Origin of the sequence: Chryseotalea sanaruensis (genome assembly GCF_003990915.1) — a bacterium.
Taxonomy (GTDB): domain Bacteria; phylum Bacteroidota; class Bacteroidia; order Cytophagales; family Cyclobacteriaceae; genus Chryseotalea; species Chryseotalea sanaruensis.
The window spans coordinates 1,038,088-1,095,758 of the sequence record NZ_BHXQ01000001.1; the positions used below are offsets into that span (position 1 = coordinate 1,038,088).

The window sequence follows — 57,671 nt, forward strand, 5'->3', positions numbered from 1 at the left end:
TATAATAAGATCATTTTGATTAATGAAAAAGTTAGGGGATTGCATAAAATCCTCATCTAATAAGTCAATGTACTGCACATCAGTTTGACCATTTCGAATTCTTATCAGTTTAATATTTTTCTTATCAGCCAAATCGGTTAGACCTCCAGCCAGCCCTATTGCCTCCATCAGGCTAACACGATTATTACTAAGCGTTATAGTGCCTTCTCTATTAACTTCACCTAAGAAGGTAATCCTGAAATTAATTAACCTTACCTTTACAATTGGATTCTGTAAATATTGATTGGCTATTTTTTGGAGAGTATCCTGAGCCTCATAGATTGTAAGACCTGCAACTTTTACTTTACCAACAACAGGGAATGGTACCATACCTTCGTTATCAACCAATTCACCTATAAGCAAAGGATTAGCTTGTTGACTTAAAGATTGCCCGGCCAATTGTATGTCTTTAGTAAAAAAATCATACTGCTGAGGTGTTAAACTTTCAAAGCGTACTGATAGAATGTCTTCAGGCTGAATTTTATACGCAAAGTCTTCATAACTATACTCTCTAACAACTGTGTCTTTAGGTAAGACTTTTGAATTCACATCATTCTTTTGTAGATACACATACTTTCTGTTAGGTACACAACTCCCTAAAAAAGCCAAGGATGCAAAAAGTACAAGTATCCTCATGGTATCATTCATTTTAACCTTAAATATAGTCATTCCAGCAATTATTTTATCGTGGTATCCTTACAGCTCCGCCTCCTCAGTCCCAGTGAGTAAGTTGCATTTACTTTTATTTATTATTGGTTATTCGTGATTAACACATTGCACGAATCACCATTTTTTAGTCAGTAGTCCATAGCAAAAGCGGAGCAATTACCTTTTCCTGCTGCTCCCATTGGGCCTTGCTGATGATGCATATTTTTATGTCTCGTTGTATTAACTTCTTTGCTTTCTCTACTAATTTTAATGCATAGTCCTCGTCTATGGCACCTACTAACAATAACTCAATAGTCCCACTATCCTTTCCTTTAGCATAATCACCAATGATATACGCAGCCTGTAGGTCACCTAGTTTGAAAACAATGTTCTCGATGATCTTATCCAAACCTAAATATTTGTGAACGAGACTTTTCAGGTCTTGAAATAATGGATGATTGGTATTAGCTCTATACTCTACTGTTCGCCCATTCTCAGCGGAAACGAGATAACCTGCCTTAGACAGGTTATTTAACTCATGTCGGATAGAGTTAGTGGATTCGTCAAATTCTTCTGCCAAACCCCTCAGGTAGGCAGTTGAGGTACTGTTAGTGAAGAACTTCAACAGCATCTTAATACGCGTTCTGGATGTAATAAGGCCCTCTAGCACGGTTTAAAGTTAAAGTAAAGATTTAATGAGTAAAAATTTTACTCATTAAAATTCAAAAAATTCACCTCTACACTTGGCCAAACCTGAAATGATGGATTTTGGCTAGCTGGGTGTAGAATCGCTAAATAGCCTGCAGTAGTTTCGGGTCTAATGCTACCCTAATTGAGCCTGTAAAAGATTCAAGGTGAACAACAAAGTGTTGCTTATCTTCTATGCTAACCAACTGACCTTCAATGCCTTTAAGAGAGCCGTCTATAATTTTAACTTTGTCTCCGGACTTCAAATCCGGAATACTCATGGATTCTAAGAAGAGACCTGATTCCAGAAAACGGTTTATAAGGGTATATTCCTTTTCATGAAGTACAGCAGGTTTATCGTTATGGCGAATATTCCAGCTAATGCCTGGAGTTTGTAGAATTACAGGTATTTTCTCAATTGTATCGTAAACAAAAATATAAGAGTTAAAGAGCGGTACTTCTACCTTTTTCTTTCGATCGCTCCATTGCTTCATTACCTTTTGCATAGGCAAAAACGCTTCAAAACCATTGCGGGTGAGTACTTCGAAAACCTTTTTTTCGTGACGGCTTTTGGTGTAAAATACAAACCACTGCTTCATGTCTTTATTGAGGCTAATACTTATCAGGCAATGCAGATAAAAAATGGATTCAATAAATCAGGTTTATTGTATTGAACGGGCTTATCAGAATCTTTTTGCAAAACCCTGTAGCCGACCTCATTTACTATAGCATGTGCTGCAGCGGTATCCCATTCCATTGTTGGTGCAAAACGAGGATAAACATCGGCAGCTCCCTCCGCTACTAATAAAAACTTTAAACTACTCCCTTTAGAAACTAATTGAGGTTCATTCAGTTTGTTTACAAAAGCCTGCGTTTCCAAATCGATATGTGATCGTGAGGCTACAACCCTTACACCAGGTTTGCTCAAGTCAACGGAGGGTCTGTATGCCAGCTTTCTGGTTAATTGGTTTTCTTTTATAAATGCTCCCTGGTTCTTTACCGCATAAAAAACCTGATTGGTTACCGGTATGGCAACGACACCTAAGATTGGTTCTTGGTTATGAATTAAGGCTATGTTTACAGTAAACTCACCATTGCGTTTGATAAACTCTTTTGTACCATCGAGGGGGTCTACCATCCAAAAATATTCCCAGTTTTTTCTGATCTCATAAGGTATTGTCTTACCCTCTTCACTAAGCACAGGTAAGTTTGTTGAGGCCAATATGCCAGCAATTGTTGCATGACTTCTCTTATCTGCCAGGGTAAGTGGAGACTGATCGCCCTTACGTTCTTCCTGAAAATCAGCAGTATTGTAAACTTCGAGAATATCCAAACAAGCTGCTTCTGCGGCTTCAATGGCGTTTGTTAATAAGTTATTTAGATTCAAAATTTCTGTGTGTCCTATTAAACAATCATGCCTGATGCAACTGTCTCATTTGTTTGCTCGTCAATAAGTATCAAACTTCCTGTAATACGGTTTTTACGATAACTATCGTATTGAAGTGCCTGTGCTGTTCTTATACGAATTCGAGCAATATCGTTCATGTTCAAGTACTCTGCATTTTCAATTCGTTGCAAGGAATTGATATCAAGCTTGTATTGAATTTCCTTTAATACAACTTTTACTTCCTTGTTAGTATGCCTTACCAATAGTCGAGCATTAACAGCAGTTGGCTTTTGATTCATCCAACAAACCATTACATCAATATCCTGATCTGATTGAGGATGGTTGTTAATTTTAGCAATGATATCGCCTCTGCTTATGTCAATTTCATCCTCTAATGTCATCGTAACTGACATGGGAGCAAAGGCTGATTCAACTTTATCTTCACCTACGAATATATTTTTTACCTTCGATTGAAACCCTGATGGCATTACCAACACATCATCACCCGGACGAAATATTCCACCTGCCACTCTTCCAGCATACCCTCTGAAATCATGATGATCAATGGACTGTGGTCTTATCACGTACTGAACAGGGAAGCGGGAGTCGATATGATTATGATCGCTCTCAATATGCACTGATTCAAGCATATGTAGCAATGTTGCTCCTTGATACCAATTCATCTTTTCAGAGCGGTTCACTACGTTGTCGCCAACCAAAGCGCTGATTGGAACAAACTGTATATCTGAAACTTCTAGCTTAGACGAAAATGATTTATAATCTTCAACTATTTGATCATATACCTCTTGTTTGTAATCAACCAAATCCATTTTATTAACACAAACAATAATATGCGGTATCTTTAGTAGAGACGCTATAAAAGAATGTCTAAAGGTTTGCTCTACCAAGCCTTTACGAGCATCGATCAAAATCAGGGCTAGATTAGCAGTAGAGGCACCTGTTACCATATTGCGGGTATACTGAATATGACCAGGTGCATCTGCAATAATAAATTTCCTTTTTGGAGTAGCGAAATATCTATATGCTACATCAATGGTAATGCCTTGCTCACGTTCAGACTTTAGTCCGTCAGTTAATAGTGATAAATCAACATAATCAAAACCTCTTTTCTGGCTAGATGCCTCAACAGCTTCTAATTGATCTTCAAATATAGATTTGCTGTCATATAATAAGCGGCCAATCAAAGTGCTTTTGCCATCATCTACACTGCCTGCTGTTGTGAAACGTAATAGTTGATTCATTCTTTTTAATTGTCAATTGTCAATTGCCAATTGTTGGTTTTCACTTAAACCAACAAGAGACAGTACACTAAAAATAGCCAGATTTTTTTCTATCCTCCATCGCTGTTTCAGATCGTTTATCATCTGCACGTGTTCCCCTCTCTGTTTTACGAGAAGCGGCAACTTCTTCAATTATTTTCTCAATTGTATCTGCGTCAGATTCAACAGCACCTGTAATGGGCATGTCGCCACATGTTCTGAAGCGAACTCGTTTTTTTTCTGGCATCTCACCCTCTTTCAATTTTAGCCATGCTGAAGTAGATAGTAATGCACCATCACGAGAAATTACCTCACGTTCGTGGGTGTAATACAGTGTAGGTATAGGAATATTCTCTTGTTGAATATATTGCCAAACATCCATTTCCGTCCAGTTTGAAATTGGAAAAACCCTGAAGTGTTCCCCCATTTGCTTTCTCCCATTAAAAATATTCCAAAGTTCAGGTCGCTGATTCTTTGGATCCCATTGACCAAATTCATCTCTGTGTGAGAAGAACCTTTCTTTGGCTCTTGCTTTTTCTTCGTCTCTTCTTGCTCCTCCCATCGCTGCATCATACTTATGCAATTCAATAGTATCTAACAAAGTAACTGTTTGCAAGGCATTTCGACTGGCATTGTAGCCTGTTTCTTCGCGTACGCGCCCTTTGTCAATGCTTTCCTGAACTGAGCCAACAACTAATTTAACTTGAAGCTCGTTGACAAGCCAATCACGATACACCATTGTTTCAGGGAAATTGTGACCTGTGTCTATGTGTACCAGAGGAAAAGGTATGCGTGCCGGATAAAATGCTTTTTTTGACAAGTATGCCAAAACAATTGAATCTTTCCCACCTGAAAACAATAATGCTGGCTTTTCAAATTGTGCTACCACTTCACGAATAACGTAGATAGCCTCAGCTTCTAATTCTTTTAAATGGCTTAAATAGTATTGATTCATGTAAATGAAATCTTAGGAACGATTAAATCAAGTAGCAAATGTAAGGATTCCTCTAGACTCTGAATATCTGATTCAATGCGAATATCCGGATTTTGAGGTATTTCGTAAGGTGAACTTATCCCCGTAAAGTCCTTAATTTCTCCTGCTCTTGCTTTTTTATATAAACCCTTAACATCTCTTTGCTCACAAACTTCTACTGGGCAATTCACAAAAACCTCAATATAGTTTGACTGCCCTACAATATGCTTAACTCGGTTTCTATCTGCCTTAAAAGGTGAAATAAATGCAGCTATGACAACAATACCTGCATCCATCATTAATTTAGATACTTCAGCAATTCGTCTGATATTTTCACTTCTTCCTTCATTTGAGAAATTAAGATCCTTGTTTAATCCCGTGCGAATATTGTCTCCATCTAATAAATACGTTTTAAAACCCATAGCATGTAATTGATACTCTAGCTGAACTGAAATAGTCGATTTACCAGAACCAGACAAACCTGTTAACCAGATCAATTTAGGTTTTTGCTTTAACATTAATTCACGTTCAGCAAGCGAAACTTTTGTTTGAAATGGGAAAAGATTGTTCATACTATAACTTGTAAAAAAGTACAATAAATGTAATGCACACAATTGAATAGAGAATCGTAAAAGGAGTGCCTGCTCTTAAAAAATCCTTGAATGTATAACCCCCTGGTCCGTATACCATTAAATTAGTTTGATAACCAATTGGCGTCATGAAATCACCTGAAGCTGCGAAGGCAATGGCAACAAAAAAGGGTGTAGTGTTTAAAACCATTTGTGAAGCAATGGCCATTGCAATAGGAAACATTATAGAAACAGCTGCTGCGTTTGTAATGAGAGAAGTTAGTAAAATAGTAGTAATAAAAAGTACTGACAGCATAACTACAGGGCCAAATTCTTGTCCATATTTTAATAGCGTTGATGCCATCATATCTGCAGTACCCGTTTTTTCCAACGCTATGCCAATGGCCAAAGAGCAAACCAGGATCAGCAACAAACTCAGATCAAGATTTTGTCTTATTTGACTTAGTGATAATCTTCCGGAAAACACCAGTACACATAATAAGACCAGACAAGCCGAGAATAAGGGTATAATGCCAGTAACGCCCAATATTAAGGCTCCGAATACACCTATGCCCAACCACTTATACCAGAAAGGTTTTTTTGCTGAAAGTTTTTGCGGCACCGAAAGGTAGAAAAGGTCTTTGTGCTGATCATTTTTTATACTTGATTCTCCAGCAAGTAATAATAGAAAGTCACCACCAGCTAATTGTGCTTCTCCCATTTTTCCTCCCAAACGTTTTCCATCCCTATGCACTGCTACAATAGATGCACTAAAACGACTTCGAAAATTTGAATCTTTTATTTTTACACCGGTTAAATCAGAACCCGATGGAATTATCGCTTCCACGAAATTGAATTGTCCTTCTTTTTCTATATGCTCTTGCTTTGGCAAACGAAGACCATTGTCATCTTCAATTAGTTTATAAATGGCACTTGTATTACCAGAGAAGAAAAGTAAATCACCACTATGTAGTACTTGTTCTGGGGAAACTGGTGAAATAACTTGCTCATCCCGTAGTATTTCTACCAAAAATACATCTTGTAAATTTCTTAACCCGGCATCCTTAACAGTTCTACCAATGAGCTTAGAGTTCTCAGATAATTCTGTTTCAACGATATACTCTTTTAGATGCTTATAAATTGTAGTTAACTTATCCTTATTATCTGGCAGAAGAGCGTAACCTACAAAATAGAAGTATATCCATCCGATTACAGTTACTATCAAACCTAGATAAAGAAAGTCTGTAAAGTTTAATAGTGGAAGATGATAGGACTCAATCAATCCATTTAATACCAAGTTGGTGGAAGTACCTACAACAGTAATCATACCTCCTAAAATTGTGGCATGAGAAAGCGGTATTAAAAATTTAGAAGAAGAATTTCCGGTTCTTGAGGCCCAATCTTTTACATAGGGAATCAAAAATGCTACTATAGGCGTATTATTGAGTAACGAAGATGTTGAAGAAGAGAAAATCATTAATCTCAACAAAAATGCTTTTGGAGTTAATGACTCTTTAAAAAATCGACTAAGAAGTTCTGTACCTACTAATGAGCGAATACCCGCAGTAACTAACACTAATAAAAAAATAATAATTATCTGCTGATTAGATAAACCCTTTAACAATTCTGCAGGGCTTATAATACCTGTAATGACAAGTGCCATCGCACAGATAAAAAAGGTTAGTGCCGGGTTAAACCACTCTTTGTAAAGTGCCAGCACTAGGAATACGACAATTAGTAGAACAAAAATTTGAGAGAAAACCATTTTAAAACGTAAAAGTCTACGCTTGTTTATGAAGTGTCCAAATTGCCAAAATAGTTTTCAAAAACGCTTCCATTTCATGCAAGGGAATCATGTTCGGACCATCGCTTAATGCTTTCTCTGGATTAGGGTGTGTTTCAATGAAGAAACCATCGACCCCTACTGCAGCCGCTGCTTTTGCCAAATAGGAAGTAAACTGACGGTCGCCTCCACTTTTACCACCCAAGCCACCCGGGCGCTGCACGCTGTGTGTAACATCAAAAATAACAGGTGTGTATTGGCGCATGATCGGCAATGAACGCATATCTACTACCAAATTATTATAACCAAAAGTGCTTCCACGTTCTGTCAGAAATACATTGTTGTTGCCCTCTCCTTTTACTTTGGCTACTGCATATTGCATGTCTTCTGGTGCCATAAATTGACCCTTCTTCACTTTAACAGCCTTGCCTGTACGGGCCGCTGCTTTTAGCAAATCTGTTTGACGACATAAGAAGGCTGGAATCTGTAGCACATCTGCTACTGTAGCTGCTTCTGCACACTGATAACTTTCGTGTACATCGGTAACAATAGGCACTTGCAAATCTTTCTTTACACGTTCTAATATCTGTAAGCCACCTTCCATCGAAGGGCCACGGTAAGAACCTAATGAAGTACGGTTGGCTTTATCGAAAGAAGCTTTGAACACATATTGAATACCTAACTGCTCGGTTAGTTTTTTCATGTGCGTGCCCACTTCCATACAAATCTCGTAGCTCTCTGCGGCACAAGGGCCTGCAAATAAAACCATCTTATCACCACCCAGGGTGATCTTGTCTGTTACCTGAACTTTATCTTTAAAAATCTCCACTGCTTTTGGTTGTTAGTTGTTCGTTATTGGTTGTTCGATGATAGTTGTTCGATTAGTTGAATGGAATACGATTATAAGTGCTGTAGTCTTCTTCCTGTTCTTTTACAATGTCTTCAAAGACTTCGTTGAGGTCAAGCGATAGTAAGATCCACTTGCTGAAAGTCTGTTATCGGTTTCATAGCTAAATCCCTTCAAAGATACATAAATACGTACTTTCTTTATCCACTGATTGCTACATCAGCCTTTTAGAATCTTCTCAAATTTACCTTGTGCAGCAAGTACTAAATCGCCTACTTCGCGCACTACTCCTTCGCCTCCATTATATTTGGATATCAAATCAACTTTATCTTTGATATAATCGAATGCATCAGCAGGGCACACAGCCAAACCAACCAATTTAAATGCCACTAAATCAATAATATCATCACCAACATAAGCCATTTCTTTGGCTTTTAATTTATGGTGTGCTGCAAGCTTTTCAACTACTGCGCCTTTGTCTACAATACCCTGGTGGCAAAAATCGAATTTAAGTTCTGCAGCGCGATTAGCAGTAACCACCGAATCGCGACCAGAAATAGCGCCCACTAAAATGCCAGCTTTGCGCAAATGAGATATGATTTGTCCATCTTTTACGTTGAAGTTTTTAATCTCCTTACCGTTGGCATCGTAAATAATTTTACCATCGGTGAGCACGCCATCAACATCAAAAAAAATGGCTTTAATCTGAGCGGCTTTTTTAACCTGCTCTTTCGTGTATTGGGCTAAAATCTTCTTCAAAATGAATTATTACAGGATCGGAGTTCGAAAATTAGGAAAAGGTTTTTACTTTATAGCACTAAACCTTGCTTAGCATGAAGATTATCTGGTTTTTGGTCTCTTTGGTACTCACTTTGGCCTTGATTTTTGCACTTAACTCAAGTTGGCCCCTTGGTGGCACGCGCATCCCTCCTCTTGGTAAATTCTTAAGTCCTTTTGAGGGTTTCTGGCAAAATATTGAAGCTAAAGATCAGACTCTCAGTGCTGAACTAAATATTAGCGGACTTGATGAAGAAGTCTCTATTTATGTGGATAGTCTTTTAATCCCGCACATTTTTACTAACAACGAAGCTGACTTGTACCTGGCACAAGGCTTTGTTACGGCCAAACACAGGTTGTGGCAAATGGAATTTCAGACACATGCAGCAGCAGGACGTATTTCGGAAATAATTGGTGCCGGTAAAGACAATGCGGTGCTGAATTACGACCGTGGTCAGCGCAGACTGGGGATGGTTTATGGAGCACAGCATGCATTGGAAGCCATGGAAAAAGATGCTAACTCGAAATTAGCTGTCGAAAAATATACCGAAGGTATTAATCAATATATTCAATCACTTAGTTACAAAGACCTTCCTTTCGAATACAAGCTGCTGGATTATGCACCAGAGCAATGGACGAAATTAAAATGTGCCTTACTACTTCGCAGCATGGCGCAAACACTTAATATGGGTGATAAGGATATTGAAATGACCAATACCTTAAAACTCTTTGGCAAGGAAACTGTTGATTTACTTTTTCCTGATATGGAAAATGTAGGTGATCCCATTGTTGATAACACTGGCCAATGGAATTTCAATCCAGTCACACTTGAAAGTGTACCCTCTGCCCTGCCTAATGAATTAATTAAGTTATCAGGAAAACTACCGCCCTCAGACCCAACCACTGGTAGCAATAACTGGGCGGTGAGTGGAAGCAAAACGGCCAACGGTGCCCCTATGCTAAGCAGTGATCCTCACTTAAATTTAAGTTTACCTTCCATCTGGTATGCCATACAACTGCATGCACCTGGTATAAATGTAATGGGGGTTTCATTGCCTGGTGCTCCCCATGTTATTATTGGTTTTAACGATTCAGTATCCTGGGCAGTTACTAATGCACAACGTGATTTGGTTGACTGGTATAGCATTGAATTTAGAGATAGTACTAAAAGTGAGTACCTGCTCGACAGCAACTGGGTGAAAAGCAACATTGTGGAAGAGCGTTTTAATGTGCGCGGACAGAATGCTTTTATTGATAATGTTGTGTATACACATTGGGGACCCGTTACCTACGATGATACCTATCATGCTGAAGACAACCTAAAGCACCACGCTTTCCGATGGATTGCCCATGATGAATCGAATGAATCGCTGACCTTTTATAAACTTAACCGAGCCAATAATCATCAGGATTACATGGAAGCACTAAATCATTACAGTGGCCCTGCTCAGAATTTTGCTTTCGCCTCTACAGGTGGTGATGTAGCCATGCGTGTGCAGGGTAAGTTTCCTGTAAGAAGAAAAGATGAAGGCAAGTTTGTATTAGATGGCCGTAAAACCTCCAATGGATGGCAGGCCTTCATTCCCAACGAACAGAACGTAATGTATAAAAATCCGGAGCGTGGCTTTGTCAGCTCAGCTAATCAGTATCCGGCAGATGCAACCTATCCCTACTACATCACGGCTTCTAATTTTGAAGCTTATCGAAACAGACGCATTAACCAGGTGTTAAGCGCGCTTAGCAATGCCAAACCCGAAGATCTGATGAATTTGCAGAACGATAATTATAATCTAAAAGCTGCAGAGAGTCTCCCCTATTTTCTTGAACAAGTTGCTGATCTAGCCAACCTCACGGAGGCTGAAAAAGTGGCGCTAGATAAACTGAAAAGCTGGGATTACTTCAACAACGTTGATAGTGAGGGTGCTTCCTATTACGAAGCGTGGTGGGACGCTTTGATGCCGATGACCTGGGATGAATTCCGTAAAGAAAATGTATCGCTCTCCCGACCTACCACTTACCACACCATTAAACTTTTAAAAGAACAACCTGAACTTGCTTGGTTCGACAGACAAGAAACACCTGAGAAGGAAAATGCTAAAGCATTACTGCAAGCAGCATTCAGAAAAGGTGTGGCTGATATTGAAGCATGGAAAAAGAGTAAGAACTCAACTACCGTTCCTTGGGCAGAATTCAAAGATTCTTATATAGGTCATTTGCTTCGCATTGATGCCCTCAGCATTAAAATTAAACATGGTGGAAATCATGATATTGTCAACGCGCACTCACGTACGCATGGTCCTTCATGGAGAATGATTACCTCTATGGAAAAAGAAGGTGTAAAAGCCTGGGCTACTTACCCCGGAGGACAATCGGGTAATCCTGGTAGCAAGTACTACGATCAGTTTGTAAGCCACTGGACTAGTGCCAGATATTATCCACTTGCTTTTCTTCGCAGTAAAGAAGAAGCTACGTCATTAAATCACCTCCACCTTAATCCATCAAAGAAATGAAATTCTTAATGCAATTTTTATTCATCGTAATAGGATCATTCGTGATTCAGCTTTTTTTACCCTGGTGGAGTATTGCTATAGTTGCTTTTGCTGCCGGTTATCTTTTAAAATCGTCACAAAACTTTTTAGCCGGGTTCTTAGGTGTTGCGTTGTTATGGGGTGCTTATGCTTTCTGGATTGATTTGGGTGGCGCTGCGCCACTAGCTGATAGAGTGGCTGGCATTTTATCGATTAGCAAACCATTACTATTTGCGCTTACCGCAGTGGTTGGTGGTTTCGTGGGAGGTTTTGCTGCACTGAGCGGCTCAATACTTAAACAAGATAAAAGGAAGAATTTGTATTACTGATTTGATTTAAAATCTTGTTGCCACAGATTTCACAGAAAGGAACAGATAAGATGAATTGGAATTAATAACTAAAATGTTAATCTGGTTTGATCAAACTAATTTTGAATAGCAAAAATTTCAACCAGTAAGAATATCCGTCAGACCGCTCCAACGCGCAGTAAACATCGGTCACACGGATTCTACGTAAAGAAAGGCTATCATTACTTAAAATTTGATACTAATTTTACAACCATGGAAACTGTTTCTTCTTAATCCTCTATTCGTACTATTTTGATTAGAAAAACATTCTTCTTTTGCTGCCTCCTCCTCGTAATCAGGCTTAGCTTCTCATCACATTGTTTTGGGCAGGATAGCCTTCGTTATACTTTCGAATTTAATGCACACAAGGGTTCAATTCTTCCGCATCGCGACACCTTAAGAAAAACGGCCAGGGGTGCACATCCTACCACCATTGAGCTTGGTTTTAGTTGGCGAGATGCTTCCAGAAAAGGTTTTGAAAAAGCCAATCGCTATACGGAGAATGGTATACTAGTTGGCTACACACATTTTGATAAAAAGAATATTCTGGGTGAAGGCTTTTATTATATGATGTATACGGAGCCGCAACTGACTTTAAATAAAAAAATAAATTTTTCGCTTCGGGCTTCAGCTGGAATAACTTACCTGAACAAGGTGTATGACTTTACCGATAATCCTGACAATCGATTTTACAGTAGTCCGGTAAGTGGCTTAATACGAGTAGGATTTCATGCTAATTATTCAATTACCTCATCATGGCAAGTAAGTGCAGGTGCTAACTTCAACCACATTTCTAATGGTGGTATGCGTGTGCCTAATCTGGGTATGAACTACCCTACGGTTTCGATGGGGTTTAAATATCTTATTAACGATGTAGATTTAGTTGACCGGGCAAAAAAGGATATCTACCATAAAAGTTTACGCTACCATGCGCACTTGTTTACTGCGTCACGATTGGTGCGCGATTGGGATGCAGATGCGCCACGCAAGCAAATGATCGGTTTGAGTATGGCCTTATCCAGACAATTCAATCATTTGAGTAGTTGGATGGTGGGAACCGAACTCTCTCATGATGGCTCTTTGCCCATAACAGGAAAAGTATTTGAAAGATTTGATGACAGTCCAGTGATTATTTCGGTAACAGGCGGACACTTGCTCACGATTGGCCGTGTTGAGTTTTCTCAGTTGTTGGGTGTCTATTTATTCAAGCAATATGGTAATGATATACCTGTATTTCAGCGCTATACGCTCTTATATGCAGCTACTAAAAATATTCGTGCGGGTTTTTCCTTAAAAGCCCATGCAGAGGTGGCCGAGTTAATTGATTTACGTTTAGGTATAAATTTTGGAGTATCTTCGAAAAGATAGGTTGAGAAATCAAACCCATCGCTTATATTTGCAACTCTTTTTTTGGGAAGAAGTCCTAAAAAGAACTTTAAGGAGAGGTGGGTGAGTGGCTGAAACCAACAGTTTGCTAAACTGTCGTACGGGTCAAACTGTACCGGGGGTTCGAATCCCCCCCTCTCCGCTTAAAGAAAAATGGTCCGATAGCTCAACTGGATAGAGCATCACCCTTCTAAGGTGGCGGTTCGGGGTTCGACTCCCTGTCGGATCACTAAAATAAAATGGTTGAGTAGTTTTATTATTGATTAATAATTCTACTTTTGCAGCCCTTAAGAAATTGTTCGGGGCGTAGCGCAGTCCGGTAGCGCACCTGGTTTGGGACCAGGGGGCCGCAGGTTCGAATCCTGCCGCCCCGACAGAATAACAAAAACCTTCTCATGAAAATGGGAAGGTTTTTTTATTTGGTACTACATCTACATAATCGCAGTAAATTACCTACTCCGTCTTTAATCCCTCCACCGCATTTGCTCTCAACACTTTTCTAATTTGGGTTGATATGGTGAGTAGCAGTACTACAATTAATATAGTTACCGCAATGGTTGTTCCTGTAAAATCAACAGGCATGTGGTACTCGTAAGAAGTAGTAAAAATCAGTTTGATTAAAGTATAACTGATCGGTGCCCCAACGGCCAGTGCCAAAATAAATAACACTGTATACTGGCGATAAATAATTACTGCAATGTGTTTTAACTCTGCACCCAATACCTTGCGGATACTGAACTCTTTTAAGCGACCTGTTACATTCAGTTTTACCAATCCATACAAACCTAAACTCGCCAGGGTTATAGCTAAGATGGCTATTACACGCCACACCACACCATGTATAGCAATTTCGCCATAATAATTTCCCCATACATCTTCCTGATAGCCTCCTTCAAAGGGTACTTCTGGAAATAATGTTGCCCAATGGGCTTGCATAGCACTATACACTTTTTGTTCTGTGCCTGAGCTTACTTTTAAAGACAGGAAACGGTAATCCTCTTTATTAGCCACTGTAAAAAATGTGGGTTGTATTTCTCTGGCGAAACTATAACTATGAAAATCTGCCAGCACACCCACTACTTCATACTGCAACGTATCCATTGTGAATTGTTGACCGATGGGATTTGTCCAGCCTGCATTTTTTATAAAAAATTCATTCACGACTACAGCTTGTTTATCGCTGCCTTCAAAATCCTTAAAACCCCTACCCTCTTTTAAGGTTAAACCCATGGTCTCAAAATAACGGGCATCTACCCTTAACTGATTAGCTTCATAATCGCGGTCGGGGAAATGTAGAACGCGTGTAACTTGATTTTTACCTAAGTGATGCACTGCACCAGAAATACCAACCACATCTGGCTGTTCTGCCATCTTAGTCTGCAATTGTTCAAATGCAGCTGCATTAGGAACTGTCGCATACATGGTTTGAAACTGGTTATAGCCCCATCCTCTTTCGGCCATGTAACGGCTATTCTGCGTAAACATGACTGCTCCTGTTATAAAAACACAAGCCAATATCAATTGCAAAGCCAAAAACATTTTAGTGAGCATATTCTTCTGGCCAAATCTGACCGATCCCTTAAGAATACCAACGGCCTGAAATTTTGAAATGTAAAAAGCGGGATAAGCACCGGAGGCAATCGCTGTGAACAACACAATGATTGGCAGGTAAATCCATAAGTTTTTATCTGCGAAACTGAAATCCATATTAAAGTCCCATAAAAACTCGAAACCGGGAATAAAGAAGGTATAGGCAAGCACAAGGCCGAAGAGCAATGCAAAGAAAGTCATCACTACATTTTCTGACAAAAACTGAATAATAACGGCAAGTCTATTGGCACCAATAGATTTTCGCACACCAATCTCTTTTAAGCGTCTGGCTGCTGATACTATGGCAATGTTGATAAAATTAAAACACGCCAGCGCTAACATAAACGTACCAATCACCATCATGTACCTTACCGATGAGTAGTTGCTTTTACTGCTTCGTGAAATATCATCGCGTATGTATTCAGACTGCTCATGCAAAGTGGCCAGCGGTTCAAAACCAAAAGATGAAATTGCCCACTCTTCTTCTACTGCTTTGTTTTGAATGCTACGGTACTTATCCATCCGTTGTTGAATAGCTAATATATCCAGAGGATTTTCTACCTGTATAAAAGTTGCATTGACCAGGGCACTCCAGTCATGCAGATCGTAATTAGTTTCAGCGCTTAACAAATTTTCGTAATTGATAAGAAAATTAAAGTTGATGGTAATAGACTTTGGAAATGCTGCCGCGACTCCGCTAACCTTAAACTCTTTACTAACATTATTATCAAATTTCAAAAGCATAACCTGACCAATAGGATTTTCATCTCCAAAGTATTTCAGTGCCATGTCTTCACTTAAGATAATGCTGTTCGGATCTTTTAAGGTAGAAGACAATCCCCATTTTAAAGGAAAAGTAAACATGTCCAAAAACTCAGGATCGGTAAACCGGATGCGTTCGTGAAATACCTGATCCTCCTGCTTAACAATACCATGATGATCTTCTACGCGGCAGACTTTTTTGATCTGCGTAAAATCGTTTCTCAACATTTCGCCTAAAGGTCTGGGCGAGCCACCAAATTGCTGCTCTTTACCATCACGGTTAGCGAAAAAGGTGGCGAGGTAGACATTATTTTTATGTTCATGAAACTGATCTGTGCTGTAAGTCCAGTTAGCAAAAGCGTAGACAAAAATGGAAAACCCAATAGCGATTGAAAGACCAACAAGGTTGATAGATGAGGTCAATGGGTTTTTCATCAAACCTCTTATAGAAACCTTAAAATAATTTTTGAACATGGGGTAGTGGTTTATTTTTTGAAGGAAGGTGGTATTTCTAAGCAGGGATAGTCTGAGTAGTTTGAACATTTCTGCCCAGTACATTCGTTTTGTTTTACTTGGTGAATATTGTTGCAGGTTGTCATAAAAGACTTCTTCCATGTCACCTTCTATCTCTTCGAGGTATTCTTCTTTAATAAAAAAGCGCAAGAGTCGCAACGGAAGTCTTGGTGGCACAATATCCTTCGGCTCGTTCATATCAACTTCAGTTCGTGTGCCAGCACCGGCATGGCTTCCCATAACCCGGCTCTGATATCTTTCATCTCTTTCAATACTTTGTGTGCGTAAGAAGTTGTTGCGTAAATACGCTTACGCTTCCCTCCTCTTTTTTGTGTGGCCTCACCAAACTCAGAAGTAAGAAAGCCCTTTTCTTCCATCCGTTTTAAGGCAGATTGTATAGAGCCAACACTTAGCTTTTCTTTCAGTCTGGATTCTAGCTCGCGCTTGATCTCCACCCCATAGGCCTCCTGTTGTAAGGCCGCAACAGCCAACAGTACAAGTTCTTCAAACTCGCCAAGTTTTGTTTTCTTCATAAGCTTATACTTATATAATTAACTCACTCATTTCTCAATGAAGAAACAGGATTCATCACGGCCGATTTAATTGACTGAAAACTTATGGTAAATCCGGCTATCAAAACAGCTATTAATCCCGCCACTACAAAAATCCAGGCTTGCATCTCCATGCGGTAAGCAAAGCCGGCTAACCATTCTTTCATTACATACCAGGAAACAGGGATGGCAATAATAATTGCTATCAACACCAGTTTGATAAAATCGCTGGAGAGCAATAAGATAATTGTGCGCATATCTGCACCGAGTACTTTACGAATGCCTATTTCTTTGGTGCGCAATTCTGCAGTGTAAGTGGCCAGACCTAATAAACCGAGACAGGCAATAAATATGGCCAGGCAGGCAAACACAGTAAAGAGTTGCTTAAACATCAGGTCGCTTTTGTATTGCTGATTAAAGTCGTTATCCAGGAAACTATACAAAAAGGGTCTATGGGGTACAAGCTTACTCCATACTTCGTTTACCTCTTTAATTGTTTTATCCATGTTTTCAGGATTAATCTTAACCGACATGTAACGACTGGAATAGGGATCGAATGGAAGTGTAAGAGGCTCTATATTTCTGTGAAGCGAAATGTAATTGAAGTCTTTCACCACGCCTATCACTTCTCCTTTCCTTCCCCATTGATCAAATTTCTTACCCACAATGTCAGCAGGATTGGTGTAGCCATATTGTTTTGCAGCCGCTTCATTCAGTACAAGTGCACTGGTTGAATCAGAGGGATACAATCTTGAATAGGACCTGCCGGCTACCAATTCCAGGTTAAAATGATTAACGAAATCAATCCCAACCTGAAAAATGGGTTGCACCATCATTTTCATTTCGCCATCTGCATTTTCGATGGTAGTACCTGCATTTGGAAAGTAACTACCTGGTACACTTCTTGAAAATGCTACAGATGAAATGGCCTGACTAGCCTCCAGTGTATTTTTTAAAGATTCAGAATAATAATTAACTATTTCATCATAATTGTAATCGACAATCAGCATTTGCTCTTTGTCAAAACCTAAGTCTCTATTCTGCAAATGATCCATTTGCGTATAAACAATGATGGTTCCTGTAATCAATGCAATGGAGAGACTAAATTGAAAAACGACTAATGCGCGTCTCAGGTATCCTCCACCACCACTGTTGTGCATAATTCCTTTTAGAACAGCCACAGGTTTAAATCCGGATAATACAAAGGCGGGGTAAAAACCTGCCAGTATGCCTATGATAATAATTAATGCAAATGCAAGAAGAGGCGCTTGCCAGGTTAAAAGTGGTGTGAGTGTAAATTCTTTACCTGTTAGTCCACTCATAAAAGGTAATGCAACAACCACTACACCTGCAGCCAATAGCATGGCTAAAAAAACAATAAGTATGGATTCACCCAGAAACTGGAGAACCAAACTGCCCTGTGCAGCACCAATAGATTTTCTGATGCCTACTTCTTTGGCTCTCTCCATAGACCGCGCTGTAGAAAGATTCATAAAGTTGATCATGGCGATGATCAAAATGAAAAGTCCAATGATTGAGAATATATAGATGTTTGAAAGACTTCCTGTTTCGCCCGGCTGTCTGTGTGCATTGGTTCTCAGGTAAACATCTTTGAGCGACTCAAGGGCAATGGTATACTTCGAATCTGAATCTCCTATGTTCTTTGTGATGAAATCAGGTATTTTCTGCTGAAAGGATCTTTCATTGAATTGTTCATTCCCTAAAAAGTAAGTGTAGAAATCAACGTAACCCCAGTTTTCGAAAATTTCCGGTCGTGATTTCCTGAAAGTATTCAGGGAGATCAATACGTTGAAATGAAAATGAGAGTTGTTCGGAATATCTTCTATCACCCCTGTTACCACATAATCACCGGCAGCAGATCTTCCTGAAGACTCGCTTCCTTTAAGAATCTTTCCATAAGCTTCCTCGTCTCCAAAATATTTTTTAGCAGCCGATTGGGTCAACACAATACTATAAGGAGCTGCAAGCGCTGTTCTGGCATCACCTGTTATAAACTTCCAATTGAATACATCAAAGGCAGTGGAATCCATAAAGAAAACACCATCTTCCTGATAAGTCTTGTCACCATGAGTAAGCAATATGTCTGACCTTCCTGAAAACTGAACAATCTTGTCAATTTCAGGAAAGTAATCTTTTAGTGCAGGACCAACTGGTGCATTGCCCCAAACCCAAAACGGATTTGCTTTGGCATCTTTTGCTGCATCTCCGGTTGATCTTGAGCCATGGGTAATGCGGTAAATTCTTTCACCATTCTCATGGTAATTATCATATGACAACTCATGTTGTACAAACAGAAAAATCAAAAAGCATGATGCAATACCGAGCCCAAGCCCTGATATGTTTATGAAAGAGTAAGCCTTCTTTTTCAGCAAATTTCTCCAGGCAATTTTTATATAATTTTTATACATAGGGTAGTGGTTAAAGTTGGCCGGTTGCATAAATTTTTTTAGAAGATTCGGCCTGATGAGTTTAAGTGTTTCATAGGCATACAATCGTCTTGCTTTACCAGGGGAATATCTTTCAATATTTTCCTGAAATATTTCTTCCAGATCGCCTTCAATTTCCTCCAGGTATTTTGGGTTCAGAAAAAACCGTAGAAATTTTAAGGGCCATTCAGGTGGATGTATGTCAGCATATCCACTCATATCATGCGGAGTTCATGTGCCAGTGATGGAATTGACTCCCACAACCCTGCCCTGATTTCTTTCATTTCTTCCAGTACTTTGCGTGCATAGGAAGTAGTGTAATAAATACGCTTACGCTTCCCTCCTCTTTTTTGTGTGGCCTCTCCAAATTCAGAGGTAAGGAAACCTTTCTCTTCCATACGTTTTAATGCAGATTGTATAGAACCAACGCTGAGTTTCTCTTTCAGTCTGGTTTCAAGCTCGCGCTTAATCTCCACCCCATAGGCCTCCTGTTGTAAAGCAGCTACGGCCAGCAATACAAGTTCTTCAAACTCGCCAAGTTTTGTTTTCTTCATAAACAATGTATTATTCGTAATTGCAGTTAATATAGTTACACAATATTATTCGCAATTGCAGTTATTTTACTAAAGCATTGATATTCAATGCTTTAATTTTACATTAAAAATTTGAAATTTAAAATTGCTCTTAAGCAATTTTTACCGAAGTCATCGTAAGAGAGCCTGCCTGTGCCTTGTCGTTGAATAAGGAGATTTCTTCTTTCTCTTCTTTTAAACCAAGCACATATAACAATGGCAGGTAATGATCTGGTGAAGGAATGGCCAACTCAAATGCTTTACCCTGCGCTGCATAGTTAATCAATGGTTTGTGATTACCATCTAATATGTATTCACTCATTTTAGTCCGAGCCTCTTGTGCCCAGTCGTAAGCATAATTATCTACGTTGAATTTATCCCAGGCAACCATGCGCAGGTTATGCACCATGTTACCGCTACCAATAATCAGCACTCCTTTTTTGCGAAGGGCCGATAACTCTTTTGCCAATTCGTAATGATACTGTGGACCTTTGGTATAATCTAAACTCATTTGCACTACAGGCACATCTGCATTCGGGTACAAATGTTTCACCACACTCCAGGCGCCATGATCCAGTCCCCACTTATGATCAAACTCCACTTCGGTGCTTTGTATCAAGGCTTTTGTTTCTGCAGCGAGTGAGGGACTACCGGGCGCAGGATATTGCACTTCATATAAAGCTTTAGGAAATCCACCAAAGTCATGAATGGTTCTTGGCTTTTCCATGGCGGTAACCAACGTACCCTTTGTTTCCCAATGAGCAGAAACCACGAGTATGGCTTGTGGTCTGGGAATGCTTTTGCTGACTGAACGAAAACCTTCTACAAATTCATTTTCTTCAATGGCATTCATAGGACTGCCATGACCCAAAAATAAAAGTGGCATTTGCTCACTGCTTACCAGCGATTGTTCGAGTGTTGTTAGGGCTTGTGCTTTCATACGTATACCTGCAAAGCCAACTACGGCTGCCAGTTTTAAAAAAGTGTTTCTATTCATTTGATTGAGCAGACCTAATAGCCGTGATTATGAATTTAATAACAGCAAGCTTATAAAAAAAGTGCCTGTTCTTTAATCGGAGAACCTTTAATAATAAAAATTACCATCAACGCTTTCAATAAATCATCGTCCCTGCGGAGACGATGATTGGAATAAAAAAGTGCCCACTCAGGTCTGAGAATCTTTACTCAACTGGTCTGTGAGGACACAGACCAGGGATAAGGATTGTTTCATCACAACTCACAACATCTCCTAATAAAATCATCGTCCCTGTGGAGACGATGATTGGAAAAGAATAAAAACGTGCCTACTCAAGTCTATGAATCTTTACTCAACCGGTCTGTGAGGACACAGACCAGGGATAAGATTGAGAACCTTTAATCAGAATAACCATCAACGCTTTTAATAAATCATCGTCCCTGCGGAGACGATGATTGGAAACGAATAAAAAAGTGCCTGTTCATGGTAGTAAGGCATACCCAGTAGACGGTATTTTACTTAAATAGATGAGTATGGATTAGCCCGAAACTGAACATTGAACTAATTTAAAACCCTAATCTATGTTATGAAAGGCCTTCTTATTTCTGTTCTACTTCTACTTTGTTTTTATAGTCATGCTCAGAGCCCTGCAGGCATCTGGTACTTCGGGCAAAATGCTGGTGTCGATTTTTCATCTGGAAAACCTGTAGCCATTACAGACGGGCAATTGAATACAGAAGAAGGCTGCGTTACCATCAGCGATGTTAATGGCAAACTTCAGTTTTATACTAATGGTGTTTCAGTTTGGAATAAACAACATCAATTGATGCCGAATGGAAATGGTCTGGTGGGCTCTCCTTCCAGCACTTCATCGGGGGTGGTGATTCAACATCCCGGTAATGCTAATCTATTCTATTTATTCACCGTTCCTGCTATTGCTGACTCAGCTGGGTTTCGCTATTCAATGGTTGATATGCAATTGGATAGCGGTCGAGGTGATATCATAACAAATCAAAAAAATATTAAGCTACGAAATCCGGTTACAGAGAAGCTGACCTCTACACTTCATCGCAATGGTAAAGACTATTGGATATTACTACACGAATGGAACAACGATGCATTTGTTGCTTTTAAAATAACGGCTCAAGGTCTTGATACAACACCTGTGCTATCCAACGCAGGGTCTATTCACCAGGGCACTACCCTAAATACACAAGGCTATATGAAAGTAAATCCTGATGGCACCAACCTGGCTTTAGCACTTGAAGAAAGTAATGTAATTGAAGTATTCGATTTCGATAATGAAAGCGGGAAAGTATCAAAACCGATTAGTATGTCATTGCCCAATGGATCATACGTATATGGTATAGAGTTTTCACCTGATGGTTCTTTGCTTTATGTATCGGCAGCCGGTAAAGGTGAAATTTATCAATATAATTTACAGGCAGGATCTGAAGAAGCCATTCGTGCCAGCGGTATAATGATCGGTAAAACAAATCCTTCTGTTTGGGTTGGTGCTTTACAAGTAGCGATTGATGGTAAAATTTATTTCACGGTGTATAAAACCCCTTACCTGGGTGTAATTGAAAATCCAAATCAGCAGGGTATTGGTTGTGGGTTCAATCAACAAGCAGTGGAATTGAAGGGAAGACTTTCTACCTTGGGTTTACCTACATTCAGCCAGAACTTTTTTTACAGACGTGAGAACAGAAAGGTGGAGTATTTTAACGCAAACAATGTTGTAAAAGGTAAAGCACTAGTTTTGCGTAATATTCTTTTCGATTTTGGAAAAGCTAGTCTGAAAACAAGTTCAAATGCAGAGCTTGATAAAGTCGTAGCCGCTATGAAGGCCAATCCTTCCTTGAAAGCAAAAGTAACAGGACATACAGATAACATTGGCAACAAGTCATTTAATATCACACTGTCGCAAAACAGGGCTATATCGGTTGCTGCGTATTTGAAATCGAAGGGTATAGCAGCTACCTCACTAATTACCGAAGGTTTTGGTAGTGCGCAGCCTGTGGCAGGTAATGATACTGATGCAGGGCGAGCATTGAATAGAAGGGTGGAGATAACGTTTGAGTAAAGGGATTTCAAAGTTAGAAGTTAGAAGTTATGATTCATCGTCCTTGTGGAGACGATCATTAGACAGAATGACGTGTTACTCATTTTCAAATTCTCAAATCTCCAAATTTCCAAATCAATCACCGCATCAACGAATTAGCACATCAGCACATCAGTTTCCAAACTTCCCCGCCTGATAATCAGCGTAGGCTTGTTGAATTTCCTCCATGGTGTTCATTACAAATGGGCCGTGTGCCACCATGGGTTCATTAAACGGAACTGCGTGTCCAAATAAAATAATTGAGTCGCTTAATGTTTCTATCACTAAATCTTCACCCTGATTGGTAAACTCCACTAGGTGTAGCATACTCGCTTTTATCTCATTAACCATAACCTCACCGCGAATCATATAGAAAAATATATTTCTTTCAGCTGCTACCTTAAGGGATAACGAACTACCCTTTTTCAAATACAATGTAGCAATAGTAACATCACTTATTGTTTCAAAAGCAGGCTTCTGTTGCTGCCACCCACCTGCAATACACTGTGCCTCTACCCCATCCGCAAGTTGTACCATCGGTATCTCGTTTTTTTGCAGACCTGTATATTGAGGAGCAGTCATCTTATGTTTGGCCGGGAGGTTTAACCACAACTGCAATATCTCCAACGGACCGCCTTCTTTTTTAAACTTCGTTGATGATACTTCTGCATGAATTAAACCTCGCCCCGCGGTCATCCATTGCACACCTCCTGCTTCTATTACACTTTCATGTCCGGCAGAATCCTGGTGCATGATGTCCCCCTCAATTATAAAAGTAACTGTTTCCATACCCCGGTGTGGGTGCGGACCGAAGGGCAAACCATTATTATTAGGTTTATAAACCTGTGGTCCATGGTGATTTAAAAACAGAAAAGGATCTATTTGTGGTAAAGAAGGTGAAGGAAGTACGTTATACGTTACTAAGTCTGCAATAGGTGTGTAACGTGCTTTATGAAGTGTTTTTATCTTTCGCATGAGCATAAAAATTTCTCGTGCAAATTGCTACAAAGTATTTTAACCTTGCTTGATGTAGATTAAGAAATTAATATGGATTTAACGTTGACGAACAAAAGAATCAGTCTCCACTTTTGGAAATAGTTTAAAATAGGATAAACGCGTTGTGATTAATTGTTTGCGTTTAGTAACTACAAACTGGCCTTCGAGTAAATCTGCATGCGTCATCAGCATGGAAAAAGTAAAAATACTTCCATCTGGTTCTCTGTGTATGTATTTAAAGCCTGCACCATCAGCAAATTCAGACAACTCCCCTACTACTGGATACTTACTGGCATCGCGGTTACTCATGGAGACTTCCATAAAATCGCGTTTATTGTCCATAGTTTCTTTAATAATGGCGACTCTGGCGTAGTTGTCTTTTTGTTCTACTGTGCGGGAAATCTGCTTTCCAGTAAGCCAGTGTCTTTTGCTTTTGGTGATAATGCAGGATACTGAATAAATACCTTCCACTGGTTGTGCAGCAGTGCCATCGCGGTGTAGGTAGCGATGAATCATGTCTTCAAAGCTTACCTGCTCGTGTTGGAAGCGCTTTGATCCTGTGCGTTGTGCTAAAACGCTTGTGCTTATGATCAGTGCCAGGAAGACGAGGGTATGTCGCATATACTTATGAATTAAACTTTAAATCAATGAATCAGGTTGCCAAAATGCTTAAATAAATCATCAAATTACCACATCAGAACATCAGCACATAAACAAATCAGATTGCTTCCTCACCCCAACGCACAACCAACCCTTCATTCCTCGCAATGACGTACACTCATTTTCAAATCTTCAAATTATCAAATCAATCATCGAATTATCACATCAACGAATCAGCACATCAGCAAATCAACTTAAAAATCAATATCCGCATACTCCCCCTTAATACTCGTTCTACAGGATAAACGGCTACGCAGGGCACTAGGTTTAAAAGTTGAATTACCTAATAACATTCGTACACATTCTTGTATCCCTTCAGTTATCGATGGGTGTGGGTGCACACATTCTGCCAACTCTTCAATTCCCTTGTCCATCGAAATCAACAAAGCCACCGCCTGTATGGCACTGGATGCATGATTACCAACAACCTTCATGCCGAGTATCTTCATGTGCTCGTCATTGGTTACTAAAAGTTTAATAAACCCTTGGGTATTTCGCTTAGCAATAGCCCTGGGAATACAACTATAATCAAGGGTTACTACTTTGTAATCAATATGTTTCTCGCGTGCCTGCACTTCGTTAAGTCCTACCCCCGCTACTTCAGGACTCAGAAACATTATGGTACTAATGTTCTCGTAAACAAGTTTGCGGTCGGGCTTACCAAAGATTCTCTCTACGGCATAGCGCCCTTCCAGTTCTCCCACATTCACCAATGATATGTCGGCTGTTAAATCGCCTACCGCAAAAATATTGCTGATATTAGTTTGTGTATCATTATCTTCAATGCCGCGCTTGCTGATATTGATGCCTACTTTATCATCCCACAAATCTTCCAGGTTAGGCACACGTCCCACTGATACCAATGCCTTTTCTACATTAAATACTTCTTTACTACTATCGTTATACTCTAACTCATACTCTACACGACCATGCTTAATTTCCATGCGCACAAGTCTGGAATTACGGTGAATTAATACACCGCTGTTCTCCATATTTCTTTCAATCACCTTTACTACATCATCGTCTTCAAATGGAAGTATTCTGTCGCCCTTATCTATGAGGTGAACTTTAGTTTTACCAAAGCCAGAGAAAATTGTTGCGTACTCGCAGCCAATAACACCGGCACCAACAATTACCATACTTTCAGGAAAATCATTTAGTTTTTCAATGCCTTCACTAGTCAATACAATTTTTTCATCAATGGGTAATTCTGGTAAATAACGTGGTCTGCTACCAGTGGCCAATATGATGTATTCTGCGTAAACAACCTCCTTAACATGCCCACGTGTAATTTCAATTTCATGCTGACTGATTAGTCTGGCACTACCTTCTTTGAAGGAAAGTAAGGTACGGCCATTCATGTTGCGCAGCATATCCATGTGTTCATCTAACATAGACTTGCGTTCTTCAACTGCGCGCTGCACTTCTTCCTGAATTTCTTTATAATTAATGCTGGGAACCTGAAGGTTAAAACGCTTTAAGTTCTTGCGGAATGATGCTGTTTCTCGAGACAGCTCCCACCAGGTTTTAGACGAAAGAGCACCATTAGTGACTCCTGCGCCACCTACCCTGTTTTTTTCAATCAGCAAGACCTTTTTCTTAAAATCGAGAGCCCTCATAGCTGCAGCGTAGCCTGAGGGGCCGGCACCTATCACAACCAGGTCAAATTTTTCCATAGACTAAAACCTTAGACGTTTCAGCCCTAAGGTACGAATAGCCATTAAGGACGGAAAGGTTTTTCGATCACTTTTTTGGTGCGTGTATTCCACCCACCATGCACCGAACGCTTCCTCCACCATGTGTTTCAATGGTTTGAATATTAATAGGCAATAAATCGGCAAACTGCGTAATTGCATCAATTTGCCCCGGAATAAGTGAATTAAAGGCTTGTAGGGAAAGTAGTACGAAAGGTTCTCCCTTTCTATTTTTAACTTCCAGCATATTTCCAGCAAAAGATGCCATTTGAGCATAGCTGATGGCTACTACTTTATGTCCGGTATTTGCGAAAGAATTAAGCACTAATTCCTGATCCTCATCTTTTGTTATTGCATCCAGACAAAGGACAACAAATTTTTCTCCTACGCACATAAGTACATTTGTGTGATAAATGGACTTACCGTGTTGGTCTACAGCATCGAAAAGAATTAAGGAATAGCCAAGGCGTTGAGCAATTTCCTGGGCTAGGTTTTCGTCAGTTCTTTCAGACCGGGAAGCGTAAGCGATTTTATTAATATGATCGAAGACCAAACTACCTGTACCTTCTACCACCTTTTTATTTCTTTCTTCAGCAGAAAAATCAATAATATCTTTAATAGAAAATTTATCCCTTAGCATCTGTACAAACTCAGGTCTTCTTTCTTGTCTCCTGTTTTGAGCAAACATGGGATACAAAAGCAGCTTGCCATCTTCATGCACACTCATCCAGTTATTAGGAAAAATGGCATCGGGCTTTATCGGATCTTTGGTGTCTTCGAAAACAACAAGGTCAATGAGGTTGTCTTTTAATAAATCCACCATATCATCAAACTCCCTAAGCGCTGTGCGATGTACTATAGCCTGATCGTCTTCTGTTGACCGTTGAAAAGAATTGGTCGCAGCAGTTTGCTCATTGAAGCCAAAGTTGGCTGGCCTGACCATAAATAAAGAATGAGGAGTTTGTTGAAATAACATGGCGCAAATATGCCAAAAGAGCATCATAAATTAACTATTTTTGATATTGCGATAACCCTAACCATTAGTAAAATTGTTCTCCTTCCTCCAAACTATAGCCAATACCGGAATAAAAAACGGTATATCTGCTTCTGAACGAAGAGGAATTTTACTTTGCAATCAAATCAACCTAATCTTATTTGGTTTGGGTTTATTCCTAAGTTTTTTTTACTGGATCTATTACCCTCCAAATATTATACGCTACATCATCCCAGCCATTAGCGGATTGAGCGTTTTCTTCATTTTACTGAATGCTTTCCATTATAACACAATAAGCAGAATAGGTACCAGCTTATTTGTTCCATTTGCTACAATGTCGCTTTCTATCTATTCGAAGAGTCTTTATTACGATCAGCAAATTGATCTTGACTATTTTACTTTCCGTTTTATCATATTAGGAGCCTCTATTTTACCCGCTGTCCTTTTTTCAACGAGAGAAAAAGCTAATCTGATTGTGTGTCTGCTACTCAATTTTACTTTGTTAATTTCTCATGATTTTATACATGCTGCTTTTGGAGTGGGTTATCCTGTTAAAGGAATTGATTTGCAAACCTATAATTTTGCAAATGTGGTAATTGGTGTTACTTATTTTGTGTTGCTGGGTTCTGTGCTCTTTTTAAAAATAAATCTGGAACGTGGAGATCGCAAAAATCTACGTTTGCTAGATGAAGTACAAAAAAGCAATGAAATACTTATTTTCAAGAACAATGAAATAGAGGCGCAGCATCAGGAATTATTGGCGCAAAGTGAAAAACTTGCCTTCAATCAGGAGAAGTTACTAGCCGCTAATCGTGTTATTGAAGAACAAAAAGAACTACTATCCAGTCACAATAAAGATTTACAATCTGAACTGGTCGAAAAAAATCAGGACTTATCAGAAGCCAATGCAGAATTAATAAAATACAATAATGAGTTAAGACAATTCTCTTATACAATTTCACATAACCTTCGTGGCCCTTTGGCCAGCTTATTAGGATTAGTGAGTCTTTTTGATAAAAAAATATTAGACGGAGAAAACCTGACCATTGCTAATCATATTCTCGACTCTGCACAACGTCTTGATGGTATTGTAAAAGATCTCAATAAAATTATAGACATACGAAATGACATTTTTAAGATCCGGCAACAAATTTCCCTGGAAGATGAATTGCTTATCATTCAAAATGTACTGAAAAAAGAATTGAATCCTGATCAAATTATCATGGACATTTCAATTGATTCCTGCCCCCATGTTTACTCGGTGCGTCCGATGGTTCATAGTATTTTATACAACTTAATCAGTAATGCACTTAAGTATAGAGCCCCAGAGCGAAAGGCATTAATTAACGTTAAAGCATCTCAAAATAATGACTATTATATATTAAGTGTAGAGGATAACGGACTAGGTATAGATCTTGAAAAACATCAGGATAGTCTTTTTAAACTATACAAAAGATTTCATTACCATACTGAAGGTAAAGGGATAGGGTTGTATCTGGTGAAATTGCAATGCGAAGCATTAGGCGGTTATATAGAAGTAGCTAGTGAACTTAATCGTTTTACACAGTTTACCATTTATCTGCGCAAACCAGAGAACATTGAAAGACAATTACTATTTGATGAACCCCACGCTAAAATATTTTTTGATGCCAGTATTAATGCTACAGGCATAATCTGGAAGGGACCAATTACAAGCGAACAGTACAGAGATGTGTTTGTGAAAAGCCTGGGGTTTGTTAAAGCCTTTAATACACCCAACTACATTGCTGATATTTCAGAGCAGGGAACAATTACAGAAGAAGACCAGCAATGGATGTTTAAAGGAGTAATTCCTGAAGCAATACAATTTGGTCTGCGTAGAATAGCCAGTGTAAAACCCGATGTTAACCATGAACTTATAAGGAAATATCTGGAGGGGATTAATAGCTCGCTTGAAAAGCAAGGTGCGGAGTATCGTATGTTTGAAAGTATGGATGAGGCAACCAATTGGATGCGTGAATCAAATGAATTAGAGCTTAGTCAGAAAAAATAGTATGGAGACCCTAAAAGAACTTGATCGCGATCTGCTAATTTTTTTAAACAGCCTGCATACTCCATGGCTTGATCCAATTATGTTTTGGATTACCAAAACTTTTTTTTGGTTACCACTTTATCTTTTTTTGCTTTACTTAATCATTATCAAATACAAAAAGCAAAGCTGGATACCACTTATTGGTATTGCACTCACTATCTTATTAGCTGATCAGATTACAAGTGGTTTGATGAAACCATATTTTGAAAGACTCCGACCATCGAGAGAGCCAAGTCTGGAAGGTATATTGCACATTGTAAATAATTATAAAGGTGGCAAATTTGGGTTTGCCTCTGGCCATGCCGCCAATACTTTTGGTACAGCTACATTCTTCTTTCTATTATTGAGAAAAAGGTATAAGTGGATAATCTACCTCTTCGTTTGGGCATTGGTTATGACGTATACTAGAATTTATCTTGGTGTGCATTATCCAGGTGATATATTGGTCGGAGGTACTATCGGCATTCTTTGTGGCTGGACAGGGTTTAAAGTACAAGCTTATTTAGACAAGCGCTTTAATAAAATTCAAGCTGCGTAATAGCAAGTTTATAAAGTAAACATGGTTGAATACAAAACCACCATACTGAAATATGAAAAGAACGGAGAAAAAACCGGATGGACTTATATTGATGTGCCCGCGGATGTGGCCGAACAATTAGTACCAAACAATAAAAAATCTTTCCGGGTTAAAGGAAAATTAGATAAGCACACTATTAAACAAGTCGCCTTAATTCCAGTAGGCAAAGGAAATTTCATCATTCCTATAAACGCTGATATCAGAAAAGCCATAGGTAAAAAAGAAGGTGCTCAACTATTGGTTTCGCTCAGCGTAGATAAAACCGATTTTAAATTTGATGAAGATTTCATGGCTTGCCTGGAAGACGAACCAAAGGCAATTCAGTATTTCAAAAGTATTACAGCTTCGCATCAAAAGTACTTTAGCAAATGGATATCCAGTGCTAAAACAGAAGAAACAAAAGTGAAGCGCATTACTATGGCTATTAGCGCACTTAGTCGCGAACTGGGTTATTCAGAAATGATTCGGGAAAGTATGGCTAAAAAAGGATAAAGGATTAATCAGTCCTTGAATACATCTATGGCTGGAAGAACTTTGTTATCAAAATTGAATAACGCCATGTTTTCCCAAGCTGAACCGTTGCTAGCCTCATCGCCACGATAAGCCACCCATTCAGGTGCCCAATAAGCAAAGCCAATAGCTCTATCCGTTTTTATTATCATCGACTTCACTTTCAACATAAAGGCCTTCTGCCCTTCCGGACTTGCTGGGTAACCAGTTACCAAATGGCCAGGCTCTCCAATAAGATTATTAGTCCAGTCATTCCATTGCAGTGTAAAAGGATACGCTGTTTCAGCAAGTACAATATCCTTCTCATTTGTGCGACTTATTCTCGCGATTGCACTTTCCACCTCAATCAAATTTTTAGAATGCCAACGTGGATAGTAAGACAAGGCAATGATATCGTAATCTACTTGTTGGTTTTTGAGGATTGCATAAAACCAATCAGCATCAACACCGGCATAGTGCATCATTATCTTAGTTGTTGACGATACATCTCTTACGGCTTCTACACCACGCTTTAAAAAAGTAATAAAGTTAGCGCTGTTCGCCTCTGCTCCCTCAGGCCAAATCAAACCACCGTTTATCTCATTACCTATTTGTATGTACTCGGGTGATAAACGTTGCATGACTTTTTTAGTGTAATTGTAAACGCTATCAGATAGACCTTGAAGGTTGGCACTTTGCCAGGCTTGTGGTTTAGTCTGACTACCTGGATCAGCCCAAGTATCTGAGTAGTGAAGTGTGATCCAGATTTTAAATCCCTTTGCTTTAGCTTCTGATGCGAACGCTGCCACCTCCTCTAATGAAGATCTTCCATCGGCAGGAGTATGCCACACACGTAAACGCAATGTATTACAGCCTGATTCTTTAAGAATGTCCAGCACATCTGCAGGTAAGTTTTGAGCATTATAAAAAATAGTCCCCTCTTCTCTTATCTCTGGTAAGAAAGAAACATCCGCTGCTTTAATCAAATCCTTTTGAACAGGTTCTACAACAGCATCATTAGGTTCATCAGAGCAGGCTGATAAAGAAATGCATATCATTAACAGCAACGGAAGAAATTTAATGCTCATCATAAGATTTCTTATTTTTTGAAGTATGCAGAGTCTATGGCTCATTTACCCAAAAGCCTCTTCACATATTTACCAATTATATCAAATTCTAAGTTAACAACATGTCCGGGCCTTAAATGTTTAAAAGTGGTATTTTCGTAAGTGTAAGGTATAATGGCCACACGAAAACTCCTTGCTGAAGAATTAAAACAAGTCAAGCTAACACCATTAATACAAATCGAGCCTTTCTCTACAGTTACATTACCATCAGCAGCATCGTATTCAAAATCAAAAAGCCAACTGCCATTTTCATCCTGTACGCTTTTACAAACAGCCACCTGGTCTACGTGTCCTTGTACGATGTGCCCGTCAAAGCGACCATTGGCTACCATGCATCTTTCCAGATTAACGATGTCATGCTGAATAAGCTGGCCCAGGTTAGTTTTTTTTAAGGTTTCGTCAATGGCAGTAACCCAATGGCTATTGGTTTCAAGGGCTGTAACTGTAAGACAGACCCCATTATGCGAAACACTTTGATCCACCTTTAATTCATGGCTAATAGCGCTTTCCATTAAAAAATGATAGTTACTACCCTCCTGTCTGATCTCCTTAACCCTTGCTGTAGCCTCAATTATTCCTGTAAACATATGCGAAATTAGCACGATTTAGCCTTTTTAAAAATAATTTGGTTTATAATATAAACCAGTTTATGTTTACATCGTTAATACGATTATGGAAAGCGAGAATAAAAACCTTAGTCCGGAGCAAAGCCTCGACCTTATTGCCAGCATGATCAGGCAAACACAAGGAAATGTAAGTAGCGGCAGCTTCTACTTTTTATTATGGGGTTGGGTAATTACCCTTTGCAATTTTGGTATGTACATTTTAGCAAAATTTTACTCGCCTTCTAATGCAGCATTTATTTGGACACTAACTATACCAGCCTGGATAATTACTATGATTTATGCCAGCCGACAAGACAAAACAAGATCAATTACCACACACTTGGATAAGATAAGTATGTGGTTATGGATTGCGTTGGGTATTACCATACTCCCTTCATGGATATTTGGTTCCGTTATAGATTGGCGTGTAAATGCACTTGTGTTAATGCCAGTTGGCATGGCCACGTTTGTGTCAGGTATTATTATTCGCTTTAAGCCGCTTTTGTTTGGCGGTATCACCTTCTGGATAGCCGGAACCTTATGTTTTATTGTGTCGCCTCTTGATCAGTATTTGATTGGTGGTGTTGCCATGATCTTTGGTTATCTGTTACCAGGCTATATGTTGAGAAGTAAAAAATAAGCGACCATGTTGAAAGAACTTGATCCACTTCTTCATTCTCAATTAAGATTAGGTGTTATGTCTATACTAATGAGTGTCGAATCTGCTGAGTTTACTTTTCTGAAAGAGAAAACAAATTCAACAGCAGGCAACCTGAGTGTGCAACTTGATAAACTTTCGGAAGCCGGATATATTACGATTGAAAAATCATTCAATGGTAAGAAACCATTAACTACCTGTAGAATAAACCGCAAAGGCATGAAGGCATTTGAAGATTATGTAAATGCTTTGAAGGATTATATCAAAAAATAATTTTTTTGAGTTTCAAGTTTATAAAATAAACCAGTTTATAATTATGAAAAATTTACTCTCACTCTTCCTGTTGGTAATAAGTTTACAACAGGTATCTGCACAACGACCTGATGTTTCAGCACGCTGCAAACAAGAAATGAAAAAGCTTGTTTATATGGCGGGCGACTGGAAAGGAGAAGCCAACATTCGCGACCAAAGCGGTGTACTTAAAGTTGCACAAACGGAACATATCGAATTTAAGCTAGATAGTCTTGTGTTAAATATTGAAGGAATTGGTCGTGAAGGAGAAAAAATTACCTTTCACGCTTTGGCTAACATTAACTATGATGTTACCACACAAGCCTTTCAATTTAGATCTTATGTAAAAGAAGGTTTCAGCACCAATGCATACTTCAAGATTTTAGAAGAGAATAAGTTTGAATGGGGTTTTGATATTCCATCAGGTGGAAAATCGCGTTATACGATCATCCTCAATCCCTCAACCAAAACATGGAAAGAAGTCGGTGAATACTCACGCGATGGACAACAGTGGTACAATTTTATAGAGATGAATCTTACCAAAATTTAAGACTCCGTTCAATTTCAAATTTCAAATTATATGAATCTCGATCAACAACGCGAAGAATTCAAACGCAGACGGTTTCTTGCTATGCCCCTTGCCGGAACGGTAGCATGGATGGTGATTGGTATAGGTAGTTTATTCTTAATTCCTGCCGGCCTCGTTTGGTTAACATTTATTGCAACAGGCTGCATAGCCTACCTGGGAATTATGCTTTCCAAACTCACAGGCGAAAATTTTACAGATAAGAATAAACCTAAAAACACTTTTGATACGCTCTTCTTTTATTCAGTAGGCATGTCGCTGCTGGTATACGCCATCGCGATTCCATTTTTCATGATTGATTATACCACTTTGCCTTTTACCGTTGGCATTCTTGCGGGGCTTATGTGGTTACCTGTGTCTTGGATTATTCAACATTGGATTGGTCTTTTCCACGCCATCAGCAGAACACTTCTATTGGTTGCCGTATACTTTCTCTTCCCTGACCAGCGGTTTCTGGCAAGTGCCATTGTTGTTGTGAGTATTTATCTGATCACTATTGTTGTGTTAGAAAAACGTTGGAAAGCAGTTAACCAAATTAAAATATCGCTTAGTTAAAAACATACTATTATGAAAACTATAATATTAATTACAAGTTTATTGTTCTCTTTCAATGTCTTAACCGCACAATACGAGCTTAACAAATTACTGTACCGTGCCTACCTACAGAATACCTCCAGCACACAAGCAGAATTAAAGCAGGCTGAAATTAAACACCGCGAATCAGTTAAAGCTGATCCTAAAAATACAAGCAAACGCTATACGCTGGCTTTTATACAATGGAGTTTGCTAAACGCAAGTATGAGAACCCAAGATGAAACACTATTTGATGACTACTACGATGCATTGATAGACAACCTTGATGAACTATTAGACATTGATAATAAACATGCCGAAGCATACGCTTTACAATCTTCTGCTTATGGATTAAAGATTAGTTATAGTCCGATGCAGGGTATGTTTCTTGGTCCTAAGAGTAGTAGTATTATTGAAAAAGCAAAAAAAATAAATCCTAACTCTGCGCTGGTTTGGAAAATCTATGCCGGATCAAAACTATTCACACCTGAAATGTGGGGTGGTGATGTTAAAGAAGCAATTAAAGCTTTTGAGACTTCTGTTAAACTTTACGAATCAAAACCGGAATCTCTTCCTGAAAATTGGCAATACCTGGATGCCTTGGCATTTCTTGGGCAGGCATATATAAAAGATGAACAACCTAAAAAAGCAATTGTCATTTACGATAAAGCCTTACAGGTAGAACCAGAGTTCAATTATGTAAAGAAGTCGTTATTACCAAAAGCCAAAGCCATTCAATAAAAATGAGAATCCTTCTGCTCCTCTTGTTGATTCAGTTTTCGTCTCAAATACTGTATGCACAATGTTCAAATGTTACAGGCTCTGTACTAGATACTGAGACAGAAGCTGTGCTACCTGGTGCAACTGTATATCATTTGAGTGATTATCAAAAAGGAACAACAACAGATATTAATGGTGTATTTAGTTTAGTGGCTAACGTTAACAATCAAATTAAAATAAGTTTTATTGGCTACGAAACTCAGACCATAATTGTTGATAGTACTTGTACAGCATTGGTAAGATTAGCACCCCTGGCCACTAATCTTAGTGAAATGACAATACGAGCTGAGCGCTTGGTAGCAGAAGGATTTACCATCACTAAACTTTCTAAACTAAACATTTACACTAACCCCGGTGCCAAAGCAGATCCGTTGTTGGCCGTAAATACTTTGCCTGCAGCCACAACGTTAGATGAATCTGCAAACATCAGTCTACGTGGTGCAGACCCTTCAGAAACCGGGATTTTTCTGAATAATGTACCTATTAATGATGCCGTACGGTATGCACAGCTAAACGGTATCGGCACTTTCAGTATTTTCAATACGGCTATTATCAATCAAATGTTGGTTTACCCGGGCAACCCACCATTAGAATATGGCAACACAACCTCAGGATTGATTGCTTTAAGCACCGATGAGCAAGTACCAAAGCAGAACACAAATTCTATCACGCTTTCATTAGCCAATATAGGATTCTTAAGTAGTCGAAAGCTTACAGAAAAATCAGCCCTGACTACCTTTACAAACATTCAACCTTCTGCTGGCATAAAATTTATCAATCCAACTTCCTTAGAAAGATTAAAGCGATTTAATACAATTGATCTTGGACTTCATTATCTGAATCGGTTAAGTGAGCGAACGCTCTTAAAAGTATTCAGTTACAGTAATGCTGAGTCTTTCAGCTATGAAACGCGTCAGGCCACTTTCAACGGAAATTTCGACCAGGAAAAATGGAGAACGCTTCTAATTGCAAACTTACGTCATCGGTTAAAATACGGAGAACTATCGTTTAACAATGGTGTTAATGCTTCTTCTAGTAAATTTCAATTAAGTATTATCGACACCAAACTTAAATTACAGGATTATTATTCAAGTCTGACCTATCAGTATGCTTGGAAATTACTAGAAGTAAAAACGGGTATAACGTATGACTATCGATCAACCAATTTCTCAGGAGCAGTACCGCTTTATGGATTTGCGATGGGTGAAGAACATCCTACTTTTAGTCTTTCCTCATCACAAACTGCACAGACACCTGAAGCTTTTGTGTATGCTAATTATCATGTAAGCGAAAAATGGCAAGTGGGTGCTGGTCTCAGAAAAAATGCTTTTGCAAAAAAGCAAAACGATTATTTAAGTAGTCAGATCAATGTTTCTTATCAACCCGCAGCGTACTGGAATATCATACTTTCTGCTGGTAATTATAATAAAATAACTATTTCACAGGAAGACTATTCGCAATTACTACATTTCGAAAGCAAACAGTATTCGGTAGATATTTCTCGCAAAAGCAGCAGATTTGAAAATAGTTTATCATTGTATTATAAAGCGGGAAGCAGAAATGAATTACAAACTTTAGTTAAAGGAATAGAGTTTTATAGTCGCTACCAATTACCTCAAAAGATTCGAATTGACTTAGCTTTTACATCACTGGATGCCTCACAAAAAGCCATCCAATCTAACAGACTCTCGTCACGTTACGATATCAATTATATTATCAGAAATACTGTTGAATATAAATTCTTCTCTACCTGGACAATTGCTGCTGTTTTAATGAGGAGACAAGGAAGTTTCTATGATCCAGTCAGCCAAACAAACTATCGTGCTGATTTAAATGCTTATGAACCTGGTTATGGTAATACGCAACGACTACCAGATTATTATCAAATGGATATGAGTTTAACTAAACTATTGCTCTTAGGAAAGAAGGGCACTGCAGTTATCTTTCTTAGTACCGGAAACGTTCCTGATTTTCAAAATGTAAGAAGTTACACGTACAATTTCGATTACACAGAAAAGAGTCAGGAGTTGTTTTCGTTGCGCACATTTTATGCTGGCCTTATATTGAATTTTTGAAGTCACATCAATGATTAAAATAGAACTATTTAAGGGCTAATATTCCCTGTTTACTTCTCTATTTACATTAACTTTACCAATCAATTTTGTTCGTATGGAATTTGGTAAAGTAGATCCTGCTGATCTTGATAAAATAGATTTTAAATTGCCACCAGATCATGCTGACACGATAGCCATTTTAGCCAAGGCAAAAAAAGTGAATACGCAGATTTATATTGGCTGTGCCAAATGGGGCAGAAAAGATTGGGTAGGTAAACTCTATCCGCCCAAAACCAAAGAAGCTGATTTTCTGGTGCACTATGCAAAACACTTCAACTGCATAGAACTGAACGCTACCTTCTACAGAATGCCCACACCTGTTCAGATAAAAATCTGGAAAAGTAAAGTCGGAAAAGACTTTAAGTTTTGCCCTAAGTTTGTAGATCAGATTACGCATTTACGCAGACTCAAAAATGTAAAAGAAATTACCGATCAGTTTTTAGAAGCCATTTATGAGTTCGGAGAAAATCTTGGGCCAATCTTTTTAATGCCACACCCACAGATGGGACCCAAAGCGCTAGATACATTACAAGCTTTTATTGAATCACTCCCAGAAGAAGTGGAGTTATTTACAGAATTCAGGCATCCCGAATGGTTCAGTAATCAGCAGGCATTTGATCAGGTTTACGATGTACTTAAAAAACAAAAATCAGGTGCCATTATCACCGATGCCAGCGGCAGAAGAGATTGTGTGCACATGCGACTAAGTACGCCAGAAGCTTTTATCCGTTTTGTTGGCAATGGTCTGCATCCAACAGACTATACACGTATTAATGACTGGGTGCAGCGAATGAAACAATGGAAAGATCAAGGTATACAGCGCATCTGGTTTTTTATGCATCAACATGAAGAACTACATTCGCCAGAACTGTGTCGCTATTTAATTCCCGAAATCAATAAGCATTGTGGAACAAATATTAAAGGAATCAATTTTATTGATGATCAAAATCTGTTTAATTAAAACCTTTCTAAGCATTTTTTCTTGCTAGTTATGTAGCAAGGGAATAGACACTTTGAAAGTAGCGCCCTGGCCTGATTCACTGATAAGCTCAATAGTAGCATGTAACTGATCACATAATTGCTTAACAATAGTAAGTCCAAGTCCGGTTGATGCCTCTCCTGCTGTAGGCTGGGCGGATAAGCGTTGAAATTTTTTAAATAGATTTTTACGATCCTCCTCGGTAAAGCCTGGCCCTTCATCTTTAACAGAAATCAATATGTAATCTTGTTCCATCCGGCAGTCAATAAATATATTTTTTCCTTTGGGTGAGAACTTAATAGCATTTGAAACTAGATTATCCATTATGCGTTGCAAATGGTCATTTACTGATTCAATAAGGAGTTTTTTGTTCGGATTAACTACATGTAAGTTTATCTGCTTATCAGCCAGTTGTGTTTCGTACTCACGCGCTAAATTCTGAATCAATAAAGTTATATCAACCTGTCCATAAATTAAGTTGTTAGTATGTTCACTATTAGCAGCTAGTAAATCAGCAATTAGCCTTCTACCCTGTTCCACTACATTGTTAATCTTGTCTACATAATCCTTTTGATGCTCATTTAGATCTCCATCCAATTTTACCAATTCTAGCAAACCCTTTACTTTATTGAGTGGCGATTTTAAATCGTGCGCTACTACGTTCATCAAATTATTCTTTTCCTTTATAGACTCTTCGAGTTCTTTATTTGTATGCTCTATTCTTTCCGCATAATCAGTCAGCACTTTATTAACACGTGCCTTGCGCTCATTTCTCCTCCACAACATAATGGAGAAGATTATTACAAAAAGAGAAAGCAGGGCCATCATAGAAAATCCATAGAGGTTATTCCTGGCCTGAACCTCTTTTATTAGATTCTCTGATCGCAATAATTCATTCTCCTTCTCTTTCTTTTCAGCCTCATATCTCGCCATCATCTCAGCAATTTGTTCAGACTTATCTTTCCTATAGAGGGAGTCTTCCAACTTACCTAAATAATCTAATTGCTCAACTGCCTGTTTAAAATTGCCCTGCTTTTTATAACAACGTGATAAGTTAAGCGTTGCTGTAACCATCATTTCTAAAGAACCTATTTCTTTGGCCAGCTTATAGCTCAATTGACTATATGGAATAGCCTCTCCATATTTCCCGGCTTTCTCAAGGTTAGCTCCAATATTACCGTAAGATGAGGCAATCCCGCTTTTATCATTTCTCTCTTGTTTGATTTTAAGTGATTTGAGATAATATTGATGTGCCTGCTTGTGATCTCCTACATTTTCGAAGGTAATTCCCAGGTTATTGTAGATCATGGCAAATTCTCTTTTATGGATATTGGTATCCAAAACTGCTGCCGACTCTATAAAATTTTCACGAGCCTTAAGGAAATCTTTTGTGTTCAGGTAGATAAGACCGATGTTGTTTATTGTACCAGCTACTGCCTCCTTTAAACCAAGCGTTTTTCGAATAGCAAGTGCCTTTTCGAAGTATGACATCGCCATTTTATTATCTTTTTGAGCTTTATAAACGAAAGCCATGCTATTAAATGCGTTGGCCATCCCCACCGAATCTTTCATATCTTCAGAAATAGAAAGTGATTTGAGGTAGGCATCCATGCTGCTGACCAATTGCCCCTTGCGTTCGTATACAATGCCGATATTCAAATGAGCCTTGGCCCGTTCTGTTGAATCATGGTTTGTAATAGTCAGTGCTAGGCCTTCATTAAAAAAATAAAGAGCTGAATCATATTCATCATTAGAACGTTTGATGTTCCCCAAATTTTTAAAAACAGAAATTTGTTGAGCTTGATCGTTAAGCTGCTTAGCCAATGCCGATGCCTTTCTGCAATAAATTAAGGCTTTTTCTCTATCAATTGCTCGGTAAGAATCGCATAAAGCACAGAGTGTACTCAGCAAGTTTTTACCCTGCGCCTTTTGCAAAGCCTGTAAAAGGCTATCCTGATCTGAGGCTTGTGTTTGAGCGAACGAATTACCTGAAAATATAGGAAGTAAGAGGATAAGGACTAGACAAAAACGCATGGGGTAATCTTAGATAAAGCCAAAATACGCTTTATGCTTTAAAAATCTTATCATTCGCAAAAAAATCAACTTCGTTTCCAAAATTCCGTTTACTCAAAATGTGCTATTTTCGCACCTTCTCTTGTACTTATGAAGCTTTACGATCAGCATCCTATTAATCTAACAAACTCACTGAGTGGTAAAAAGGAGTTATTTAAACCCATTACAGAGGGTTATGTGGGTATGTATGTTTGTGGACCAACGGTTTATAACAATGTACACTTGGGTAACACCCGTACATTTTTAACTTTCGATATTGTATCTCGCTACTTCCGATTTTTAGGTTTAAAAGTGCGTTATGTGCGTAACATTACCGATGTAGGGCACCTGACAGATGATGGAGATGATGGTGAAGACAAGATTGGTAAAAAAGCCAGGCTGGAAAAACTCGAGCCTATGGAGGTGGTGAAACGCTACACTGAAGATTTTCATGGGGTAATGCGTTTGTTCAACATACTACCACCAAGCATTGAACCGTCTGCCACGGCTCACATTATTGAGCAAATAGAAATCACCAAAAAACTAATTGATTTAGGTCTGGCATATGAAGTAAATGGTTCGGTATATTTTGATGTAAAAAAATACAACCAATCACACCACTACGGTATATTGTCTGGTCGTAACATTGAAGAGTTGATGGAGAGTGGTCGCGATCTGGACAGCCAGGATGAGAAACGAGAAAAAGTAGATTTTGCTCTTTGGAAGAAAGCATCAGAAGAACACATCATGCGCTGGCCATCTCCGTGGGGTGATGGTTTTCCAGGTTGGCACATTGAGTGTACTGTAATGAGCACAAAATACCTGGGCGAAACTTTTGATATACATGGCGGTGGTATGGATTTAAAATTTCCGCACCACGAATGTGAGATCGCGCAAGCTACCGGTGCCAACGGAAAAGTGCCCGTTAACTACTGGCTGCATTCTAACATGCTTACTGTAAACGGGCAGAAAATGAGTAAGTCGTTGGGCAATTCGTTTTTACCAGCCGAGTTACTCAGTGGCAACCACCCTTTGCTCGATAAAGGTTATGGCGCCATGACTACCCGTTTCTTTATGTTACAGTCGCATTACTCCAGCACCTTAGACTTTTCAAACGAAGCATTGCAGGCAGCTGAAAAAGCCTACAGAAGATTGAGTACGGCATTAGGTGCTGTTAAATCATTAACACACAGTGAAGGTAAAGTTGACGAGACTTTATCTACCGAGTTAAGCGGACTGATTGATGCGTGTTATAAAAATATGAGTGATGATTTTAACACCGCCAAAACATTGGCTGTGTTGTTTGAAATGTCGTCACGCATTAATGATTTTAAATCCGGGAACCGGAAAACTGGTGATGTAAGCGCTGAGCTTTTTGAAAACTTTAAGAAGACTTACATCGCATTTATGGAAGAGGTGCTGGGCTTGCAGGAAGAAAGCACTCAAAGCAACAATGCATTAGACGGTGCCATTAAGGTATTGATTGAATTACGTAAGAAAGCGAGAACCGATCGTAACTATGCCCTATCAGATAAAATCAGAGATGATTTGAAAGCAGCGGGTATTCAGTTGAAAGATGGCAAGGATGGGGAGATGAGTTATGAACTTGAATGATTCGTTAATCGTTGTTGGTTGTTCGTACTTCGTTGTTCGTTGTAAAATTAAAACTTCAAAGGATCGCTGAATTGTGAGCTAGATTAAATTGTGATTAGCAATGTGTATATAAACTTAGATTGCTTCAGTCGTGCCTCCCTTGCAATGACGTGAACTTTTATTTTAGGATTCATTAAAAATACCCAAAAACGAATTACCAACAACCATTAACGAACAACCAACAACCAACAACCACTTGCTCAAAAAGCCCTTCATATTTCTCATTCGCGTTTACCAGGCTACTCTATCGCCTTTGTTAGGATCGAATTGCAGGCATACACCGACATGCTCGCAATACACAGTTGAAGCCATTCAGGAATGGGGTGTTGTAAAAGGGACTTTAATGGGTGCAAAAAGAATTTCACGTTGTCACCCCTGGGGTACAAGCGGCTACGATCCGGTACCTAAAAAATCAGATCGAGGTAAAGTAAATTAAGCCGCGTGTTTATCTGAAGAAGAAAGTCTGGTGATCATTTCTACATCTTCGAAATCAACATTAGTTTGTTTAATCGCTGACATAAGTAGTCTGATTTCGCTCATGTCTATAGTGGCATCTGCTTCAGCTAATCTAAAAAGGTAAGCAAAGACACAGAGTTTTTCTTCATCGGTACAACCATTAAGCAATGCAAGACCTCTTGCATAGATATCCTGCTTCTTTATGGTTGATATACTTTTAGCAAAGCCTTGAAAAATTGCATCATCAATCTTTTCTTCTTGCTTAATGCTTTGCAGCATTTTCATTTCACGTTCATCAATACGACCGTCAACATTGATCAGCATGTGAACAAGATGTAGGAGTCCGAGGTGATAATTCGTATTCATAAAGCGGCAGTTTGGTTAAAAAATTTTACTGCGGATTAAAGCCATCAATCCGTTGGTTAATTCAATATACTCAAATCAGCTAATAAAGTTGCGTAGCCAGTGAACCTGCCTTGCAGGTAAGCGCGAAAAAACCTAAAAAATGGAGCTTAATACAAGAATTTGAGTAAAAACACCTACAACGGTAGGCTACGGGTTTATGAAAGATATTCTTCCCATTCGTTAGCATGCCCATTGGCATAATCCTTCAGGAAGATGGCGTAGGAAGGTCTGATCGGTTTGTGCTTGAGAATCATATTTGCTTCTTCTGGTGTGAAGTCACCCTTTTTAGCATTACAGCGTTTGCAGGCTGTTACCAAGTTAGTCCAGGAGTCTTTGCCACCCTTTGCTCGAGGGATTACATGATCGATGGTGAGGTCACGTTTAGTGCCACAATACTGACATTCAAAATTATCGCGCTTAAAAATATTCTGACGCGTCAGGTTAACACCTTTGTAGGGTGCGTTTACATAACGATTAAGCCTAATGACCGATGGCATCGGGAAAGTTTGCGTGATGGAGTGCAGCTTGTAGCCATTGGCACTTTTAACCATCTCGCTTTTATTGAGGTATACCAATATGAACGCACGCTCAACAGAGCAGACCATTAGTGGGCTGGAATCATTGTTAAGCACCAATACACGGTTGTTCATACTGAAAGATAGTAGCTATCTCTTATCAAACAAAACTTAATGTACTTGGTTTAAAGCTACTTAGCTCAAAATTCTTCGGAAATGCGATAGTTGGTGACTCAGTTGACCGCTTTCAGTGTGGATGATGCCCTCCTCACTCAGGCTATCGAGGCGCACACGACCAGAGGCATGAATGATCTGGTTGTTGGCATAAACGATACCTACGTGGGTAATAGCTTCATCATTGTTTTTAAAAAATGCCAAGTCGCCCGGTTTTGTCTCGGAAAGCAATTTAACCGCTTTGCCCTGTGTTGCCTGCTGGCGTGCATCTCTGTACAGTTTATAGCCACAAATTTTAAACACCATTTGTGTTAAGCCTGAGCAGTCGATACCGAAAGGTGTTTTACCACCCCACAGATAAGGTGCGTGCAAATAACGGTTAGCTATAGTTCTTAGAAAATCAAACTCTCTTTTCAAACCCAGGTTTTTGGCTTCGCCATTAAAAGCGAATTGTTCTTCCATTTTAAAAAGCTCAGTACTGGATATAGGAATGATGCTTCCCATGACAATGGCCAACGGCACTTTATTATATAAAATGCTTGTTGTAAGGTCGGTGGCAATTTTAAGTTCTGCCCTACCCAGGTAATCAAAATATTCCTTGCTGATGCTATGGTGTTGTTTAGCATCAATCCAGCCTTCGTATTCGTCAAAAGCTATTTGTATTTTAATCCACTTCTTATCACCCGAAACTTGTTTTACTTCGTAGTGTTCTCCAAAAAGCAATTGCGTAACCAGCTCCGCTTTATCAGCAGCTTCTGCTCGCACCGCTACTACACTTAAACGACAAACACCAAAATCTATAGTATCCATTAATTAATTCCTTCAATACGGTTTAAGTAAAAATTGACCAGTTTATGAAAGTTTAAAAAGCTGTGGTCAAAGTATTTTTATTTATCATTTATAAAAACAGGTTTTTCATTAATCCGTCTTACCGCTGTTTACTTCGTCATTCAGCGGTCTGACGGATAGTAGATAAATGTCATTTAAGCGACCTCTTTGATTGTGTAATTTCTCTCCATCTTTCTTTCAATTTATACAATTTACTAAAATTTTACCCTGCTCAATTCGCGTTTAATATCACGTTCTTTTATTGAATCACGTTTGTCATGCACTTTTTTACCTTTAGCCAAGGCTATTTCTAGCTTGGCATATCCTCTTTCATTAATAAACAACCTTGTGGGTATCAGGGTAAGGCCCTTCTCCTCTACTTTGCCCTCCAGTTTTTTAATCTCCATTTTCTTCAGCAACAACTTTCTTTCACGGGCTGCCTCATGGTTATAGTGCGTTCCCTGCGCATAGGTTGTAATGTTGATCCCTTTTGCAAAAAGCTCGCCATTATTCAAGTAGCAGTAACCATCTTGTAGGTTTACCTTACCTTCTCGTATCGACTTAATCTCTGTACCTTTTAATACAATACCCGCAATATATTTATCAAGCAGCTCGTATTGAAAGCCTGCCTGCTTATTGCGGATGTTGATATCATTAGAAAAACGATCTTGTTTACTCATTTTTTACACAGGCTTTTGTAAGAGCTTGTTCAACTTATCTTTCTTTAAAATTTTTTGTCCTGTTTTACCAATGGCCACCAGTCTGTCGCCCACACTTGCCTGATAATGACAAATCAGTTCATTTCGTTCAATTGAATCCACCCAGGCTTCAAAAATAATTTCTTCACCCACAAAAGCTGGCCCTTTATGCTCTATACTTAAAAAAGTGCCAATGCCTTCTTCATCGTCTTCACGCATCTCCAACACAAACTGCCGGGTGGTCCATTCAATATCCCTTGCCAATGAAAAGGTGGCACAAACAGGGTGTACTACCTCCCCATGAAAAGCAGCTACATCTTGCTGTGTAACAAGGTGTTTAAATGTTTTTCTATCGCCTGGTTTAAACATCTCTTTCACAAATAAAGCAAGTTTGTTTGTCAATTATTGTCATTAAATGGGCATTCGTGCTAAAGGTGTTACACTTAAATCGGCAAAATCGCCTTTTAAAAACTTATAGTGAGCTGCCATGGCAATCATACCGGCATTATCAGTACAGTATTCGAAAGCGGGAATATACACCTGCCATTGTTTGCGCTCAGCCATAGCAAGCAAACTTTTGCGTAAGCCCGAGTTGGCCGAAACACCTCCGGCTATGGCTATCTCTTTTATGTTAGTCTGTTTGGCAGCTTGCTCCACCCGCTTTAGCAACATTCCTACTAAATGTGCTTGCAGACTGGCGCAGATATCGTTCAAATTCTGCTCAATAAAATCAGCATTCTTCCTCACCTCATCGCGCAGAAAATACATGAACTGTGTTTTAATGCCACTGAAAGAAAAATCGAGGTTGGGCATTACCGTTTCTGTAAAGGTAAAACGTTTGGCATCGCCCAACTGTGCATGCTTATCAATAAGTGGCCCGCCCGGATAGGGCAAGCCCATCAATTTGGCTGCTTTGTCGAAGGCCTCACCCACGGCATCATCCTGGGTTTCGCCAATTACTTCCATGTCCAAAAAGTCTTTAACTAAGACAATTTGCGTGTGGCCACCACTTACGGTTAGGCACAAAAAGGGAAAAGATGGTCTGGGCTCGTCAATAAAGTGCGCCAACACATGCGCCTGCATGTGGTTTATTTCTATTAGCGGAATATTAAGGGCCAGGGCCATTCCTTTAGCAAACGACACTCCCACCAGAAGCGAACCTATCAGACCCGGCCCACGTGTAAAGGCTATGGCAGATAATTTGCTTTTATCTATGCCTGCCGTACTGAGGGCTTCGCTGACTACCGCCACAATATTCTGCTGGTGGGCACGCGAGGCTAACTCAGGCACCACTCCACCATATTTTTGGTGAATGGCCTGCGTGGCAATAATATTATTAAGTACCTTGCCGTTTGTGATAACGGAGGCTGAGGTTTCATCACAGGATGACTCAATGGCAAGGATGATGGGATGCATGCTTAAGTAAATGAACGCGCAAATTATTAAAAATAGACTACGAAAAGTATTTGCGTACAGCGTTACTGGTCTGATCTTTTTAATCCTATCCTCTTTTCTGCTTTTACAGGCGCCCCCGGTACAACAAAAGCTGATTGATCGCTATTTGGGCGAGTTGCAGGAGGTTACAGGTTTCCCCACTACCATAAAAAGCTTTAAAATGCTCTGGTTCGACCGACTAGAGCTTGAAAACCTACTCATTGAAGATACCGAGCAAAATAAGATGATAGCCGTAGAGCGTCTTAGAATCAACTTCAAGTTGTTCGAAATGCTCAGAGGTAAGTATGTTAATATAGATGGAATTGTTGTTGACAAGGCGGATGTCTTTTTAAACAACATTCAGGAAACGGATAGTACGGACGACCTGAACATTAACATATTTATTGATCGTATTAATAAAAAATATGGTGGAAAAGGAAATGGTGGCGCCAGCCCTGTAATTAACGTTGGTGAGGCTATTTTACAAAACAGCAGTTTTCGCTACAACGATGGGGCTACTGATACATTGAGCGGTTTCGACTACCATCATTTTACAATAGACATAACAGACGTATCGTTGGATAAATTCATGATCGTGGGCGATACCATTGAATTTGATGTGGCCTCCATTGTAGCCAAAGACCGACAAACACAGTTACGTGTAAACAGTTTCTCTACTTTTTTCAGGATCTCGCAAAAGGCTATGGAATTTTATAACCTGAAGGCAGATATTGGCAAAAGCTATATTGCTGATACTATTGTTTTCTTATACGAATCGCAGCGAGATTTAAATCGGTTTAATGATGCGGTAAAAATTCAAGCACATCTTGAAAAGATCAAACTCCATCCGCAAGACCTGGAACTTTTTGCCAAGGGTGCGTCAAAGCTTGATCTCCCACTTGAAGTCTCCGGGAATTTTAATGGGAAGGTTAAAAAGTTTGTTTTAAGCGACATGCTGTTACAAACAGGTAACAGCGAATTACGTGGAGAGTTAAGCATGGATGGCTTGCCTTATATTGATGAAACTTTTATTGAGATTGATCTGGAGAATTCGAATCTGCGTTTCGAAGACTTATCCTTTGCATTGAATAATGAAGTGATTGAAAAACTCTCCCCACTGGGCGCTACTAATTTAAATGGACAATTTTTAGGTTATGTGTCTGACTTTGTAGCAAACGCATCTATTCAAACAAGGCTTGGTAATATTAAATCCGATATCAACTTAAAAATTAATGAAACTAATAATGAACGCTCAACTTACAGTGGTAATCTTAGTTTAATCAATTTTGATTTAGGCACTTATCTTAATGACACCCTTAATTTTCAAAAAATAAGTTTAGCGGGTAAGATAAAAGGTTCAGGTCTTACTATGAGTACTGCGGACTTCTTGCTTAATGCTAACGTTAGTTCTATTGGCATCCGAAACTATAATTATCAAAACATTTACACAGATGCCCGCTTTGCAAAAGAATTTTTCAGTGGCAAGATTGGCATTGATGATGCACATGCTAAAATAAACCTTGTGGGCTCATTAGATTTAAGAAAGGGCATAAATGAAATTAAAATGCAGGGTAAAATTGACACCCTGGATTTTCATAAGATCCTGCTTAGTAAAGAAGTACTTAGTCTGAGCACTGAAATAAACATTGACACCAAAGGTTTCGAATTAGATAGCTTAATTGGATCGGCTGTGTTTGAAAATGCTGAGATTCATTATAAGGAAAGAAGTCTGGCCTTACAATCGGTGGATATTTTTGCTGCCAGACAAAAAGAATTACATGAGTTAAGTGTAAGAACGGATTTAATATCTGCTTCAGCGAAAGGAAACTTTAACTTTAGTGATTTATTTATCGACTTACAGGGACTCGTAACAGAATTAAATTTAAATATCAAAAATGACTCGTTGCGCATTGCTGAATATTATAAATCGGAACGGAGAAGCCTGAAAGATTATGCTGTCAGTCTTGATGTTTTAATTAAAGATGCAACTCCTGTTGCCACATTGTTAGGTATCAATTTTTCACTTTCACCGAATGTAAATATAGAGGGAAGCTTCACAAAGGGTATTACGACAATCTTTAACGCTTACAGTAAAATACCAAAGCTCCAATATGACAACTTCATTTTTGAAAACACTAACATTGATATTAACACTTCTAAATTAAAAGATAGTACTGCAGTGTTGGCAATGGCTTTTATTCAATCAGATAAGCAAAGCCTTGAAGGCATTGCCACTAAAGATTTAATAACAGAAGTTATTTGGAATAAAAATCACATTGATTTTAGTCTTGATCTTGATCAAGAGAAATTAAATAACAATGTAAGACTACGCGGCACTGTTGATTTTAGTGATAGCACGTATATCCATTTAAAGAATTCCACTTTTCAATTGTTAGATAAAACATGGAAGGTTAACGAAGAAACATTGGTAAGCCAAAAAGGTAGTGATTGGCATTTAGAACAGGTTGGATTCTTCCATGATGAACAAAGAATCAATTTACAAGGGATGATCTCTAATAAAAAAGATGAACCACTATTTGTGTCGTTGCGAAACATTGATTTGAATGGATTCGAATCAATTATTTCTGAAAAACTAAGTGGACTTGTAAATGCTGATCTTACTTTCAGAGATCTCTACAATGAACCTACTCTTGAAAATAAAGTTGATGTACGAGATTTAACGGTGAATGATTTTTTAGTCGGTGACATTATCGGAAATAACCAATGGAATAGTGAGGAGAATAAATTTTTAGTGGATTTCATGGTGAATCGTATGGGTATTGAAGCCATTAATTTGAAAGGCTATTATGATCCAACTAATAAAGTAAGTCCTTTAAATGTTCTGGCTGTACTTAATCAGGCTAATTTGAAACTGGCTGAACCGATATTGCGCGGCATCTTCAGCCAGATAGATGGTACGTTAACAGGTGAGTTCGCTATTAGAGGAACCGTTAATAAGCCTTTGATTCGTGGATCGGGAAAGGTTGCGAATGGCCAGATCATGATAGACTATTTAAAAACCTTGTACAATTTTACAGGGATAATTGGTCTTACACCAACCTCTATCTACTTTGAAAATATTCAAATGAAAGATGCCTTTAATAATAAAGGTAAGTTAGAAGGGGTAATCGCCCATCGCAATTTCAATAACATGCGTCTTAATATCTTTGGAAGCTTTGCCAACTTTATGGTACTGAACACCACTATAAAAGACAATGAGCTTTTTTATGGGCAGGCCTTTGCTACTGGAGAAGTGAATTTCTTTGGACCTGTTGCCAACCTGAAAATTTCTGCTACGGCTAAAACAGATCGAAATTCAAAAATATATATTCCGTTAAGTAGCTCTGGTTCTGTTGAGAAAAAAGAGTTTATCAGCTTCGTTAACTTTAATGATACTACTCGTGCAAATACTGATATTGATAATCGCAAAAAACTTACTGGTGTTTCTATCGATTTAAATCTTGACATTACTGAAGATGCTTATTGCGAAATTATTTTTGATATTAAAGCAGGAGATATTATTCGCGGCCGTGGTAATGGCGACATTCGTTTACAACTCGACACTAAGGGTGAGTTTAGCATGTTTGGAGGCATTGTGTTCGAAGAAGGGGGATACAACTTTACATTATATAATTTAATTAATAAAGAATTTGATATTCAGAAGGGAAGCAGGATTACATGGTCGGGCGATCCATACCAAGGGCAAATGAGCATTAAGGCTGCTTATAATCAGTTGGCTTCAATTGCTCCTATTATTATCGATGCAGAGAATCAGAATGATCCGGTATTGAAGCGTAAATATCCACTACAGGTTTTACTTTCGTTGGAGGGTGCCATGCTATCGCCACAAATAAATTTTGATATTATTGCCCGTGATCTACCACAAACGGTAACACTGACCAACGGTATAAGTAAGCGTCTTGCTTTTGAGTTTGCCGCGTTTAAAACAAAGCTCGATGAGCAGGAGCTAAAGAAACAAGTATTTAGTTTGATCATTTTACGAAGGTTATCGCCTTTAAATGAAACAATCAGCACAACAGGTTCAGTTACGAATAGTGTGAGTGAATTACTATCTAATCAGTTAAGTTATTGGATGAGTCAGGTGGATGAAAACCTTGAGATTGATGTAGATCTGGGTGCTTTAGATGCTGAAGCTTTCAACACATTTCAGTTACGTTTATCATACACATTTTTAAACGGACGCTTACGTGTTACGCGTGATGGTACTTTCACCAATCAAAATACTGCTACAGCTGGTGTGAATAATAATAGTACAGCTTCACTTGTTGGTGATTGGACAGTTGATTACTTATTAACGGCTGATGGCAAATTTAAAATGCGCATGTATAATCGCACCAATGCTAATGCTTTGTTGAATGCCCTTAACAACCAAAATGCTATTACTACCGGTGTAAGTATTCAACACACACAAAGTTTTAATACGTTAAGTGATTTATGGCGCTCTGCCAGAGAACGGAGAGAGGAAAATACTGAAGATCTGGAGGTGAATGAAGAAGCCATTTTGAAAGAGGAAGATGGAGGCACTGAGGAATAGCACTAACTCCGCCATGTTACTATCATCTTTTGTAAGGAAAGGATTATTATTCTTTCTGCTTACTTGTTTGTCTATTCATATTAGCAAAGCTCAATTCCTTTTAAATGACAGTATTTCGTATCAACCAAAAAAATTAACCACACTTGGTATATCTGCTGGTGCTGTTTATGGGGTAAGTATGTTTGCTTTGAATGAAGCCTGGTATAAGGAAAATAAAAGAGAAGAGTTTCACTTCTTTAATGATGCAGCTGAGTGGAAGCAGGTGGACAAGGCAGGACACTTTTATACAGCCTTCTATTTAAGTGCTCTTAGCGCTCAATCCATCAACCAATGTGGTGTAAAGGCAAAGAAGTCGGCTTTACTTGGTAGTTTAGCCGGGTTTGTATTGATTTCTTCTATCGAAATATTTGATGGCTACTCAGAAGCTTATGGTGCATCGGTAAGTGACTTAATTGCTAATGCCGGTGGTAGTGTATTTTATTGGTGGCAGCAAAATCATTGGCAAGAGTTACGTCTGCAACCTAAATTTTCCTTTCATCGTACGCCTTTTGCGCCACTCAGACCTGCTGTGTTGGGTGAAAATATTCCTACTGAAATTTTAAAAGATTATAATGGGCAAACCTATTGGCTATCGGCAGACATGGATAAATTTATGCGTTTTCCTAAATGGTTGAACCTTGCAGTTGGGTATGGCGCGCATAGTATGTTGTATGCCAGAGATGCAACAAATACAGCGAATGGCTATGATCCCTACAGGCAGTATTACTTGTCGGTAGATTTTGATCTGACAGCCATTGAAACAGATTCAAAGTTTGTAAGAGGTTTAATCAAGGCATTGTCAGTTATTAAGTTGCCAGCTCCTGCCCTTGAAATGAGTAAAAAGGGTGTGAAATTTCACCCGTTATATTTTTAAGCAACAGCAACTCTGCAAAGCTTGATTTTCCTGATTCGTTGTAATGACTTTGCCTAAATGACTACTTGAAGGAAGACTCACTCCCACCTCTAATACCGTTTTAGGAGATCCTTGTTTATTTTTAATTGCATTTTCTATTTTATAAGCTTAAAAAAAACTATCTTCCATTACTTCTTTCATCCAAATCAACCATTTATGAACCTCTTCAAATTTATAAAGCAGTATATAGACGATATTGGTGGTCAGTTTACAGATTATGACCACACAAAGGCTGTGGTAGTTGTTCCCATTGGTAAAAATCGATTTCAGACAGTTCTGGCTATTGTAAAACCCAGCCAGTTATCCGGGAAAGATTTGGCTGTGTTTACCTCTAAGGTTTGCGAATTTACCTCTACCATTAACGCCAGAGAAATTCTGGAGGAAAATGCCATGTTTGATTATAGTAAGTTTATGATTGAGGATGGATACCTTAAGATTGAGGCATCGTGTCCTGCCGGAAATGTTACCGAGGAACAGGTAAAAGAGATGTTGCAAGAGGTGGCTACTATGTCGGACAAGTTTGAAATGGAATTAACCGGACAGGATGTTTTTTAATAATTATTTGCTTTCATTGATAAACTATCAATGAAGTTTAGTGATATCGGAATAAAATAGCGACTCACTTGATTTCTTGATGCATATTAATTGGCCTCACTCCTACCTCTCTTCTGCTGAGAGAGATTGTGGTATCAAGAAATCAAGTAAATAAATAAGGTTTCTTATTTATTTTTGTGCAAATATTGAATTTCTCTATATTGTTTTGATTTAGTGCCCCGTATTAATAATTAAATACTAGTGTTACCTAATACGATGGGCTTATGTACGATCAATTTTTTGATGCCAAACCTGCAGGTGTACGGTTAGAAAAACTCTTCCACCGCGATTTAAACTGCATTGCTATCCACTTCCCTTATGATGGTTATTTAATTACGGTTACCAAACAAATAGAAGGTATACTGTTTAGTAAAACACATCGCTGTTGGTATGTGCCTGACCAAGCTGGTTTACTTAAAAATTTAATAGCTCATTTTAAGCGTCACAATGTTGAAGTTGATTATTCGAGTATTAACAAAGCTTCTGAATTACTCAAGGATACTGATGTATCGATTGACAAACAACAAGCTACGAAAATAATTTCTCTCCCACCAGTAGAAAAACCTGAGACCAAAAAACTCCGCGCCTTAAATGAAGAACAACAAATAGTGCTTCGCATGATAGAGCAAAAGTTGCATCTTAAAGGCTACACGAGTAATACCACGAAAACATATCTTTTTCAGTTTAAGGAATTCATGCATTTTTATGCCAATTCGTATCCTATTGGACTTACCGATATTGACATACGCAATTACTTACTTTACCTCGTAGAGAAGAAAAAAGTAAGCAAGTCGACACAAAACCAAGCCATAAACGCCATTAAGTTTTTCTATGAAATTGTAATGGGGCAAGTAAGACAAACATATTACATAGAACGCCCCATGAAAGACAGGCCGTTGCCGCAGGTGTTAAGCGAAGAAGAAGTAGTGTCGATCATTCAACATGCAGGGAATATAAAACACACCACCATGCTGATGTTGATTTATGCTGCCGGTTTAAGACGGAGTGAGCTGATAAATCTTAAACCTGGTGATGTGGATATGGATCGCTTAACCGTTTTTATTCGTGGTGGCAAGGGGCGCAAAGACAGGCAAAGTATATTGGCCAAACAGATGATACCGATGCTGAAAGAATATATGAAGCAATACAGACCTAAGCGATGGCTCTATGAGGGTAAAGATGGGGAGCGTTACTCTGCAGCGAGTATGCAGATGGTATTAAAGAAGGCTGTGGAGCGAGCGGGAATAAAGAAGCATGTTAAGCTACATACTTTGAGACATTCTTTTGCTACGCACTTGCTCGAGTCGGGCACTTCTACACGCTACATCCAAACTTTGCTGGGTCATGAGTCGTCAAGGACCACCGAAATATATACTCAGGTTAGCCGTTTCGCATTGGATAAAATCAAGAGTCCACTAGATAACATTCTCCGTCTCGACAAATAGAGTACTAAACAAAAAATATATACGCCATTTTGAATGATTTAAGGCATTTACAAGCTATTTTCAAGGGATTTTACATAAATGATATTAATTTAACACCTGTACATACACAAACGTTGGCAATAATTGGTTTAAGAAAATGAAATACGTATTAATAATACTGTCACTCCTGACAACAACATCCTATGGACAAGGTGATCTTATTAACCAAAGAGAAAAGGAAAGACTTGAAATTGAAAAAAAATCAGAAGTTGAAAAAAGTAAAATAATCGTGTTAGTTAAAGTCAAAGGACAATCTGAATTAAAAATCGTGATAAATGAAAATTGGCCCAGAGACATTGAGACAACTTACAATATTCTTAAAAATGAACAAGGACAGATTATTTACGTTGGAGAATTTCCGATAAGTGAAAGCGGTGATTGGAATTTAGAACTAATGCATTATTTCTCACAGAATGGACAATTAATAGCATTTGAAAAGAGACTCTCCTATTTTAATGAGGAATGTACAGATGGGGCTGTTGATGAGACGGTAATTGAATTGTATGACTCTAATTTTAAAGTAATTAAACTGACTAAAAAGCAGACAGATAACGAAGGAAAAGAACTAAAGGTAAATTACTGTGAACATGGTTACGATTGGACTTTTGAAAAAAGACCGACAGTAAAAGAATTTGCTAACCTAAAAAAAATTAGAGTCTAACCAACTATTGCCAACAATAGCTACATGTCATGCCGCGTGACAGTTTGCCAATTACACACAAACTACTAACTTCGTTACTTAACGTTGGAATTATACGGGCTTCGATAAGCGGCACGCCATGTAGCCCAGCGTTAGGCACAAGGCGGTTGAAGTGCTTCGTAAGACAGTGACGACTAAACGACCACCACCCTACTTCGGTTGACTTTAGTATAGCTAACAACTTCTGGTTGACATTAAAACCATCGTGTGACTTTGATTCAACTAAAAACCACTTGTGAATCAAAACCAATTCGCAACGACTTAGTTGTAAACGTTAAATAGTTCTTCGTTTTACATTGTTGACACAGGACGGACTCGTCTTGACTAACGACCTCGATTTGACCTGTGACTGTAACCGTATAACGACAACAATTTCGACTCACTTAACGTAGGACGAATCCGCCCAGTGCCTAACAATAGCTACATTCCATGCCGCATGATAGTTTGCCAATTACACACAAACTACTAACTTCGCTTTGTACCGTTGGAAACAAACGTGCTTCGCTAAGCGGCACGTCATGTAGCCCAGCGTTAGCAGCAATTTCACGAATAAGACAACGTGACCAACAAAATAACAGCATGAAAGTGAGACTAATTGTATATAAATTTATTAGAACGAGAACGACAGTTTTGTTCTGTCTACACTTCCTCATACTGACTGAGACATTCGCACAAAGTACATTAAACGATTCTTTAATAACACAACTACATCTGATTCGTGAGGACGACCAAAAATATAGAGCACAACTCGAATCAATTCAAACAAACTATGGCTGGGAATCAAAGGAAATGAAAGACTTGTGGAAAATTATTGAGAAAAAGGACTCTTTGAATTTAATCAAAATAGAAGCAATTCTTGGCAAGTATGGTTGGCTAGGATCTGAAATAATCGGAGAATCTGGAAATTCCACATTGTTTTTAGTAATACAACATTCGGACATAGAAACGCAAGTGAAATACTTACCTATGATGAGAGATGCTGTAAAAAATGGAAAAGCAAAAGCGAGTAGTCTAGCACTACTAGAGGATCGTGTAGCATTGCGCTTAGGGAACAAGCAGATTTATGGTTCTCAAGTCTCTTGGAATATGAAGACCAATGAATATTATATTTTACCTCTTGACGACCCTGACAACGTGGATAAAAGACGTGCGGCTGTAGGACTTCAACCGCTCGGGGACTATGTGAGTAATTGGAACTTAAAATGGGACATAGAACAATACAAAAAAGACTTGCCAAAAATTGAAGCATTACAAAAAAAGGAGAAATGAAAATGCTGCTAACAATAGCTACATGTCATGCCGCGTGACAGTTTGCCAATTACGCACAAACTACTAAATTCGTTACTTAACGTTGGAATCATACGGGCTTCGAAAAGCGGCACGCCATGTAGCCCAGCGTTGTGTGCAATTTTTTCGGGACAGATTTGACCACTCCAACAAATCGGACTTCTTGACAACGAATGAAGCAATTTAGAAAATCATATTACAATAATGAGTGGTATGAATACTCTAATATGATTAAGCGTAGGGACAACTACAAATGCCTGAAATGCGGACGCGGAGAACCTAATGTTATACTTCAGACACATCACAAGATGTATAAACCAAGACTGAAACCTTGGGAATATCCAGCAAGTGACTGCTTGACCCTTTGTAAAGGCTGCCATTCAAAAGAACATGGATTAGTTGAACCTGACAGCGGCTGGACACTTGTTTCAATTGACGACTTAGGCGGTTTAGATGGAATTTGTGAACGAAAAGGTTGCGGGACTGAAATTAGATATGAACACATCACTTATCATCCTAATTGGGGTTACAAATCAGTTGGGAGTACTTGCGTTGAACATTTGACAAGGGAAGACCAATTTTTAAGTCAAGAGGTACTTAAAGTTTTTAAAAACATAAGTGGATTTATTAATACATCTGTATGGGAGAATGGAGTTACAAAAAATGGAAAACATTTTACCTACACGACTTATTCACATCATCAAATTCGGATATATGGTAAGGGGACATATTTTTCTTATCAAATTGCATTAAAACGAAAAGGCGAAAGATGGTTTGACTATGGAGAATTTATTCAAGCAAAGAACAAGACTTTGGACCAAGTTAAAGAACTTGGATTTATTGTTCTTAAAGGACTAATTACCAATGACGAAACTGAAAAAGAGTTATTAAGGAATATCTACTCAAGAATTAGGTAAAAAAAACTGCACACAACAACGGCTATAAAGCATTACTTTTGATTAATTATTTTTTAAAGGATAAAAGTAACGCTTCATAGCCAAGCGTTGGCGGTAATTAACGTGTGACAATAAAGCATTCGACCATTTGATATTGTGATAAGATCGACAAAAATGATTAGACCTTTACATTTGACAACTTTGCTATTTATATTTTCAAGTTGTGTCAATGTTGAAAAATGGAGATGTGACACCTATCAGCAATACCTAAATCATGAGAACTTTGGACGACTTGAAGAGAAATACATTGACAATGAAAATCACGCTAGAGAGACTTTGATTTTGAAGCACTTTCAACTCCAAAAATCGGACATTCAATTAACACTAATTGTTGACGGACTTTACGATACGATTCAAGTCGGTGACGAACTTCTAAAAGAAAGAGGTTCAAATGTGACAATTATCAAACGGGGGACAGAAAGAATTGAATTAACCGTTGACAAATCAAAGTGGTGTAAGGAAAACTGACCAATGTTAACTACCGCCAACAATAGCTACATGTCATGCCGCGGGACAGTTTGCCAATTACACACAAACTACTAACTTCGTTACTTAACGTTGGAATCATACGGGCTTCGATAAGCGGCACGCCATGTAGCCCAGCGTTAGGCACAAGGCGGTTGAAGTGCTTCGTAAGACAGTGACGACTAAACGACCACCACCCTACTTCGGTTGACTTTAGTATAGCTAACAACTTCTGGTTGACATTAAAACCATCGTGTGACTTTGATTCAACTAAAAACCACTTGTGAATCAAAACCAATTCGCAACGACTTAGTTGTAAACGTTAAATAGTTCTTCGTTTTACATTGTTGACACAGGACGGACTCGTCTTGACTAACGACCTCGATTTGACCTGTGACTGTAACCGTATAACGACAACAATTTCGACTCACTTAACGTAGGACGAATCCGCCCAGTGCCTAACAATAGCTACATTCCATGCCGCATGATAGTTTGCCAATTAC

Annotated in this window: 52 protein-coding genes and 3 tRNA genes (1 of these 55 running past the window's edge); 27 read left to right on the top strand and 28 right to left on the bottom strand. The window is 38.7% G+C overall.

The window, feature by feature from the left end:
• From SanaruYs_RS04200 to SanaruYs_RS04245, 10 genes are all read right to left on the bottom strand, one after another.
• On the bottom strand, positions 1 to 675 hold the 5' portion of the coding sequence (locus tag SanaruYs_RS04200) for a polysaccharide biosynthesis/export family protein (protein ID WP_127121234.1). 111 nt of this gene lie to the left of the window's left edge; only the first 675 of its 786 coding nucleotides appear in the window; the start codon lies at positions 673 to 675; its stop codon lies beyond the left edge, outside the window.
• Positions 676 to 832: 157 nt separating this feature from the next.
• Positions 833 to 1,357, bottom strand: coding sequence for a helix-turn-helix domain-containing protein (locus tag SanaruYs_RS04205; protein ID WP_127121235.1), 525 nt, complete (start codon positions 1,355 to 1,357; stop codon positions 833 to 835).
• Positions 1,358 to 1,478: 121 nt separating this feature from the next.
• Positions 1,479 to 1,973, bottom strand: coding sequence for a UpxY family transcription antiterminator (locus SanaruYs_RS04210; RefSeq protein ID WP_127121236.1), 495 nt, complete (start codon positions 1,971 to 1,973; stop codon positions 1,479 to 1,481).
• Positions 1,974 to 1,996: 23 nt separating this feature from the next.
• Positions 1,997 to 2,761 (bottom strand): 3'(2'),5'-bisphosphate nucleotidase CysQ, encoded by a 765-nt coding sequence (gene cysQ / locus SanaruYs_RS04215; protein WP_127121237.1) that lies wholly within the window; start codon positions 2,759 to 2,761, stop codon positions 1,997 to 1,999.
• A gap of 17 nt (positions 2,762 to 2,778) precedes the next feature.
• Positions 2,779 to 4,023 (bottom strand): sulfate adenylyltransferase subunit 1, encoded by a 1,245-nt coding sequence (locus SanaruYs_RS04220; RefSeq protein ID WP_127121238.1) that lies wholly within the window; start codon positions 4,021 to 4,023, stop codon positions 2,779 to 2,781.
• 67 nt (positions 4,024 to 4,090) lie between these two features.
• Positions 4,091 to 4,996, bottom strand: coding sequence for a sulfate adenylyltransferase subunit CysD (gene cysD / locus SanaruYs_RS04225; protein WP_127121239.1), 906 nt, complete (start codon positions 4,994 to 4,996; stop codon positions 4,091 to 4,093).
• Positions 4,993 to 5,586 carry an adenylyl-sulfate kinase gene (cysC, locus tag SanaruYs_RS04230; RefSeq protein ID WP_127121240.1) on the bottom strand — a complete coding sequence of 198 codons (594 nt, stop codon included), beginning with the start codon at positions 5,584 to 5,586 and terminating at the stop codon, positions 4,993 to 4,995. Before cysC ends, cysD begins: the two co-directional genes overlap by 4 nt.
• 1 nt (position 5,587) lies before the next feature.
• Positions 5,588 to 7,348 carry an SLC13 family permease gene (locus SanaruYs_RS04235; protein ID WP_127121241.1) on the bottom strand — a complete coding sequence of 587 codons (1,761 nt, stop codon included), beginning with the start codon at positions 7,346 to 7,348 and terminating at the stop codon, positions 5,588 to 5,590.
• 16 nt (positions 7,349 to 7,364) lie between these two features.
• The gene (kdsA, locus tag SanaruYs_RS04240) at positions 7,365 to 8,195 is read right to left on the bottom strand and encodes a 3-deoxy-8-phosphooctulonate synthase (protein ID WP_127121242.1); all 831 of its coding nucleotides are present in this window, start codon (positions 8,193 to 8,195) and stop codon (positions 7,365 to 7,367) included.
• Positions 8,196 to 8,432: 237 nt separating this feature from the next.
• On the bottom strand, positions 8,433 to 8,972 hold the full coding sequence (locus SanaruYs_RS04245) for a KdsC family phosphatase (protein WP_127121243.1): 540 nt from the start codon (positions 8,970 to 8,972) through the stop codon (positions 8,433 to 8,435).
• A 74-nt stretch (positions 8,973 to 9,046) separates the two neighbouring features.
• On the opposite strand from SanaruYs_RS04245, the gene SanaruYs_RS04250 reads away from it, so the two are divergent.
• From SanaruYs_RS04250 to SanaruYs_RS04275, 6 genes are all read left to right on the top strand, one after another.
• Positions 9,047 to 11,500 carry a penicillin acylase family protein gene (locus SanaruYs_RS04250; protein WP_127121244.1) on the top strand — a complete coding sequence of 818 codons (2,454 nt, stop codon included), beginning with the start codon at positions 9,047 to 9,049 and terminating at the stop codon, positions 11,498 to 11,500.
• On the top strand, positions 11,497 to 11,847 hold the full coding sequence (locus tag SanaruYs_RS04255; protein ID WP_127121245.1) for a hypothetical protein: 351 nt from the start codon (positions 11,497 to 11,499) through the stop codon (positions 11,845 to 11,847). The genes SanaruYs_RS04250 and SanaruYs_RS04255 overlap by 4 nt, the downstream gene beginning before the upstream one ends.
• A 270-nt stretch (positions 11,848 to 12,117) precedes the next feature.
• Positions 12,118 to 13,233 (top strand): acyloxyacyl hydrolase, encoded by a 1,116-nt coding sequence (locus tag SanaruYs_RS04260; protein ID WP_127121246.1) that lies wholly within the window; start codon positions 12,118 to 12,120, stop codon positions 13,231 to 13,233.
• Positions 13,234 to 13,304: 71 nt separating this feature from the next.
• A tRNA-Ser gene (locus tag SanaruYs_RS04265) sits at positions 13,305 to 13,393 on the top strand.
• 13 nt (positions 13,394 to 13,406) lie between these two features.
• Positions 13,407 to 13,480, top strand: a tRNA-Arg gene (locus SanaruYs_RS04270).
• Between the two features lie 71 nt (positions 13,481 to 13,551).
• A tRNA-Pro gene (locus SanaruYs_RS04275) sits at positions 13,552 to 13,625 on the top strand.
• A 79-nt stretch (positions 13,626 to 13,704) separates the two neighbouring features.
• Here the strand turns inward: SanaruYs_RS04275 and SanaruYs_RS04280 are convergent.
• The 5 genes from SanaruYs_RS04280 to ygiD form a co-directional block, all read right to left on the bottom strand.
• Complete coding sequence (locus tag SanaruYs_RS04280; protein ID WP_127121247.1) at positions 13,705 to 16,356, bottom strand: ABC transporter permease; 2,652 nt, start codon at positions 16,354 to 16,356, stop codon at positions 13,705 to 13,707.
• Positions 16,311 to 16,649: a PadR family transcriptional regulator gene (locus SanaruYs_RS04285; RefSeq protein WP_127121248.1), complete on the bottom strand. Its 339-nt coding sequence runs from the start codon at positions 16,647 to 16,649 to the stop codon at positions 16,311 to 16,313. The genes SanaruYs_RS04280 and SanaruYs_RS04285 overlap by 46 nt, the downstream gene beginning before the upstream one ends.
• A 23-nt stretch (positions 16,650 to 16,672) precedes the next feature.
• Positions 16,673 to 19,333 carry an ABC transporter permease gene (locus SanaruYs_RS04290; protein WP_218022357.1) on the bottom strand — a complete coding sequence of 887 codons (2,661 nt, stop codon included), beginning with the start codon at positions 19,331 to 19,333 and terminating at the stop codon, positions 16,673 to 16,675.
• Positions 19,330 to 19,668: a PadR family transcriptional regulator gene (locus tag SanaruYs_RS04295; RefSeq protein ID WP_127121249.1), complete on the bottom strand. Its 339-nt coding sequence runs from the start codon at positions 19,666 to 19,668 to the stop codon at positions 19,330 to 19,332. The genes SanaruYs_RS04290 and SanaruYs_RS04295 overlap by 4 nt, the downstream gene beginning before the upstream one ends.
• 130 nt (positions 19,669 to 19,798) lie before the next feature.
• On the bottom strand, positions 19,799 to 20,626 hold the full coding sequence (ygiD, locus tag SanaruYs_RS04300; protein WP_246011840.1) for a 4,5-DOPA-extradiol-dioxygenase: 828 nt from the start codon (positions 20,624 to 20,626) through the stop codon (positions 19,799 to 19,801).
• A 622-nt stretch (positions 20,627 to 21,248) separates the two neighbouring features.
• Here ygiD and SanaruYs_RS04305 point away from each other — a divergent pair.
• Complete coding sequence (locus SanaruYs_RS04305; protein WP_127121251.1) at positions 21,249 to 22,748, top strand: OmpA family protein; 1,500 nt, start codon at positions 21,249 to 21,251, stop codon at positions 22,746 to 22,748.
• Between the two features lie 150 nt (positions 22,749 to 22,898).
• Here SanaruYs_RS04305 and SanaruYs_RS04310 read toward each other — a convergent pair whose 3' ends face one another.
• The 4 genes from SanaruYs_RS04310 to ctlX all read right to left on the bottom strand — a co-directional run bounded on the left by SanaruYs_RS04310 (position 22,899) and on the right by ctlX (position 27,119).
• Positions 22,899 to 23,741 (bottom strand): pirin family protein, encoded by an 843-nt coding sequence (locus SanaruYs_RS04310; protein WP_127121252.1) that lies wholly within the window; start codon positions 23,739 to 23,741, stop codon positions 22,899 to 22,901.
• A gap of 78 nt (positions 23,742 to 23,819) precedes the next feature.
• The gene (locus SanaruYs_RS04315) at positions 23,820 to 24,383 is read right to left on the bottom strand and encodes a hypothetical protein (RefSeq protein WP_127121253.1); all 564 of its coding nucleotides are present in this window, start codon (positions 24,381 to 24,383) and stop codon (positions 23,820 to 23,822) included.
• 233 nt (positions 24,384 to 24,616) lie between these two features.
• Positions 24,617 to 26,098, bottom strand: coding sequence for a dihydrolipoyl dehydrogenase family protein (locus SanaruYs_RS04320; RefSeq protein ID WP_127121254.1), 1,482 nt, complete (start codon positions 26,096 to 26,098; stop codon positions 24,617 to 24,619).
• 67 nt (positions 26,099 to 26,165) lie between these two features.
• Positions 26,166 to 27,119: a citrulline utilization hydrolase CtlX gene (gene ctlX, locus SanaruYs_RS04325; RefSeq protein ID WP_127121255.1), complete on the bottom strand. Its 954-nt coding sequence runs from the start codon at positions 27,117 to 27,119 to the stop codon at positions 26,166 to 26,168.
• 46 nt (positions 27,120 to 27,165) lie between these two features.
• Here ctlX and SanaruYs_RS04330 point away from each other — a divergent pair, with 46 nt between their 5' ends.
• Genes SanaruYs_RS04330 through SanaruYs_RS04340 form a run of 3 tightly spaced genes read left to right on the top strand, consistent with a single transcriptional unit; the run spans position 27,166 to position 30,250 of the window.
• A complete protein-coding gene (locus tag SanaruYs_RS04330; RefSeq protein ID WP_127121256.1) occupies positions 27,166 to 29,142 on the top strand; it encodes a sensor histidine kinase in 1,977 nt (658 codons plus the stop codon).
• 1 nt (position 29,143) lies between these two features.
• On the top strand, positions 29,144 to 29,719 hold the full coding sequence (locus tag SanaruYs_RS04335; RefSeq protein WP_127121257.1) for a phosphatase PAP2 family protein: 576 nt from the start codon (positions 29,144 to 29,146) through the stop codon (positions 29,717 to 29,719).
• A gap of 21 nt (positions 29,720 to 29,740) precedes the next feature.
• Positions 29,741 to 30,250, top strand: a complete 510-nt coding sequence (locus SanaruYs_RS04340) for a YdeI/OmpD-associated family protein (RefSeq protein WP_127121258.1) — start codon at positions 29,741 to 29,743, stop codon at positions 30,248 to 30,250.
• Positions 30,251 to 30,258: 8 nt separating this feature from the next.
• On the opposite strand, the gene SanaruYs_RS04345 is transcribed toward SanaruYs_RS04340, so the two are convergent.
• Positions 30,259 to 31,338 (bottom strand): glycoside hydrolase family 53 protein, encoded by a 1,080-nt coding sequence (locus tag SanaruYs_RS04345; RefSeq protein ID WP_160118580.1) that lies wholly within the window; start codon positions 31,336 to 31,338, stop codon positions 30,259 to 30,261.
• 38 nt (positions 31,339 to 31,376) lie between these two features.
• Positions 31,377 to 31,961 carry a riboflavin synthase gene (locus tag SanaruYs_RS04350; RefSeq protein WP_127121260.1) on the bottom strand — a complete coding sequence of 195 codons (585 nt, stop codon included), beginning with the start codon at positions 31,959 to 31,961 and terminating at the stop codon, positions 31,377 to 31,379.
• 85 nt (positions 31,962 to 32,046) lie between these two features.
• On the opposite strand from SanaruYs_RS04350, the gene SanaruYs_RS04355 reads away from it, so the two are divergent.
• The 7 genes from SanaruYs_RS04355 (at position 32,047) to SanaruYs_RS04385 (ending at position 37,942) form a co-directional block, all read left to right on the top strand.
• Complete coding sequence (locus SanaruYs_RS04355) at positions 32,047 to 32,619, top strand: hypothetical protein (RefSeq protein ID WP_127121261.1); 573 nt, start codon at positions 32,047 to 32,049, stop codon at positions 32,617 to 32,619.
• A gap of 6 nt (positions 32,620 to 32,625) precedes the next feature.
• Positions 32,626 to 32,910 (top strand): winged helix-turn-helix domain-containing protein, encoded by a 285-nt coding sequence (locus SanaruYs_RS04360; protein ID WP_127121262.1) that lies wholly within the window; start codon positions 32,626 to 32,628, stop codon positions 32,908 to 32,910.
• A gap of 43 nt (positions 32,911 to 32,953) precedes the next feature.
• On the top strand, positions 32,954 to 33,478 hold the full coding sequence (locus SanaruYs_RS04365; RefSeq protein WP_127121263.1) for a hypothetical protein: 525 nt from the start codon (positions 32,954 to 32,956) through the stop codon (positions 33,476 to 33,478).
• Between the two features lie 30 nt (positions 33,479 to 33,508).
• Positions 33,509 to 34,069 carry a DUF7010 family protein gene (locus tag SanaruYs_RS04370; RefSeq protein ID WP_127121264.1) on the top strand — a complete coding sequence of 187 codons (561 nt, stop codon included), beginning with the start codon at positions 33,509 to 33,511 and terminating at the stop codon, positions 34,067 to 34,069.
• A 12-nt stretch (positions 34,070 to 34,081) separates the two neighbouring features.
• Complete coding sequence (locus SanaruYs_RS04375) at positions 34,082 to 34,828, top strand: tetratricopeptide repeat protein (protein WP_127121265.1); 747 nt, start codon at positions 34,082 to 34,084, stop codon at positions 34,826 to 34,828.
• A gap of 2 nt (positions 34,829 to 34,830) precedes the next feature.
• The gene (locus SanaruYs_RS04380) at positions 34,831 to 36,942 is read left to right on the top strand and encodes a carboxypeptidase-like regulatory domain-containing protein (RefSeq protein WP_127121266.1); all 2,112 of its coding nucleotides are present in this window, start codon (positions 34,831 to 34,833) and stop codon (positions 36,940 to 36,942) included.
• 94 nt (positions 36,943 to 37,036) lie between these two features.
• Positions 37,037 to 37,942 (top strand): DUF72 domain-containing protein, encoded by a 906-nt coding sequence (locus tag SanaruYs_RS04385; RefSeq protein ID WP_127121267.1) that lies wholly within the window; start codon positions 37,037 to 37,039, stop codon positions 37,940 to 37,942.
• 24 nt (positions 37,943 to 37,966) lie between these two features.
• On the opposite strand, the gene SanaruYs_RS04390 is transcribed toward SanaruYs_RS04385, so the two are convergent.
• Complete coding sequence (locus SanaruYs_RS04390; protein ID WP_127121268.1) at positions 37,967 to 39,994, bottom strand: tetratricopeptide repeat-containing sensor histidine kinase; 2,028 nt, start codon at positions 39,992 to 39,994, stop codon at positions 37,967 to 37,969.
• A gap of 129 nt (positions 39,995 to 40,123) precedes the next feature.
• On the opposite strand from SanaruYs_RS04390, the gene cysS reads away from it, so the two are divergent.
• Positions 40,124 to 41,626 carry a cysteine--tRNA ligase gene (cysS, locus tag SanaruYs_RS04395; protein ID WP_127121269.1) on the top strand — a complete coding sequence of 501 codons (1,503 nt, stop codon included), beginning with the start codon at positions 40,124 to 40,126 and terminating at the stop codon, positions 41,624 to 41,626.
• A 235-nt stretch (positions 41,627 to 41,861) separates the two neighbouring features.
• Positions 41,862 to 42,101 (top strand): membrane protein insertion efficiency factor YidD, encoded by a 240-nt coding sequence (yidD, locus tag SanaruYs_RS04400; protein ID WP_218022359.1) that lies wholly within the window; start codon positions 41,862 to 41,864, stop codon positions 42,099 to 42,101.
• On the opposite strand, the gene SanaruYs_RS04405 is transcribed toward yidD, so the two are convergent.
• The 6 genes from SanaruYs_RS04405 to tsaD all read right to left on the bottom strand — a co-directional run bounded on the left by SanaruYs_RS04405 (position 42,098) and on the right by tsaD (position 46,157).
• Positions 42,098 to 42,487 carry a tellurite resistance TerB family protein gene (locus tag SanaruYs_RS04405; protein WP_127121271.1) on the bottom strand — a complete coding sequence of 130 codons (390 nt, stop codon included), beginning with the start codon at positions 42,485 to 42,487 and terminating at the stop codon, positions 42,098 to 42,100. The two genes, yidD and SanaruYs_RS04405, sit on opposite strands and share 4 nt — an antisense overlap.
• A gap of 194 nt (positions 42,488 to 42,681) precedes the next feature.
• Positions 42,682 to 43,176, bottom strand: a complete 495-nt coding sequence (locus SanaruYs_RS04410; RefSeq protein WP_127121272.1) for an HNH endonuclease — start codon at positions 43,174 to 43,176, stop codon at positions 42,682 to 42,684.
• A gap of 60 nt (positions 43,177 to 43,236) precedes the next feature.
• Positions 43,237 to 44,025 carry a C40 family peptidase gene (locus SanaruYs_RS04415; RefSeq protein ID WP_127121273.1) on the bottom strand — a complete coding sequence of 263 codons (789 nt, stop codon included), beginning with the start codon at positions 44,023 to 44,025 and terminating at the stop codon, positions 43,237 to 43,239.
• Positions 44,026 to 44,258: 233 nt separating this feature from the next.
• Positions 44,259 to 44,723: an SsrA-binding protein SmpB gene (gene smpB / locus SanaruYs_RS04420; RefSeq protein ID WP_127121274.1), complete on the bottom strand. Its 465-nt coding sequence runs from the start codon at positions 44,721 to 44,723 to the stop codon at positions 44,259 to 44,261.
• Between the two features lie 3 nt (positions 44,724 to 44,726).
• Entirely contained in the window at positions 44,727 to 45,110 is a 384-nt protein-coding gene (locus SanaruYs_RS04425; protein WP_246011841.1) for a thioesterase family protein, read from the bottom strand.
• Positions 45,111 to 45,152: 42 nt separating this feature from the next.
• Complete coding sequence (gene tsaD / locus SanaruYs_RS04430; RefSeq protein ID WP_127121276.1) at positions 45,153 to 46,157, bottom strand: tRNA (adenosine(37)-N6)-threonylcarbamoyltransferase complex transferase subunit TsaD; 1,005 nt, start codon at positions 46,155 to 46,157, stop codon at positions 45,153 to 45,155.
• Between the two features lie 10 nt (positions 46,158 to 46,167).
• Here tsaD and SanaruYs_RS04435 point away from each other — a divergent pair, with 10 nt between their 5' ends.
• The 8 genes from SanaruYs_RS04435 to SanaruYs_RS04470 all read left to right on the top strand — a co-directional run bounded on the left by SanaruYs_RS04435 (position 46,168) and on the right by SanaruYs_RS04470 (position 57,171).
• A complete protein-coding gene (locus SanaruYs_RS04435; RefSeq protein ID WP_127121277.1) occupies positions 46,168 to 50,730 on the top strand; it encodes a translocation/assembly module TamB domain-containing protein in 4,563 nt (1,520 codons plus the stop codon).
• Positions 50,711 to 51,643: a DUF2279 domain-containing protein gene (locus tag SanaruYs_RS04440; RefSeq protein WP_127121278.1), complete on the top strand. Its 933-nt coding sequence runs from the start codon at positions 50,711 to 50,713 to the stop codon at positions 51,641 to 51,643. The genes SanaruYs_RS04435 and SanaruYs_RS04440 overlap by 20 nt, the downstream gene beginning before the upstream one ends.
• 195 nt (positions 51,644 to 51,838) lie before the next feature.
• Positions 51,839 to 52,237, top strand: coding sequence for a hypothetical protein (locus SanaruYs_RS04445; protein WP_127121279.1), 399 nt, complete (start codon positions 51,839 to 51,841; stop codon positions 52,235 to 52,237).
• 263 nt (positions 52,238 to 52,500) lie between these two features.
• Positions 52,501 to 53,721, top strand: a complete 1,221-nt coding sequence (locus SanaruYs_RS04450) for a tyrosine-type recombinase/integrase (RefSeq protein WP_127121280.1) — start codon at positions 52,501 to 52,503, stop codon at positions 53,719 to 53,721.
• Positions 53,722 to 53,857: 136 nt separating this feature from the next.
• A complete protein-coding gene (locus SanaruYs_RS04455; protein ID WP_127121281.1) occupies positions 53,858 to 54,421 on the top strand; it encodes a hypothetical protein in 564 nt (187 codons plus the stop codon).
• A 618-nt stretch (positions 54,422 to 55,039) separates the two neighbouring features.
• Complete coding sequence (locus SanaruYs_RS04460) at positions 55,040 to 55,729, top strand: DUF6624 domain-containing protein (protein WP_127121282.1); 690 nt, start codon at positions 55,040 to 55,042, stop codon at positions 55,727 to 55,729.
• A 326-nt stretch (positions 55,730 to 56,055) separates the two neighbouring features.
• Positions 56,056 to 56,664 carry a hypothetical protein gene (locus SanaruYs_RS04465; RefSeq protein WP_127121283.1) on the top strand — a complete coding sequence of 203 codons (609 nt, stop codon included), beginning with the start codon at positions 56,056 to 56,058 and terminating at the stop codon, positions 56,662 to 56,664.
• A gap of 153 nt (positions 56,665 to 56,817) precedes the next feature.
• Complete coding sequence (locus SanaruYs_RS04470) at positions 56,818 to 57,171, top strand: hypothetical protein (RefSeq protein WP_127121284.1); 354 nt, start codon at positions 56,818 to 56,820, stop codon at positions 57,169 to 57,171.
• Positions 57,172 to 57,671: the final 500 nt, after the last annotated feature.

Coding starts and splice junctions, on each gene's coding strand:
- SanaruYs_RS04210 (WP_127121236.1), bottom strand. CDS start 1,973: ATGAAGCAGTGGTTTGTATTTTACACCAAAAGCCGTCACGAAAAAAAG.
- SanaruYs_RS04220 (WP_127121238.1), bottom strand. CDS start 4,023: ATGAATCAACTATTACGTTTCACAACAGCAGGCAGTGTAGATGATGGC.
- cysD (WP_127121239.1), bottom strand. CDS start 4,996: ATGAATCAATACTATTTAAGCCATTTAAAAGAATTAGAAGCTGAGGCT.
- cysC (WP_127121240.1), bottom strand. CDS start 5,586: ATGAACAATCTTTTCCCATTTCAAACAAAAGTTTCGCTTGCTGAACGT.
- SanaruYs_RS04235 (WP_127121241.1), bottom strand. CDS start 7,348: ATGGTTTTCTCTCAAATTTTTGTTCTACTAATTGTCGTATTCCTAGTG.
- SanaruYs_RS04250 (WP_127121244.1), top strand. CDS start 9,047: ATGAAGATTATCTGGTTTTTGGTCTCTTTGGTACTCACTTTGGCCTTG.
- SanaruYs_RS04255 (WP_127121245.1), top strand. CDS start 11,497: ATGAAATTCTTAATGCAATTTTTATTCATCGTAATAGGATCATTCGTG.
- SanaruYs_RS04280 (WP_127121247.1), bottom strand. CDS start 16,356: ATGGGAAGCCATGCCGGTGCTGGCACACGAACTGAAGTTGATATGAAC.
- SanaruYs_RS04285 (WP_127121248.1), bottom strand. CDS start 16,649: ATGAAGAAAACAAAACTTGGCGAGTTTGAAGAACTTGTACTGTTGGCT.
- SanaruYs_RS04290 (WP_218022357.1), bottom strand. CDS start 19,333: ATGAGTGGATATGCTGACATACATCCACCTGAATGGCCCTTAAAATTT.
- SanaruYs_RS04295 (WP_127121249.1), bottom strand. CDS start 19,668: ATGAAGAAAACAAAACTTGGCGAGTTTGAAGAACTTGTATTGCTGGCC.
- ygiD (WP_246011840.1), bottom strand. CDS start 20,626: ATGAAAGCACAAGCCCTAACAACACTCGAACAATCGCTGGTAAGCAGT.
- SanaruYs_RS04305 (WP_127121251.1), top strand. CDS start 21,249: ATGAAAGGCCTTCTTATTTCTGTTCTACTTCTACTTTGTTTTTATAGT.
- SanaruYs_RS04310 (WP_127121252.1), bottom strand. CDS start 23,741: ATGCGAAAGATAAAAACACTTCATAAAGCACGTTACACACCTATTGCA.
- SanaruYs_RS04315 (WP_127121253.1), bottom strand. CDS start 24,383: ATGCGACATACCCTCGTCTTCCTGGCACTGATCATAAGCACAAGCGTT.
- SanaruYs_RS04320 (WP_127121254.1), bottom strand. CDS start 26,098: ATGGAAAAATTTGACCTGGTTGTGATAGGTGCCGGCCCCTCAGGCTAC.
- ctlX (WP_127121255.1), bottom strand. CDS start 27,119: ATGATGCTCTTTTGGCATATTTGCGCCATGTTATTTCAACAAACTCCT.
- SanaruYs_RS04335 (WP_127121257.1), top strand. CDS start 29,144: ATGGAGACCCTAAAAGAACTTGATCGCGATCTGCTAATTTTTTTAAAC.
- SanaruYs_RS04340 (WP_127121258.1), top strand. CDS start 29,741: ATGGTTGAATACAAAACCACCATACTGAAATATGAAAAGAACGGAGAA.
- SanaruYs_RS04345 (WP_160118580.1), bottom strand. CDS start 31,338: ATGATGAGCATTAAATTTCTTCCGTTGCTGTTAATGATATGCATTTCT.
- SanaruYs_RS04350 (WP_127121260.1), bottom strand. CDS start 31,961: ATGTTTACAGGAATAATTGAGGCTACAGCAAGGGTTAAGGAGATCAGA.
- SanaruYs_RS04355 (WP_127121261.1), top strand. CDS start 32,047: ATGGAAAGCGAGAATAAAAACCTTAGTCCGGAGCAAAGCCTCGACCTT.
- SanaruYs_RS04360 (WP_127121262.1), top strand. CDS start 32,626: ATGTTGAAAGAACTTGATCCACTTCTTCATTCTCAATTAAGATTAGGT.
- SanaruYs_RS04365 (WP_127121263.1), top strand. CDS start 32,954: ATGAAAAATTTACTCTCACTCTTCCTGTTGGTAATAAGTTTACAACAG.
- SanaruYs_RS04370 (WP_127121264.1), top strand. CDS start 33,509: ATGAATCTCGATCAACAACGCGAAGAATTCAAACGCAGACGGTTTCTT.
- SanaruYs_RS04375 (WP_127121265.1), top strand. CDS start 34,082: ATGAAAACTATAATATTAATTACAAGTTTATTGTTCTCTTTCAATGTC.
- SanaruYs_RS04380 (WP_127121266.1), top strand. CDS start 34,831: ATGAGAATCCTTCTGCTCCTCTTGTTGATTCAGTTTTCGTCTCAAATA.
- SanaruYs_RS04385 (WP_127121267.1), top strand. CDS start 37,037: ATGGAATTTGGTAAAGTAGATCCTGCTGATCTTGATAAAATAGATTTT.
- SanaruYs_RS04390 (WP_127121268.1), bottom strand. CDS start 39,994: ATGCGTTTTTGTCTAGTCCTTATCCTCTTACTTCCTATATTTTCAGGT.
- cysS (WP_127121269.1), top strand. CDS start 40,124: ATGAAGCTTTACGATCAGCATCCTATTAATCTAACAAACTCACTGAGT.
- SanaruYs_RS04405 (WP_127121271.1), bottom strand. CDS start 42,487: ATGAATACGAATTATCACCTCGGACTCCTACATCTTGTTCACATGCTG.
- SanaruYs_RS04410 (WP_127121272.1), bottom strand. CDS start 43,176: ATGAACAACCGTGTATTGGTGCTTAACAATGATTCCAGCCCACTAATG.
- SanaruYs_RS04415 (WP_127121273.1), bottom strand. CDS start 44,025: ATGGATACTATAGATTTTGGTGTTTGTCGTTTAAGTGTAGTAGCGGTG.
- smpB (WP_127121274.1), bottom strand. CDS start 44,723: ATGAGTAAACAAGATCGTTTTTCTAATGATATCAACATCCGCAATAAG.
- SanaruYs_RS04425 (WP_246011841.1), bottom strand. CDS start 45,110: ATGTTTAAACCAGGCGATAGAAAAACATTTAAACACCTTGTTACACAG.
- tsaD (WP_127121276.1), bottom strand. CDS start 46,157: ATGCATCCCATCATCCTTGCCATTGAGTCATCCTGTGATGAAACCTCA.
- SanaruYs_RS04435 (WP_127121277.1), top strand. CDS start 46,168: ATGAACGCGCAAATTATTAAAAATAGACTACGAAAAGTATTTGCGTAC.
- SanaruYs_RS04440 (WP_127121278.1), top strand. CDS start 50,711: ATGGAGGCACTGAGGAATAGCACTAACTCCGCCATGTTACTATCATCT.
- SanaruYs_RS04445 (WP_127121279.1), top strand. CDS start 51,839: ATGAACCTCTTCAAATTTATAAAGCAGTATATAGACGATATTGGTGGT.
- SanaruYs_RS04450 (WP_127121280.1), top strand. CDS start 52,501: ATGTACGATCAATTTTTTGATGCCAAACCTGCAGGTGTACGGTTAGAA.
- SanaruYs_RS04455 (WP_127121281.1), top strand. CDS start 53,858: ATGAAATACGTATTAATAATACTGTCACTCCTGACAACAACATCCTAT.
- SanaruYs_RS04460 (WP_127121282.1), top strand. CDS start 55,040: ATGAAAGTGAGACTAATTGTATATAAATTTATTAGAACGAGAACGACA.
- SanaruYs_RS04465 (WP_127121283.1), top strand. CDS start 56,056: ATGTATAAACCAAGACTGAAACCTTGGGAATATCCAGCAAGTGACTGC.
- SanaruYs_RS04470 (WP_127121284.1), top strand. CDS start 56,818: ATGATTAGACCTTTACATTTGACAACTTTGCTATTTATATTTTCAAGT.